Annotated in this window: 36 protein-coding genes; 11 read left to right on the top strand and 25 right to left on the bottom strand. The window is 60.8% G+C overall.

What is annotated here, in order from left to right:
* Nucleotides 1-460 precede the first annotated feature (460 nt).
* The 5 genes from ABD53_RS14925 to ABD53_RS14905 form a co-directional block, all read right to left on the bottom strand.
* Nucleotides 461-3,058 carry a sensor domain-containing protein gene (locus tag ABD53_RS14925; protein WP_053058145.1) on the bottom strand — a complete coding sequence of 866 codons (2,598 nt, stop codon included), beginning with the start codon at nt 3,056-3,058 and terminating at the stop codon, nt 461-463.
* A gap of 272 nt (nt 3,059-3,330) precedes the next feature.
* Nucleotides 3,331-3,672, bottom strand: coding sequence for a chorismate mutase (locus tag ABD53_RS14920; RefSeq protein WP_047866623.1), 342 nt, complete (start codon nt 3,670-3,672; stop codon nt 3,331-3,333).
* Entirely contained in the window at nt 3,662-4,363 is a 702-nt protein-coding gene (locus ABD53_RS14915) for a B3/B4 domain-containing protein (protein WP_047866622.1), read from the bottom strand. The genes ABD53_RS14920 and ABD53_RS14915 overlap by 11 nt, the downstream gene beginning before the upstream one ends.
* Nucleotides 4,364-4,416: 53 nt before the next feature.
* The gene (locus ABD53_RS14910; RefSeq protein WP_053058144.1) at nt 4,417-5,076 is read right to left on the bottom strand and encodes a LysE family translocator; all 660 of its coding nucleotides are present in this window, start codon (nt 5,074-5,076) and stop codon (nt 4,417-4,419) included.
* A gap of 97 nt (nt 5,077-5,173) precedes the next feature.
* On the bottom strand, nt 5,174-5,410 hold the full coding sequence (locus ABD53_RS14905; protein WP_047866621.1) for a hypothetical protein: 237 nt from the start codon (nt 5,408-5,410) through the stop codon (nt 5,174-5,176).
* Nucleotides 5,411-5,559: 149 nt separating this feature from the next.
* On the opposite strand from ABD53_RS14905, the gene ABD53_RS14900 reads away from it, so the two are divergent.
* A complete protein-coding gene (locus ABD53_RS14900; RefSeq protein WP_047866620.1) occupies nt 5,560-6,318 on the top strand; it encodes an oxygenase MpaB family protein in 759 nt (252 codons plus the stop codon).
* Here the strand turns inward: ABD53_RS14900 and ABD53_RS18050 are convergent.
* The 10 genes from ABD53_RS18050 to ABD53_RS14845 form a co-directional block, all read right to left on the bottom strand.
* On the bottom strand, nt 6,304-7,584 hold the full coding sequence (locus tag ABD53_RS18050) for a glycosyltransferase (protein WP_047866619.1): 1,281 nt from the start codon (nt 7,582-7,584) through the stop codon (nt 6,304-6,306). The genes ABD53_RS14900 and ABD53_RS18050 overlap by 15 nt on opposite strands.
* A gap of 244 nt (nt 7,585-7,828) precedes the next feature.
* The gene (locus ABD53_RS17355) at nt 7,829-8,626 is read right to left on the bottom strand and encodes a hypothetical protein (protein ID WP_160309713.1); all 798 of its coding nucleotides are present in this window, start codon (nt 8,624-8,626) and stop codon (nt 7,829-7,831) included.
* Nucleotides 8,627-8,673: 47 nt separating this feature from the next.
* The gene (locus ABD53_RS14880) at nt 8,674-9,540 is read right to left on the bottom strand and encodes a hypothetical protein (protein ID WP_047866616.1); all 867 of its coding nucleotides are present in this window, start codon (nt 9,538-9,540) and stop codon (nt 8,674-8,676) included.
* Nucleotides 9,524-11,641, bottom strand: coding sequence for a type IV secretory system conjugative DNA transfer family protein (locus tag ABD53_RS14875; RefSeq protein ID WP_152670805.1), 2,118 nt, complete (start codon nt 11,639-11,641; stop codon nt 9,524-9,526). Before ABD53_RS14875 ends, ABD53_RS14880 begins: the two co-directional genes overlap by 17 nt.
* Entirely contained in the window at nt 11,598-12,503 is a 906-nt protein-coding gene (locus tag ABD53_RS14870) for a relaxase/mobilization nuclease domain-containing protein (protein ID WP_047866614.1), read from the bottom strand. The genes ABD53_RS14875 and ABD53_RS14870 overlap by 44 nt, the downstream gene beginning before the upstream one ends.
* Nucleotides 12,503-13,012, bottom strand: coding sequence for a hypothetical protein (locus ABD53_RS14865; RefSeq protein WP_047866613.1), 510 nt, complete (start codon nt 13,010-13,012; stop codon nt 12,503-12,505). The genes ABD53_RS14870 and ABD53_RS14865 overlap by 1 nt, the downstream gene beginning before the upstream one ends.
* Before the next feature lie 577 nt (nt 13,013-13,589).
* Entirely contained in the window at nt 13,590-13,817 is a 228-nt protein-coding gene (locus tag ABD53_RS14860) for a hypothetical protein (protein ID WP_152670804.1), read from the bottom strand.
* 95 nt (nt 13,818-13,912) lie between these two features.
* Nucleotides 13,913-14,188, bottom strand: a complete 276-nt coding sequence (locus tag ABD53_RS14855; RefSeq protein WP_047866611.1) for a hypothetical protein — start codon at nt 14,186-14,188, stop codon at nt 13,913-13,915.
* Entirely contained in the window at nt 14,185-14,925 is a 741-nt protein-coding gene (locus tag ABD53_RS14850) for a sigma-70 family RNA polymerase sigma factor (RefSeq protein ID WP_047866610.1), read from the bottom strand. Before ABD53_RS14850 ends, ABD53_RS14855 begins: the two co-directional genes overlap by 4 nt.
* Nucleotides 14,925-15,221: a hypothetical protein gene (locus ABD53_RS14845; RefSeq protein ID WP_047866609.1), complete on the bottom strand. Its 297-nt coding sequence runs from the start codon at nt 15,219-15,221 to the stop codon at nt 14,925-14,927. Before ABD53_RS14845 ends, ABD53_RS14850 begins: the two co-directional genes overlap by 1 nt.
* 273 nt (nt 15,222-15,494) lie before the next feature.
* On the opposite strand from ABD53_RS14845, the gene ABD53_RS14840 reads away from it, so the two are divergent.
* Complete coding sequence (locus tag ABD53_RS14840; RefSeq protein WP_047866608.1) at nt 15,495-15,680, top strand: helix-turn-helix domain-containing protein; 186 nt, start codon at nt 15,495-15,497, stop codon at nt 15,678-15,680.
* Between the two features lie 461 nt (nt 15,681-16,141).
* Here the strand turns inward: ABD53_RS14840 and ABD53_RS14835 are convergent, their stop codons facing one another.
* The 4 genes from ABD53_RS14835 to ABD53_RS14815 all read right to left on the bottom strand — a co-directional run bounded on the left by ABD53_RS14835 (nt 16,142) and on the right by ABD53_RS14815 (nt 22,412).
* On the bottom strand, nt 16,142-19,282 hold the full coding sequence (locus tag ABD53_RS14835) for a Tn3 family transposase (protein ID WP_047866607.1): 3,141 nt from the start codon (nt 19,280-19,282) through the stop codon (nt 16,142-16,144).
* A gap of 130 nt (nt 19,283-19,412) precedes the next feature.
* Nucleotides 19,413-20,888: an MFS transporter gene (locus ABD53_RS14830; protein ID WP_084709741.1), complete on the bottom strand. Its 1,476-nt coding sequence runs from the start codon at nt 20,886-20,888 to the stop codon at nt 19,413-19,415.
* 1 nt (nt 20,889) lies between these two features.
* Nucleotides 20,890-22,053, bottom strand: a complete 1,164-nt coding sequence (locus ABD53_RS17550) for a DUF924 family protein (protein WP_200900415.1) — start codon at nt 22,051-22,053, stop codon at nt 20,890-20,892.
* A 2-nt stretch (nt 22,054-22,055) separates the two neighbouring features.
* Nucleotides 22,056-22,412 carry a luciferase domain-containing protein gene (locus ABD53_RS14815; protein ID WP_047866606.1) on the bottom strand — a complete coding sequence of 119 codons (357 nt, stop codon included), beginning with the start codon at nt 22,410-22,412 and terminating at the stop codon, nt 22,056-22,058.
* A 129-nt stretch (nt 22,413-22,541) separates the two neighbouring features.
* Here ABD53_RS14815 and soxR point away from each other — a divergent pair, with 129 nt between their 5' ends.
* From soxR to ABD53_RS14795, 4 genes are all read left to right on the top strand, one after another.
* Nucleotides 22,542-23,036 (top strand): redox-sensitive transcriptional activator SoxR, encoded by a 495-nt coding sequence (gene soxR, locus ABD53_RS14810; RefSeq protein WP_047866605.1) that lies wholly within the window; start codon nt 22,542-22,544, stop codon nt 23,034-23,036.
* Between the two features lie 286 nt (nt 23,037-23,322).
* The gene (locus ABD53_RS14805; protein ID WP_047866604.1) at nt 23,323-23,928 is read left to right on the top strand and encodes a recombinase family protein; all 606 of its coding nucleotides are present in this window, start codon (nt 23,323-23,325) and stop codon (nt 23,926-23,928) included.
* Nucleotides 23,929-23,931: 3 nt separating this feature from the next.
* Nucleotides 23,932-26,289: a hypothetical protein gene (locus tag ABD53_RS14800; protein ID WP_047866603.1), complete on the top strand. Its 2,358-nt coding sequence runs from the start codon at nt 23,932-23,934 to the stop codon at nt 26,287-26,289.
* 192 nt (nt 26,290-26,481) lie between these two features.
* The gene (locus ABD53_RS14795; protein ID WP_047866602.1) at nt 26,482-29,202 is read left to right on the top strand and encodes a CHAT domain-containing protein; all 2,721 of its coding nucleotides are present in this window, start codon (nt 26,482-26,484) and stop codon (nt 29,200-29,202) included.
* Between the two features lie 360 nt (nt 29,203-29,562).
* On the opposite strand, the gene ABD53_RS14790 is transcribed toward ABD53_RS14795, so the two are convergent.
* Nucleotides 29,563-29,796, bottom strand: a complete 234-nt coding sequence (locus ABD53_RS14790) for a YgiT-type zinc finger protein (protein ID WP_200900414.1) — start codon at nt 29,794-29,796, stop codon at nt 29,563-29,565.
* 529 nt (nt 29,797-30,325) lie between these two features.
* On the bottom strand, nt 30,326-31,705 hold the full coding sequence (locus tag ABD53_RS14785) for a hypothetical protein (RefSeq protein ID WP_047866601.1): 1,380 nt from the start codon (nt 31,703-31,705) through the stop codon (nt 30,326-30,328).
* Between the two features lie 167 nt (nt 31,706-31,872).
* On the opposite strand from ABD53_RS14785, the gene ABD53_RS14780 reads away from it, so the two are divergent.
* Nucleotides 31,873-32,235 carry a hypothetical protein gene (locus ABD53_RS14780; protein WP_047866600.1) on the top strand — a complete coding sequence of 121 codons (363 nt, stop codon included), beginning with the start codon at nt 31,873-31,875 and terminating at the stop codon, nt 32,233-32,235.
* A gap of 15 nt (nt 32,236-32,250) precedes the next feature.
* Entirely contained in the window at nt 32,251-32,721 is a 471-nt protein-coding gene (locus tag ABD53_RS14775) for a type II toxin-antitoxin system VapC family toxin (RefSeq protein ID WP_053058143.1), read from the top strand.
* A gap of 166 nt (nt 32,722-32,887) precedes the next feature.
* On the opposite strand, the gene ABD53_RS14770 is transcribed toward ABD53_RS14775, so the two are convergent.
* The gene (locus tag ABD53_RS14770; protein ID WP_152670803.1) at nt 32,888-33,448 is read right to left on the bottom strand and encodes a hypothetical protein; all 561 of its coding nucleotides are present in this window, start codon (nt 33,446-33,448) and stop codon (nt 32,888-32,890) included.
* A gap of 167 nt (nt 33,449-33,615) precedes the next feature.
* On the opposite strand from ABD53_RS14770, the gene ABD53_RS16245 reads away from it, so the two are divergent.
* Nucleotides 33,616-34,236 (top strand): ParA family protein, encoded by a 621-nt coding sequence (locus ABD53_RS16245; RefSeq protein ID WP_084709739.1) that lies wholly within the window; start codon nt 33,616-33,618, stop codon nt 34,234-34,236.
* The gene (locus ABD53_RS14760; protein WP_047866598.1) at nt 34,233-34,598 is read left to right on the top strand and encodes a hypothetical protein; all 366 of its coding nucleotides are present in this window, start codon (nt 34,233-34,235) and stop codon (nt 34,596-34,598) included. The genes ABD53_RS16245 and ABD53_RS14760 overlap by 4 nt, the downstream gene beginning before the upstream one ends.
* Before the next feature lie 31 nt (nt 34,599-34,629).
* Here the strand turns inward: ABD53_RS14760 and ABD53_RS16240 are convergent, their stop codons facing one another.
* Entirely contained in the window at nt 34,630-36,939 is a 2,310-nt protein-coding gene (locus tag ABD53_RS16240; protein ID WP_160309712.1) for a DEAD/DEAH box helicase, read from the bottom strand.
* Entirely contained in the window at nt 36,936-38,555 is a 1,620-nt protein-coding gene (locus ABD53_RS14750; RefSeq protein WP_047866597.1) for a site-specific DNA-methyltransferase, read from the bottom strand. The genes ABD53_RS16240 and ABD53_RS14750 overlap by 4 nt, the downstream gene beginning before the upstream one ends.
* A 372-nt stretch (nt 38,556-38,927) precedes the next feature.
* On the opposite strand from ABD53_RS14750, the gene ABD53_RS14745 reads away from it, so the two are divergent.
* Nucleotides 38,928-42,077, top strand: coding sequence for an SIR2 family protein (locus tag ABD53_RS14745; protein ID WP_047866596.1), 3,150 nt, complete (start codon nt 38,928-38,930; stop codon nt 42,075-42,077).
* 52 nt (nt 42,078-42,129) lie between these two features.
* On the opposite strand, the gene ABD53_RS14740 is transcribed toward ABD53_RS14745, so the two are convergent.
* Nucleotides 42,130-43,716: a hypothetical protein gene (locus ABD53_RS14740; protein WP_047866595.1), complete on the bottom strand. Its 1,587-nt coding sequence runs from the start codon at nt 43,714-43,716 to the stop codon at nt 42,130-42,132.
* Between the last annotated feature and the right edge of the window lie 345 nt (nt 43,717-44,061).

The raw sequence follows: 44,061 nt of genomic DNA, 5'->3' as shown, positions 1-44,061 counted from the left end.
TGTAGTGTGTCCATTGCGGTGTATCCTTCCCACCGGCGTTCGTGCGCCGGGTCTTTGCTGATTGCTTACAGGGAAGGTACACCGCGTGCCTTTCAAACGCCCGATCCACAACTTCTACTTATACCTCCCATTTACATATAGCCGTCACAGAACTGGTGTGGAACGCTGCCTCACGAGTCTGGTTTCCATCTCTGCTATTCATGTAGCGGTATATCTATTCAAAACCTCAAAACTTGTTACAAGCGTCGGATCCGCCACGACCTCCTCAGCGGAGATTTTAGAGCCTTTTCGGGCTCCCGTAGCACCAGATATTCACCAGAGCTGCATAAAACGGTTAGAGACGAGAATGCGCTTTCTCGCGAGGAATAAAATGCAGGACGCTTGATCTACTCTGGCTATTCGGCTCCGGGTCTGCGGGATGTCGCCACGGATTTTAGCCGCTACAGGGATGACGGCTATATCATGCGCTAGGACCTTCTCGCTCCAGGCGCTCCATGCTGAGCGTGGCCGCTTCTGATGGTAGAGGTGGTGAGAAATGGTAGCCCTGCCCGTAGTCACAGCCCAGCTCCCTTAGCCGATGCCACTGCGCCTCACTCTCTACGCCTTCGCCGACCACGGCAAGCCCTAGGGCGTGGGCAAGGTCGACCATCGCGGTAACGAAGGACTCGTCCTCGGACTCTCCGGGCACACCCTCCATGAAGGAGCGGTCTATCTTTATGAAGTCCACCGGAAGCTCTTTCAAAGACCGCAGCGAGGAGTAGCCGGTACCGAAATCGTCCAAGGAAAAGCTAAGCCCAAGCTCTCTAAGCTCCCGCATCCGCGCGAACTCCGAGCCCTCGACCTTCATCAGGACCCTTTCGGTTATCTCCAGGTCTAGCGCGGCTGCCGGTAGGCCCGTACGCTCCAGGATATGCTCTACCTCATCTCCGAGGGCGGGATCGGCGAACTGCTTTGCAGAGAGGTTCACACTCATGAACTGCCCGGGCTCTTTCGGGTAACGCTCGCGCCAGATTCGGGCCTGCTCGCAGGCTCTCTCTAGCACCCACTTGCCTATAGGGACTATGAGGCCGTTCCCCTCTGCTAGAGGTATGAACACGTCCGGCGCTATAGGGCCGCGCTCCGGGTGCTCCCACCTGAGGAGCGCCTCCCAGCCCGCAACCCTGCCTGTCGAGAGGTCTACCTTATGCTGATAGTAGGTCCTAAGCTCACCGCGCTCTATGGCACGGTGCAGATCGCTCGAAAGTTCCAGGTGCTCAATGTCCTCCCGGCCCATCTGTGGCTCGAAGACAGCGTAGCTGGCCCCGCCGGAGGACTTGGCCCGGTACATCGCGGCGTCGGCCTGGCGTACTAGCTCTCCGGCGCTCACCGAGCCACTCTCGCCTCTGTCCGTAGAAGCCTCTACCGAGCTGCTCTCTGGGGCTGTCTCCTCTACATGGGAGCTTTCCGCCCAGTAGGAGTCAACGGCTACGCCTACGCTAACGGTTACGGGCACCTCGTAGCCGCTTACCCGCAGGGGCTCCTCAAATCTCTTTAGGATGCGGTCGGCGACGAGCAGGGCATCCTCCTCGCTACCGGAGCTCTCTAGCAAGACGACGAACTCGTCGCCGCCAAAGCGGGCCACCGTGTCCCCTTCTCTTACGCACTGCTGCAGCTGCTCGCCTGCGTTGACTAGCAGCCGGTCGCCGGCCTCATGGCCCAAGGAGTCATTTACCATTTTGAGATTATCCACGTCGACGAAGAGCACGGCGACGCTCTCTTTATTACGCCGTGAACGCGCCAAGGCGCTCTTGAGCTTGTCGGTCGCCAGCTCGCGACCCACAAGCCCGGTAAGGGGGTCGTGCAGGGCCTGGTGCTTTAGGCGCTCTTCAAGGGCCTTGCGCTCTGTAACGTCCCGGATCGAAGAGAGGATAAGCCTACGACCGCCGTAGTCCACCCCACCTACCAGAACCTCTACTGGGAAGGTACTCCCGTCCTTTCGACGGTTCTCTCCGTTTGACGTACCAATGACCGTCCCCGGCTCGTTTGCCACTATCCTCTGCCAGAGTGTGTCCCCACTCCTCTGCCTCTCGGTGCGCTCCTCTTCTGAGAGCAGCTTCGTCTCGTAATCAGAGACGTTCATAGAGAGCAACTCCTCACGGCTGTAGCCCAAAGAGAGCACGGCTTGTCGGTTTACATCCGTTATGTTCCCCTCACTGTCGTGGACGATCACAGCGTCAACCGACTGCTCGAACAGCTGCCGAAAGCGCCGCTCGCTCTCGGCCAGCTCAGTCTCGGTGCGCTTTCGCTCTGTAATGTCCTGGATGTGGCAGACGAAGTGACTTGGTCTTTCGCCTTCATCGAGCACCAACCGGGCCTCACAGTAGGCCCACACGAAGCCGCCACCCTTGCGCAAGTAGCGTTTTTCAAGTCCCTTTTCGCGGAACTCACCATCGAGAAGTTTCCGAGTGCGCTGTTGGCTCCGCGGTCGGTCATCCGGGTGGGTTATCTCTAGCGGAGAGCTCCCGAGTAGTTCTTGACGGTCGTAGCCGAGCATCTTGCAAAGCGCCGGGTTTACCGCGATCAGGGTGCTTTCGAGGTCGTAGACGACCACCCCCATTGGCGCATCCTCGAAGGCGCTCTTCAGGCGTGTCTCGCTCTGGATACGGGCTTGCTCGGCCTCTTTGCGGTCGGTAACATCCCTTGTGGAGACCACCACGCCCTGTACCTGTGGATCGCTAGCAAGGTTGACCCCCCGAGACTCGAACCAGCGCCACGAGTCGTCGGCGTGTCGGATACGGTACTCTACCGCTGGGCTCTCTCCGGCGGTAGCCAGGCACCCGCCAACGGCTGAAAGTAGCTTCTCGCTATCCTCAGGGTGGACGAAGCCAAACCACTTGCTCTGGCCAGGGTCATAGTCCGTACCTTCTACATCCTCTGGTCTGTAACCCAGAAGCCGGTAGATTGTAGAGGTCTCCCCGCGTATCGTGCCGTCTGGCTCTAGGACAGTAACTACCTCCGAACCATAGCGGGCGTGCACGGAGAATATGTCGGTGCCTGCCGGAACCCCTCCTTCATCCATCAAGATCCCTCTCTATTTGGCCTTACCTAATCCCCTTGCAACGGAGTTTGGGAGCGGAGTTTGCGCTAGCCCAGCCACGAACTCCGTCCGAGAAGTTACAGAGTACTCAAGTTACGACGCGCTCCAGTGAGAATACTAGATCTGCGAGACGCTGCTGGTCGAGAATACTCTTTCTCGATAGGAATAATTATCCCAGCATCGAGAAGACGAACCGGGCGTTAGGCAGGGCCAAACAGTGGACGGGGCTCGCGCCACCGGTCAGCATCCAAGGCTTACTCGTCTCCGGCTTTTTTAGAGTGCTCCTGCATCTCTTGGGCTACGAAGGCCGAAATCATCTCCCGGTAAACTCGCTCTACAACCTCGGGCTCCGCGCCGCGCTCGCTAGCCAGATTCCTAACCTTCTTAACCACCGCCTCAACGCGCTGCGGGGCCTTCACGTCTTCGGTGGTCTGTTTGAAAACAGCGGCCTGGCGAACATAATCCCCTCTTTGGGCCAACAGCCCGACTATCTCCCGGTCTATGGCGTCTATGGATTCGCGCACTTCAGCGAGGCTTTGGCATTCCCTCAAAGCTAATCCCCTCTCATTACTACCCGGCCCAGACTCACCCGGCATGGTGGTCGCTCGGCGACAGCACGTAAGATTCAATCTCGCTTTCGGGCTGGTGCGTGGCGAGTAGCGAGGTGAGATCGGCCAGCGCCGATTCGATGTCTTGGCGAACACTGTCGTGGTGTCCCTCTATGACGAACAGGGCCTCGGTAGTGTCCGGGCCGGTGACGCTACCCGCACTTTGACGCCAACACCACCGGCGGGCGCACACACCGCCGTCGGCATCGGCGAAGATTACCTCGCCGGTATCTGGCTGGACCGTCTCGGTCGAGCCCAGGTCTGTAAAGCCCTCGTCTCCAGTTGCGAACTTGACCGTGATAGGTGCTGCTACCTTCCCCATGTCGAACACGGCGACGGGCATTGCGTAACGGATAGAGACGAGGTTGCCGATGTCCACGAGGGCGTTGATGGTCGGTATGTCGCCGTGCTTTGAGAGCCTGCGCAAAAGCGCCTCGGCGGCGTTGCGGTACTGGGTCGGCTTTGCGCCGAAGTCGCTGAAAACCCTGCGCCAGGCGGCTATCTGCGCTAGCTCGGCTATGGATACACTGTCGAGCCTCCCGGCGACAGCTCTTTGCTCCGCCCGGTACTCATCCAGAAGTTTCGGTGAAGACTCTCCACCCTGGAGCCCTGTAGCGTGGAGAACTCCTGCGTGAACCTCCGGGTATCGCCCGGCGACCGTTGCATCGTAGGCGAACATTACAGAGCCTCCTTTTCTTGACGTACGTCTTGGTGCGCTAGGAGATTATCTGATTACCGCTCCGTTAGGGCGAGCCTAGCGGCGAAGGCGACCAACAGCGCCCCGAGAGACCTCTGGAACCACTTCCGTAAGGTAGCGGAGCCGAGAAGCAGGTCTCGGACGGCGGCGCTCGCGCTAGCGTAGCCTAAGAACACGACGAAGGTCACGGCCATGAAAGCCGCGCCGAGCCCGACTAGCCTCGGGTCCAGAAGCGATGGAGCGCTACCCAAGAACTGCGGCAAAAAGGCGAAGAAGAACAGGGTCAGCTTCGGGTTAAGGAGGTTCAGCAAGATCCCGCGCCGGATCACCAACCCTACCGGGTTACGGTTAGAGGAACTGTTCTCGTCCGTGTCGAACTCCAGCGAGCCTCCCGCTAGGATCATGGAAACGCCTAGGTAGACGAGATAGGCCACCCCGGCCCACCGCACCACCTCGAAGACCACCGAGCCGGCCTGCATGAGTGCGGAGAGCCCGAGCATCGCGGCCATTATGTGGGGGACTATGCCAAGGGTACAGCCGACGGTAGCGAATAGACCACTACGCCAGCCCCCACCTATCGCGCTAGAGATCGTGTAGACCACGCCCGTTCCTGGAACGAGAGCAACGATGAGCGAGGTAAGAACGAACTCGACGGACATGCCGGTCAAGCTAGCCACGATAGAGTAGTTTGTCAACGTTGGGACATGCTTCTTGCGAGCTAGTGCCGAGAACCTGGATTCTCATAACGGATCGAGGGCGCGGAGGTGGCGAGGTGGCCTACTGGGAGGTTATCTACCCTGTACCTATACTGAGGTTCTTGCTCAACCCCGGGTTGCTCCTAAGCCGTCCCTCATCCACCAACTGATTGACTGCAGTGGAGAGTTGGCGCTTGCCCTGAGCATCTTCCATACTTAGCTCGCGGGCCAGGTCGTTCTCTGTGAAGGCTCGTATGCCGCCCTCTTCCGCAACCCCGGGCGCGGCCTCCATGATACGCTCCTTCAGGTCTTCCCAGGTTCCGTACCCTTCCATCTCTAAGCTCCTTCCCTAGCCCCACACATAAGGATAAATCAGATGGAGGCAGAGGGGTTGCTACTGTCCGTTTTAGTGTTGGACTGGGCTACGCGAGTGTTCGAGAATCACGCTTCTCGACAGGGATAATTTTCGGTAAGGTTGTACGAATGGAGATGGTCACAAGTGCGGCGACGAGGCGTGTCTGGAGTACCCCCGACGCGGTGCTCCTATTCGCCACGGGCCTACTATCGGAGTTCGCCCATAACAAGGCGGTGGATTGGTTATGGGTTTCACGATCCGCACACAAAGACCTACTGGAGCGTTCACTGGATACAGCCGCCTTTCTACAAGACGTTTTCACGTGCCACCCGAGCGCGGCCATGGCTAAGGTAGACAGGATCAATCGTGTACACGCTGAGGCGCAGCGAGTTAGAGGTGAAGCGATCCCTCATTGGGCTTATAGGGATTTCATATATTTGTTCATTGATTATGGTGAGCGGGTCCATGAGATCGTGTATGGACGGATGTCCGAGAAGGATCGCGTAGAGCACTGTCGGTCGATGCTTGAGTTAGGATCGGCTATGGAGATAGCCGACCTGCCCTCCACTTATGAGGAGTATAGAGTCCAACGCCATAAACAGTTGCTTGCGAATTACTCACGAAGCGCTCTTACGGATCGGCTGCTCAAAGAGATAGGCAGCATAGTGGGTCCATGGCGGTATCAAGTGCTTCTCACGGTCCAATCCGGGTTGCTACCCGAGGAGTTAGCATCCTTTATGACTCGCAAGCCAAATCGCTCCGTTTACGAGCTGCTGAAGCTTTATAGATATTTACCCGCTTCTAAGAAGAACAACGGCTGGTTGACTTACCTATTGCTGCCGGATGAGGTTGCCGAACGAGTCGTGCGGCGTTTATCGATTTTGTAGCATTTGATATATATACTTGGTGGCTACCTCAACGCCATTCTCCGACCTCAAATCGCGCCCTAGCGTTTGCGCACGAACCTTGATCTTCCAGTCGTTGGTAGCTTGCTCTATGGCTTCTGCTAACCGGCTAGCAGACATTTTCGCCCTGGGCAGTGTAGCCACTCCTGCTTCCAGGTGAGCGACTCTTCGCGCCCAGAATAATTGATCCGCGTAGAAGGGCATTACAATCGTGGGATTCCCGGACCTCAAAGACGCCCCCGTGGTGCCCGCGCCGCCGTGGTGGATCACCGCTTCGGCCTTCGAGAATATCCAGTCGTGAGGAGCTTCCGGGATCGAGTAAACGTCCTCGGGGAACTCGGCATTCGAGAGCCCGCTCCAACCCGTTAGCACGACTCCGCGCCTCCGCGCTCGGCGCAGCGCTCCGACGAGCAAGTCCCTCAGTTCTTGAGGATCTTCCCCCGCGATGCTGCCGAAGCCGATGACCACCGGGGCCGGCCCGCACTCCAGGAATTCAACGAGATCACCTGGAGGCGTCCAACCAGCTCCATCCGGCAAGGTCCAGTATCCGGTGATCGGGAGGTTGTCGCCCCAATCGGGGGGATGCGGTAAGACGCGAGGGCTCCAGCCGTTGAGTATCAGCTCGCCCGACTCGTTCAGCTCCTTTAGATGACTTAGACGTGGTAGAGGCGAGCTTCCGTCGACTCCAGAGAGCGCGCGGTTCGCCGGAGCCCGTATAAAGCTCCACAGTAGTTGTTGAGAAAAGGTATATGTAAGACGGTTGTAGACGCGCCAACGCGCCTTGCCGGGCGCCCATACCTGGCGGCCGGGTACCGGCAAGAAGGCGCTGGGGAAAGAGCTAGTCCGGTTGAGAAAAGGCTGACACGCGGCGCCTACGCTGGAGATTCCTTTGTCTTGTGCTATCGCGCGGCCTAGAAATCCCACCGGAGAGTAGACCACCGCGTCCGCTCCTTCGCACGCCTTGGAGTAAGTGTGGAGGAGATCGTCCATTATCGGGCTCAACTCTTTTCTGCTCGCCCGGCCAGCGGCGAGGAGGTTCGTGCTACGGCCTCCTAGCACCCGGCTAATGGCTCCCCAAGGATCCAGGGGTATGGGACTGAACTTTAGACCGTGGCCGACCACGAGATCCTCGAACATCGCGGGCGCGGCTATGCGAACTTCCGCGCCCTCTGCCCGTAGTCTCGTGCCCAGCGCGACATAGGGTTGTAGGTCGCCTCTCGACCCGGCGACGGTAAAGGTGATCTTCATGTGACTAAGGCTGGGTGAGAGGCAGTCTAGCGCCGCCGCGAGCTGTCATCGGAATCTTGGGTTAGATCCGCACCGAATAATTTTAGCTCCTTAAGCATTACGCTCTGGGTGTCTGCTCTCGACATGCCGCGCGTCTTGTACTTGACCAGTGCGTAGTAGATCAAGCCCGCTGGTACGCCTAGTACGAATCCTAGAGCTTCATCCCCGAGATCTTTTGCTTTATCCACGATCCTCCCCGAAGACATCAATCAAGCCGCCGTAATACCGAGTCCAGGTTGACGCTGTCCCAGCCGTGGTCACTTTGGCCGCCCTGCAGCTCTCCCGTGTCCAGCATCTCCTCTACCTCTGTCTCCGGTATCTGGAGTAGTGTTGCCGCTTCCCCGACACTACAGAGGGTCCACGCGGGTACGCTGGCTCGCAGGTCGCGCGGGCGAATATTGAGCTGCCCCAGAGTCCAGTCGTCGGCGGTGGGTCGGACATACTCCCAGTTCACCAGCAAACGAGCTGGCCTACTGTCATCGGAGTCGTACTTTTCATCATGTAGCTTATCTTCTACGTCTTCACCTCGTGCCCATTCCTCGTATACTTTCTCCCACCACCACATGGGCCTGAACCAGAGGTCATAAGGCACGCCCATAGCACGCGTTATAAGCCTGATCTTATGTTCAATGGCCTCCCAAAGATTCGATATAGTCCCGTGTTGGGCGATACCCGCGATAATGTCCGTTCTACCTTCCTTCATGGCTAACCAATAGCTAGGATGTATCTCACGATTCGTAGCCTCTTCGATTTCCTGTGCCGTCCATTGGCCGCCGTCAGGATGTGGGTATAGCTGCGAGAGTATTTCTAGTTTTTTGGCGAGGGAGGTTTGCGTTCTGCCCTTGTTGGGCCGGGGTGGGTCCTGTTCCTGACGCTGTATGGCATTCTGAGTTGCCCGGTTGCGCTGCCACTTGCGGAAATCTCCAGGCGGGTTTCCCGGAGGCATCGCAGGCGTGTAGGCCCTCTTCTTACGTCTCCGATTTATTAGGTCGCGTAATCTCAAGTTGCTTCCTTATACCATCGGTTCGCAAAGTTCGAGATCCCCGCCAACTAGCCTACTCCCGAAGGTAGCTCATTTTGGTACTCGCTGTCCATGTAAGACGGCGGCGGGATGGTCTGACCGTAGGACACCTTCCACTCTCCCTGCCCGGACTCGGGCTTCGCAAGTGTGAGAGTCTGCTGCTTGCCCACGGCTCCGCTGCCGTCGGACTCCTCGGATACCCACACCGCCTCTCCCGTTACCTTCGTATAGACCGCGCCAGATTCCTCGTCCTCCACGCTCTCGGCGGAGGAGGGGTCGAACAGGACGAACTCCCTGGAGAACGTCGTGTCGTCGAGCGTGTCCACGGGTGCTACTTGCCGGCCGCCCTGCTCGGCCATCCCTTCCCCATTCTCGACGTAACCCGCGGCGGGAGATTCGGAGAAGCACTCCTCCACCGTGAGTTCCTCCACGCTGCTCTCGTAGGCCGCGGGGTCCGTGCCGGGATCTCCGTAGGCGGTCAAGATGTACCGCTCCGCCGCCTTCTCCATACTCTCTCTTTGCTCGGATGGTATGCCGGCGTCCTCCGTAGGAGCGAAGTTGTCGCAAACGAAAGACAGGTCATCGGGAGGCGTCGTCCGCTCCGGCTCGTGTGCGCTCTCCCCGGCGTCCCCTGTGCTTTCAGTGCTCTCGGTGCTTTCAGTAGTAACGAAGTCCGAGGCGTCGTCGGATGAGTAGACCTCTGAACCATCCGGGGAAGATCCGTCGGCGGCGGACGAGGAAGGATCTGCTTCTTGTCCGGGGCCTTGTTCAGCACCCTCGGTACCCTGCGAAGTGGCCGCGACCAGGACGACGCCCAGCAGGCCCAGGGCCGCGACCATTACCAGGGTGGCTATCCTACCCCGCCTGTTCTCGCTCGGGCTATAGCTCCGGTTCAACGTAGCCTCCGGCGTCGTCCTTGGGGGTGCCCATGCGCTCGCGGCCACGCTTTCCATTACTGGATGGATCGTCGCCGACCTCGTCCGCTTCTGAAGCTTCTGAAGTTACTACGCCCTCCCTCGCTTTTGATGGGTCTTCCCCGGTATTACCGCCGTCACCAGACTCATCACCAGCGCCATTATCCCCGGCGGTCTTGTAATCTGCCCTGACGAGCTCCGGCGATTCCAGCGGCTCGGGTTCCGCCGACGGATATTCGTCCACCAGCTCCTGTCCGTCCTCGAAGAACTCGAACCATTTCAGCCTCTGCGCTAGGATCGGCGGCTTGTTCCCAGTGAACACGATGATGTCCTCGTGAGACATCTGCCTGACCTCGTCGGGCGTTATGAGCTCTCTCTTGGTCTGCCCTATGCTCTCGCTGCCGCCGCCTCCGGTGTTCTTTCTCAGGTCCTCGATGCTCTTCTGCCCCGCCATCCTCGAGATGTGCAGGGCCGTGTCGTGGTCCTGGGGCCGGTAGTAGAGCTGGGTGTGGCAGCCACTTCTGATGGTCTGCGCAGCCTCGCGGCCGTAGGCGCTCTCTAGCTGGGCTAGGTCCTGGATGTAAATCATCGCGGCCATGCCACGGCCCGCGATGGTCGAGATCATGTCGGATAACCTCGGTATCGGAGTCCTCCCGGCCTCGTCGAGGGCGAAGAGCATCGGTACCGCGCCCGACACGCCGTCCGGGTCGCGGTCGCCGTGCCTTATGAGGCCGCTCGTGAGGGCGAGCAGGGTGATCTGGAAGATCTTCTCCGTGTACTCGAGCTCCGTCTCCGAGAACATCAGGTACAGCGTGGCCGGGCTCTTCACGAGGTCCGCCGCCCGGAAGTCGCTGCCCCCGGTCATCTTGAGTATTCCTGGACTGAACACGGCGTCGAGCTGTGAGGTGATCGTGCCCCACGCGCTCGAAAGGAACCTGTCGTTCCTGTAGTCGCGGGGCTCCATCTCCTCCGGCGGACCTCCGAGGAAGTCCACCAGGCTCCGGCGTATCTCCGGGTCTCCGAGCTCAAGGAGCCGCTCGACGTACACTCTAGGCCCCTCCGCGGTGATCTCCCGCAAGTAGGCGAGCGACGGCGCTCCTTCGATCCTGGCTCCCACGAGCCCCGCGTACACGGCGGACGAGGCGCGCCGGGCGAATACGGGGTCTCGCGCCTTGTCGGTCTCCAGTATCAGATGCACCGCCCGCTTGGTCGCCTCCTCGCTGTAGGAGAGCTCGGCGAAGGGGTCGTAGCGGTCGCCGCGGCCTTCGGGGTCGAGCACCAGTATCCGGTTCTCGCCTCCCGGCAGGTTCGCCCTGATCCCGGCCGTCTTCCGGTACAACTCGCCCTTCACGTCGACGGCGACCGCCGAGCCGCCCCAGCTAAGGAGGTTCGTGGTCAGGTGCAGGCTCTTCCCGCTGCGGCTGGGACCGCACACCAGGAAGTGACCTATCTCCCTACGGCCGTCCTGGCCGGGCCTCACGACTAGCGGCTCCCGAGTCTCTCCGTGGGTGCCGAGTATGACGCCGTCTGAGAGGTTCTCAGGCCCGCGTTTCTCCCCCGAGGCCTCGGTCCCTGTCAGATCCGATACCTCCTCCCGGGCCGCCCAGTGCGCGTGATAGTGAGGCTGGTCTGGTTTCGGACGGCGCAGGTGCCAGATAAACGCCACTATCCCGACCAGAGGCAGCGATCCACCCACAAAGAGAGACAAGAGAAGCCCGGAGCTGGAGCCGGCGACGGCGCCGAGCCCCATCACCGCCAGCGGGCCGAACGACACCAGCCCGATCACGACTGCGGCTTTACCGGCGGTCCCAAGGCTCCAGAGCAGCCCGATCAGAAGGCCCGCCGCGAGTCCTAGCGGGATCGCCGCAGGATCTATCAGCCCGGCTATCGCGGCCCCGCTGGCCGGGGCTACCACGCCCGACGCGCCGCCCGTGGTGTCCATCCACCACCTTAGCCACCACTCGACGGGGGTTCGTCCGCCGGCTCCATTCGCCGTACCCGGTCCGCCCGGTCCGCGAGCCCGCCCCGTACCGGGGCTGTCAGGGCTCGGGCTGCGCTTCAGGGGATGGGTCCTCGTGCTCAAGCGCCATCAACTCCCTCCGGTCGATCTCCGGCTCACGCTTTTCATGGCCTTCGTCCTCGCCATCTTCCAAATCTTCTTTGATCTCGCTTTCCATCGGATCCTTTATCCCCATCAGCTCGTCGCTCTCCGACTTGAGCTGGTCCATCCAGTCCTGTATCTCCATCTCCCGCGCGTCCTCCTCCGCCCGGTCCCGCTCCGGGTCGGGCTCCCTCTCACCTCCGGGCACGAGCGCCGCGATCCGTGCCCCCGCGTACTCCGCGTCGGAGGCCAGATCCTTGATCTCCTCGCCTGCGCCTTCGGCCGCGCCGATCACGCCGTGAGTGCTCATGTCGGACGCCAGGTTCTTCGCCTCCGCTCCCGCCTCCTCGGCGAGATCCCTCGCCTCCTCGCCGACCTTTTCGAGCCAGCTTTTGTTGGCTTCGGCGAAGATCTCGGCGCCCTCCGTGCCGATCTCGCGCATCTCCGCGAGGTCCCCCCGGTCGAGCTTCTCGTCGGTGAAGGCGATGACGTGGGCGTGGGGATGGTCGGTTTGGTCGTCGTGGACGAACCCGACCCACTCTCCCCCGGCCTCTTCAACGGGCTCCATCACGTCCCTGGCCCACTCCCTCACGTCCGCGGCGTCCATCTCCTCCTCGCCGGGGCTGAGGATTATCCGGTAGACGTAGTCGCCCTCGCCCTGCTCGATCCTGGAGTAGACCTCGTTCTTGTCGAGCTCCTCCGTCTCGACGTCAAAGCCGGGCCGGTACTCGCGTTCTCCATCCGAGTCGGGCCGGTGCGCGTAGTAGTCGGCGCTCGCCCCGGCCGCCGCCCTCCCTCCCGCGCTCATGGCTACGTAGTTGACCTTCACGATAGCCGGGCTCACTAGTGCTCACCGCCCTCAGGTCTGCCCTCTTCAGCGTCCTCCGACCCTTCTCGTTCCCGGCGTATCATACTCTCCGATCTGGCGTCTTCCGACCCCAGATCGTCCCCGGCCCGCTCGCCGAGGATCTCCCGCAGACCCTCAGCCGGTCTCTTCAAGCTCTCGACGCTCTGTACCCACGAGCGGCGGTTGATCTCGCGCGCCTGCTCCTGGCCGAACTCCTTCACGAGGATCTGGTACAGTGCCCTCCGGTCGGCCGCGCTCTCGAGCGCCGACCTCGCCATCAGGTGAGAGAGTCTGTCGCTCATCCTCCCGACCTCCCGCCGGACCGTCGCCCTGACCGCCGGCAGCAAAAGCTCCGTGCCGACGCCCTCCGCCGCCTCGTCCCTGACGGCCTCCTGCAGGGTCTGGGCGACCACCTCGCTCATCGAGATCTCGTGCTGGGCGGCCCTGGCTCTTAGTACCCCGGCTGTACGCTCATCCACCCAGCTAGTAACCTTCTTCTTAGCCACTTTCCCCCTAGCGCTCCCATACCCTGACAGTCGCTGCAATCAGCGCTTATTCATTATGTATTAGTAAAGCTACTATAGTCAACCAAGCGCTCTCACGAGCGACAACGCTTATCCTGCCATACGTTGGTGACGAAAGAAGAGGCCGCCGAGAAGCTCCCTCCACGCTGCTTTCGTGGTCTCCAAGAAGGCTCCCGGTGGAAACGCGCTAACCTCGTCTACATTTGCCGGGGATCGAAGCACTAACAGACTTGGCCCGATTTGTGGCCGCCGGTCGCGTGGGCGATGTGCACGAAGAGCGCGAGTCCACGCGGGCAAGGCCCCGCCGTGACGTGGCTCCTATAGACCGGGTTCCGTGGTCTTCGAGGAGGCCCCCGGCTGAACCCTGTATGAGACTCTACCTGTGTCGAGCCGGGTTGGCAGGAAAGCCTCCCCGGAAGAACCGGGCCGCCGCTCGCTCGAAGAGCGGGCAAGGCCCCGCCGTCGTGTAGCTCTTGTCGGAGAGCCCGGTATCTCCCGCGCCGAATCAACGAGCGGTGCGGACCCGGTATCTCCGAGCCCGCCCCACATCGCCTCTCTGCTACCGTCGTTTCCGGCCTCGGCTGCTACCGCCACCGCGCTCCAGGTATAGACCGAAGATCAGCAGGGGAGTACCCGCCACCAGGATCAACGTCTGCTCGTAGGGTATACCCACCGCCTCGGCCAGTGAGTCGGTCACGGCCTCGACCACCGCCAGCGCCACCAGCGCCGCCGTTAGCCACAGCAGCATCCTCACGCACATATCCATCAGCTTCTCCACGACTCTCAAGATCTCCTTCTCCCTTCAGTATGTCTCGCTCTTCCCCGAGTTCCACGAGCAGACGACGCGATCAGAGATCGCGCCGCCACTCGCGGCTACTGGTTTCAATACTCGCTCGGCAAGAGCAGGCAAGTGCTCGACCTGTCCGCCTCCGTGATGATCCAGACTCGCTCGTCCCCTACCGGGTAACTGCTAAGGATGCGGAATCCGCGCTCGACGCTAAGGCGGTCCTCCCTCACGTCTTCGGGCGGGGCCTCGCCCCAATCGCCGGACTGGTGACGCGCCAAGAGCTGCGCCGGGTCCGCGCTGGTCTGCCCCAGTACCTCCAGCGCGCCGGGCGTAGCCACCACGCGCCCCAGGGGAAAGAGGGCGGCGCTCATGCCGCCCTCTCCGTCTCGTCCGCTTCGGCTATCTCGAAGTAACCTTTGACCTTCTCGACCGCTACTCCGATTTCAAGGGCGGCCTCCCTCATCTCCTGGTCGCGCCCTTTGAGGCTCTCCAGGGCCTCCTCGACGGCGCACAGCCTCTCAAGCGGGTCGCCTTCGGTCCTTGAGAGATACTTCTCGACCGGGTCCGTAAGCTCGGAGGTCAAAGAGCGGCGGTCCCACAGACAGAGGTCGCGGTAACGGTCCACGCTCACGCCGGAGGCTTTCGCCGCCTCCTCTTCGGTGGCCTCGCGCCCGAGGCAGTTCTCAAGGCTGCTTACGGCGCGCCACGAGCGCAAGACCTCGCGCCTGGCGTGCTCCTTTAGGAAGTCCGCGCGCCTGACCTCAAGACTGATCGCCCAGGATACCCGGGTGCTCGCAAAAGAGGCAAAGGGCTGCTCGCCGCTCGGGTCACAGTTAAGCAGCGCTTCCCAGAGCCCCCTGAGTCCCGCAGCATGGAGGTCGTCGAAGCCCAGCACTCGCAAGCCGGAGGGCATCCGGTTTCGCCACCGCCTGACCGCGGCTCCCACTAGCCCCGCGTAGTGCTCGACCAGCTTTTCTGCCAGCCTCATCGCCTCTTCCGCGTCGCACGGGTCGTTGGAGTCCCGGAGCGTGGCGAACCTAGCCAGCCTCTCCTCGTCCGTCTCCGTCCTCTTCGCCCTCGACGCAGCGACCGTGAACCTGGGGGCCATCACGCCGCCCCCAGGTTCACCAGCGCGATCCTCGCCACGCTGCCGCCGCCCATGAGCTCCGGGTGGCACTCCATGCAGTACATGGGCTGATCCTTGCCCCGGCGATTCCTAAGACCCCCAAGAGCCTTGCCGCCCTCGCTCGGCTTTCCCGACGGCTCGCCGCACCCGGCGCAGCGGCTGCGGTTCCTCCAGCCGGAGCCGTCGCAGCGGCGGCAATTCTCGCCTTCGCATCGGAAGCACTCGGCCTGCTCCGGGTTTTGTGGGCCGTGACCCTGAGCTACACTGTCCTCGATCACGTTGGTGCTCCCTTCGTGGTCCTGGCCCTTGGGGATTTGAGTCTTGGTAGGACTCCCCTTGGGCCTCTTTTATGACTACCCGTAGTATACTCTATTTCTAGGACAAATCAAGGCCAAAAGAGGCCAAATATATAATTTTTTTATGTTATTTCACGTGAAATACTGTGACACGTGGTATACTCGTAGCTGATGCAGAGTTAAGCTACAAACATTACTAAGAGGTGCTGGATGGATCAGCGGACGGGCAACAGGAGAACGCGAGGACGCGGAATCATGCTCCCGAATCTCAAGCAGACCCGTGAGCGCAAGGGGCTCTCGCTACGGGAGCTTCAGGAGCAAAGCGGAGTGTACCGCTCCACGATTAACGGGCTGGAAAACCTCGACCACGGCGCCCAGGGACGGATCGTAAGGAAGTTGGCTGACGCCCTGGGTGTGGAGACCGACGAGCTGGTCGGCTGATCCTCTGCTGATCCGCCGGTCTTAACCCGGTAGGGAAGAGCGGATCGCAACGCCCTCCTATCAGGCTTGTTTACTGCGGTAATACTGACACAGTAAACAACGGCTAACCGCTAGCACCGTTGTTGATGAAGCGTGGTCCCCTGAGTACTCGTACCGGTCCTTTCCCGGAAGAATGGCACTGACATCGTCGTTACCCACCGGGCTACGTAGCCGCTCAAAGCTCCTCGACACATCGTGGTGAGCTGACGCGGCTGGCTCGATACCCGGAGATGGGCGGTGTTCTCCCTCCCCGGCCTTGCCCCCTGCGCGCGCTCCGGGTCGAGGATCCGATCCGTGCTCGGGCTCCTTATTTTTCGTCTTGGACCGCGAGTAGCAACGGAGCGAAAACATACGCTAACGTGCAAGCACTGTAGGTATATTGCGGTAGCAAGGTAATCCGGGTATTAGCCTACGGTAGGCGGTCAGGGTTCGGAGGGCAACTCGAAATCGTCTATCTCCGAAGGATCACGCAGGGGCCTGAGCTCGCCTTCGGCCACCGCCTGGTCTAGTCGGAAATGGTAGCGGCCCGTGAAGTGTATGTGAGAGTTCATTAGCGGGGAGATGCGCGCCAGGTCTTCCTCTCGCACATCTTCACCTTCTTGCCGAAGGTGGTCGACCGCCCTATCCAGATACAGCGTGTTCCAGAGTGCAATCGCGTTAAGGACGAGCCCGAGAGAGGAGAGCTGATCCTCCTGGCCTTCGCGGTATCGCTTTCTTACCCGGCCCCGGTCGCCATGAAAGATCTCTCTAGCGAGCTCGTGGCGCTTTTCGTGGCGGTTAAGCTGGACCAGTACACGTCTGCGGTAAGCCTCGTCATCTACGTATGAGAGCAGGAAGAGGGTCTTTGCTATCCGGCCGATCTCGGCTATGGCCTTCGAGAGCTCGGACTGCTTTGCGCCAGAGTGAAGTGCGCGGGTCAGGTCCGAGGCCTTTACCGTGCCGAGCTTTAGGGAGCCGGCCACTCTGAGTATGTCCTCCCAGTTATCCCGGATGAGGTTGGTCTTGATGGGATTGCCGCGTGAGAGGCCGTCGAGTGGACCGTAACCACCGTAGTCGCCGCGAGGCTGCATATGCCGCATGTGCCAGAATCTGGCTTCTCCGGCGTCCGCGATGCGGGGGCTGAACTGGTAGCCGAGCAGGTGGAACAGGCCGAAGATCAAGTCCGAATAGCCAGCAGTGTCGGAAGTTATCTCGGTAGGCTTGAGGCTCGTCTCGTGTTCGAGGAGACCGTCCAGTACGAAGAGCGAGTCGCGCAGGGTGCCCGGCACAACGATGCCGTGGAAGCCGGTGGAGCGGTCGGAGACGTAGTTGAGGTAGGTGATACCCCTGCCAGTTCCGAAGTAGCGGGGGTTCGGGCCGGCGTTAACCGTCCGTATGGGGACGACGAAGCGCAGACCGTCCACCGAGGCGACCTCTCCGGCGCCCCAGGCGGAGACTAGCGGTATCTTTTTCTGGGCATCTACGAGCCGGGCGTTGGCTCTGGCGAGCGTCTCGTTGCGAAGGTAGTTCTGCTTGATCCAGGATAGCCGGCCCCTCGTCAGCGCTATATCTCCCGAATCAACGAGAGACTCAAGCTCTACATTACAGGCCTCGGCGAGTAGTACGGCGCATACGCTCTTTTGTAGGTCTCTAACCCTAGAGCCACCCTCGGAGACGTGGTCGAACTCCTCGGCGAAGCCGGTCCTCTGCCCGACTTCCAGCATGAGATCGGGCAGGTCCAAGACGGGTACGGTAGCGCCGAGAGATTTGCGGAGCCGCTTTAGGGACTCCGGCTCTTCGAGCTTGTCGAGGTTCGAGATGTCCAGGGCGTCGGCGTCGCCGGCAGCCTTCGCGGGATCTATGCTCACTGCGGCGTTCCCCGGCAAATTCTCGGCTGTCCGGCGGTGTGCTTCGTCGAGATTCCCGGCCTTCTCACTCAGGTATGCCTCCGGCCCAGAAGAGAGGCCGAGGGCATGCAGGACCCCGGGTCGAGCCGCCTGCCACTCATCCCCGGAGAGTAGCTTTGCTCGCGGATCCGACCACCGCTCGCTCGGCTCCACAAACACCTCTCGGCCACGCATCGCCTCGTGCAGCGCCTCCAGGGTGCCCAGGGCGTACGCCTTGCGGTCTACCCGGCCGTCCGCCCTAACACCATCGCCGTTGGCAGCGATGGCATTGGCAGCGGCGCCGTCGCCGAACTCCCTAACAGACTCCCCAAAGGCCAGTCGGCGCCAACCCTTTCCAACCACAGAGAGCGGAGGGTCTGGTAGCAAACGCGAGTGCGAGCTCCAGTCAATCTCTTTTAGATAATCGTAGGCCTCGAGCACGGGACCCGCGGCATCGGTGCCCCCGAACTCGATGGTGGAGAGCAAACGGGGCAAAAAGGTCCGCGCGGTCTTCCACCGGGAGAGCAGCTCTCTCTGGTGATCCTCCTCCGGCAGACGCGCCACTTCGGCAACCTTCTCAAGAGCTCGTCGGAGTTTGTCCTCGCCGGACCAGAGGATGACCGTATCTCTGGCCTCTCCCAGACTGTGCTCTCTGGAAAGCGAAGGGTCGAAGAACACCTCGAAGGCCTCCTTGAGCGTCAGCGCCGCCGCGTCGAGATCCTTGATCGTGCGCAGGCGCTCCTTGTTCTTCTTACCCTTTGACTGAGAGATCATCTCGGCGGTCAGGGCGTAGAGGACATCCAGAGCGTCGTCCTGGGCGGTGGCTTCGAGCCTTCTGGCAAACGCGAGTAGCGTTGCAACCCTGCGCTCGTAGGGCATACGCTCTATAGCCTGTGCCCTCACGGAGGCGGCTGTCCGGGCGAGCACCTTTAGCCTACCCTCTGGTATTCCCGCGAGGTCGAGCGCCCCAGCCCCGAGAGAGCGCACCTCCTCCAGGCGGTCCAGCGCGCCTACGAGACCTTTGGCGCTTACGCTGGTAGGCGGACGACGCAGCCGCTCCAGCCTCGTCTGGCGCCCGTCAGCCTCGACGACGAGCAGTCCCGAAAGGCCCGCTCTCTGTCTGGCATCCGGTAGGTGTGCGAGCCTCGCGTGCAGGCGAGTCGTCGCCTTTTCGCGGACTCGCGAGACAAGGCGCTCAAGGGTGGTAGGACCTGGTAGCAGAACCTTCCTCTCAAATAGCCAGGCGGTAGCCAGGTCGAAGAGTAAGCTCGGACTCTCGGCCGACACCCAGGCGCGGTTGTAGAGGTAGCGCGTCAGTCGAAAGAGCTCGGGCTGGGAGCCGTACGGTGCGTAGCCCTTGACGTGACGGATCTCGGCGGCGTGATCGCGGTGAGTCGGTTCGCGCTCAAGGTACCGGGGTAGCACGGAGATCGGGTCCTCGATTCCGAGCTGCGCCGCGACGTAGCATACTGCACCGTCGGGCGTATCTGTGGGATCGGAGAGAAAACTACCGAGAAAGCGAACCGTGGCGAGCTGTAGGGCGAAGCCCAAGCGGTGGTGGTTACCTCTGCGGAGGGCGATCAGCCGCCGGTCTTCGTCATCCAGATGGAAGAAACGGGCCAGTTGCTCTGGCGAGAGCTCGCCGGTGTAGCGGCCGTAGGAGCGCCTTTGTTCTTTAGTAAGAAAACCTACAGGCATCAGGCTATCCGATAGGCCAGCGTGACTACCTAGAGCGTTCGCCAACAAGGTCTGTATAGACAAAGACGTGTCGGCGTTCCATCTGGCGCCTCCGTCCGCTCCTGTATCTTCGTTGTGTGTCCTCCCCGGATCATCCACCTCCCTTGCTCTTGCCGCTGCCTTCTCGAAGTCGGGTAGCGGCCACCAAAGCTACTAGCGCCACGGCGCCCAAAGCCAAAAAGCCGTCGGAGAATGGGGCGGCGCCCTGCGTGTACATGGGGTTGATGGCATCCAATCCAGCCTCCTGGCGGGCGGCGAGTAAAGCTCCGATGAGCGCCGGCCCGGTTCCCGATCCCAGGAAGAAGGCACCCGAGAAGATGCCCAGTCCTCCTCCGATCTCTTCCTCAGGAAGCGCGTTGGCGGCGGCGTTGTTAGCCGGAGACTGGACGAGGGCGAAGCCCGAACCCACGCCTACCACCCCTGCGGCGATGAGTACAGGCGACGCCCCAGCGAATGTTGAAACGAACAGGGCGGAGAGTCCCATAAGCGCAAGGCCCGCCACGAGGGGCAGTCTCGCGCCGGTACGGTCGGAGAGCCGTCCGGTAAAAGGGGAGAGCACCGCTAGGGCCACGGCCCCGGGAGTGAGCGCGATCCCGGCGGCCCCCGCTGAGAGACCATTCACCTCTACAAGGAGCATCGGTACGAAGAAGAGTACCGAGAGATTGACCAAGCTGGCTAAGAATCCAACGATGAGAGCAGCTACGTACGCCCGGTTCCGGAATAGGGAAGCTGACACGAAAGGCTCTGACACCGCATTTATACGCCTGACGAAACCCACCAGGGCTACAACCGCCCCGAGAAAGCTGCCCCAGGAGGAGAACGAGGCGAAGCCTTCGCCCTGCCCCTGGGTGATACCGAAGAGGAATAGCCCAGCGCCCAGGCCGAGCAGCACACCACCCAAGAGGTCGAAGCCACGCCGCTCATCCTCTGAGGCTCCGCCCGGCAGCACACGCAGGGCGAATGGCACCAGGAGCAGCATCAAAACGAGCGTGCCCAAGAAGAGGGGACGCCAACCAGCGAACTGCCCGACGATCCCGCCCACTACCGGTCCAGCCGCGGAGCCCACGCCCACGCTGGAGGCCACGACTCCCAGGGCGGCGCCTCGCTCACCGGGTGGGAGTACCTTCGCTACAGAGACGGTGGCGAGGGCTGGTACCGCCGCACCTCCGATACCCTGCAAGATTCGTCCCGCGACCAGCACAGACAGGCTCGGAGCGAGGGCGCAGACGAGGCCGCCGGCGGCGAACCCTAGTAGCCCCAAGGCGAAAACGCGCCTGACCCCGAAAAAGTCCGAGACTCGTCCGTAGAGCGGTACGCCTATTGCGTAGGCGAGGGCGTAACCGGTGATGATCCATCCCACCCCGGCGGCGGAGGCGCCAAACTCTTCTCTCATAAGAGGTATTACGACGTTGACGACGTTGCCCGTGAGCACCGTGACGAACACGGCCAAGGCGACCACCACCAGGAACGGTCGGGCCGATACGGGAGGCTTCTCGTCGAGGGCCTCATTCCCCGCGGCGGCAGTGGACCGTTCGTCTTTCGCGTCGGAGTCGCTCGCCCTCCTCATCTTAAGCCTCTTGCTTTGTGGTGTTCTGCGCTTCGAGGAACTCGATCTCCTCTGGAGTGCTCTCCCTGCCAAGGATTTCGTTGCGGTGCGGGAATCGGCCAAAGCGCTCTATGGTCCTCAGGTGCCAGTCTCCGGGTCCACTACCATTTGAACCGTGCTCCACGGCCTCGAATAGCTCCGTAGCTTTATGCTGATCGGCAAGATTCTCGCTGTGGAGGAAAGGCATGTACAGAAACCACCTCTGGAATGCTGGCAACTGCTTATCGCAGCTCTTACTCAGGGCGGAATCGGCGACAGAGCGCGCCTTTTCGTCGGTCTCGTACATGCCGGGCGAGTTACGGAACACGTTGCGCGGAAATTGATCGAGGAGTATGACAAGCGCCAGAGCGCCCCTGGGCTCGTGTTGCCAGCGATCCAGCTTTCCTTCCCGGGCCTCTACGTAGGTCGCCAAAAAGCGATCCCGGATCTCCCGGTCGAAATCCGGCTCGGCGGAGAACCAAGCCTTGCGGAACTCTCCATAGCCGGGGTCTCCCTCCTGACCGAACCAGAACCCGAGAATCTCTTCGATCCGTTCCTCGGTACCGGCAGCTTCTTTCCGGCCCGCTTTGAGCGTGTGGGTCCACCAGGAGAGCTCTTCGAGCATAGCCCGCGCCTTGCGATTTAGAGAGTCAAAATCCCGGAGCTCCTTGCCTTCTCTGGAGACGCCCATGTACGGTTCCATGCCTATATGCACGGCGGTCCTGGTCGGGGCCATCTGAAGCTCGATGCAGACTAGGCGCAGCTGTTCTACGGCTCGGACGCCACCGACTCCCCCGTAGCCTACAAACGCCGCGGGCTTGTTGTGGACCTCGGAGCCGAGATGGTCTATGGCGTTCTTCAGTACGCCCGAAATGGAGTGATTGTACTCGGCCGTGACGAAGACGTACCCGTCGAACCGAGCCATCTCCATGGTCCAACGTGAACCGGGGTCAGAATGTCCGTAGTCCCCTGCACCGGTAGACTTCGGCTCCCCAAGAAAGGAAAGTGGATACTCTCTCAAGTCGACGATCTCGAAGTCGAGATCGGTCTGGCCGGAGGCAACGTCCAGTATCCACTGCGCCGGCGTCTCTCCGAACCGGCCCTCGCGGGTGGTGCCGATGACTATGCCTATCCTGGGCCTGTACACGATTACTCCCCCTCCGGAGCCGTTTGCCTTGGGCTTTGTTTCTCGGCACGGGCCTTTGCGCGGTCGTAATTCATGCGGAAGAGCTCGATCACGGCTCCCACATCGCCCGGGCCGTCCAGCCGGTGTCTTACCCAGCCCGACTCCGGCAGCGGTGGGTGTACGGAGGCCCTGCCCTGCTCTATGAGCTCGTCTCGAACCTTCTTCGGGAACGGCAAATCGGCGAAACTGTTCCCGTGCAGATGCCCGAGCTCAACCTTGCCGTAAGTGAGCGCCCGTCCGCCCCTACTGGTCTCTCCTGTACTCACCCCCGGCCAGTCCGCAACCTCTTGCTCTACCGTTGCCCCTGATCCTTCACCCATCACGTCTCTCCTCTCGTTTTAAAGGCCTCTCGAGCTGCTCGAGAGGCTCTCCTGTATGGCTACGAAGGAGAGCTTAATTCTTCAACTACACTTGAAGTCAAGGGTATTTTTTGTTCTAATACGAAAATTATGGATAGGGACACGAATAAAGCTGTGGATGGTACTGTTGACGTTACGAAGCCTCTAACCGTTGGGGAGCTTGCGGAACGCACGGGGGTTGCCACATCTGCGTTGCGTTTTTACGAGGAGCGTGGGCTACTACACCCGGAGCGCAGCGACTCCGGCCACCGTCGCTACCCGCGCTACCTGGCCCGGCGCGTGGCGTTTATCGTGTTCGCTCAGAGGGTCGGGCTTACCCTTGAAGAGATCCGGGCCGAACTCGACAAGCTGCCCACGGACCGGGTGCCGGGAAGCAAAGACTGGGCTCGGCTTACGAAAACCTGGAGCGCCAGGATCGACGAGCGCATAGAGGAGCTAAAGCGTTTGAAGGTCGGGCTGACCGGCTGCATCGGGTGCGGGTGTTTGTCGCTTGAGAGTTGTCAGATCCTAAACCCCGACGACCGTGTAGCCACTCACGGGGCGGGGCCGAGATACTGGCTTGGGGATGAGCGGCCGACGGATTAGTACCCTTCCTGAGCAGCGTGCTACGCCGTCGGGTAGTTACTATCGGATGAGGCTAACGAACCGAGGGTGATAAGCGTTGGGAGGGCAGACGGTACTTCCCACAGCACGGTAGGGGATAGAGACACGGTATAGAGTACGCCCTGAACTGTTGCGTACCGTTTGAACTCTACTTCTTCTGGTACGCTTCCGGCAGACCGAGAAACCGATTAAAACGTTGTTACAAGCACGCTTTGTTCAGAGGGTTTATTTGGTACACGAAAATGGGGGTCGGAAGAGGAGTCGTAGGGTGGCGATCTACTGCAGAGTGTCCACCTCCGATCAAGATAACGATAGGCAGGAACGAGATCTCTTGGAGTACGCCGAGCGGGCTGACTTCGAGGTGGTCGAGGTTTTCAAGGAGACCCTCTCAGGAATCCGGAAGGCGAAGGGCAAGCAGCCAATCGAGCGCAGTAGGGTGATGGAGCTTGCCCAGGCCCGGAAGATAGACGCGGTGCTGGTTACGGAGATGACCCGGTGGGGGCGCTCTACCCAGGATCTAATGGACACACTGGGTCAGCTCGCCTCGTGGGATGTATCGCTGGTCGCGCAGACCGGGCTGACCTTCGATCTCACTACGCCACAGGGTAAGCTCGTCGCCAACCTGATGGCGTCCCTGGCGGAGTTCGAGCACGACCTGCTGCGCGAGAGGGTGCGGTCGGGGGTAGCTGCCGCGAAGGCCCGGGGTCAGACCTTCGGGCGGAGACCAGGCTACCGCCCGTCGGACAAGCAAGCGCCGGAGGTGATTCGTTTAGCGGAGGAGGAGAAGCTCTCCCAGCGTAAGATAGCCGAGAAGCTCGGGCTCTCGAAGACTACCGTCAACGAGATCTTGAAGAGGGATACTGCGGGAGTGTAGGGTTTGATGAACGAGGAGCGCGAGCGTGTGCCCCCGCTGTTCTGGATCAACCACGTGGGTAGCGGCCTACCGGTGAGCATACCCTTGTCGGGATGTAGGGCTATCTGCTTATTTAGTCTCGAGATCATGGCTTTCCAGTACGCGGAGCACCACCTTAGAGGAGAGCCGGGGGTTGACTGGTACCCGGTAGGCTCTGAGGACCCAGACGACTTCTACAGGATGGCTGAGGGCGCCTCGCAGCAAGGTTTCGAGGGATGGGTTTTGAACCCGCCTTCAGATACGGTGGGCGAGCTTCCTGTCTCGCCTTGGTCAGAACTGCGCCGCGAGGTTCAGCGTAAGCTGGAGGCAGGAGCAGCCTGGGGTGCAGAGTCTCGCTCGTCGCCATGGTCGGACACATCAGCATATGCGGCAGACGGAGCCGCCCGGGAGGAGACCACAGACTCGATGGAGCCGAGCGAATGGCAAGAGATACTTTGGGATGCGGAGACTGTGAAGATGCAGCGCCTCTCCTCGCCGGCCGTCGATATCTTGGGAGGTCCGTCTTCTCCGTTCAAGAAGCCCCTATGGGTCGAAGAGTTTGAGCACGACAGACGCCGACTAGAGTTCTCTGGCAAGCAGGGTGCAGATACGCTAGACGATTGGTGCGCGCAGACCGAAGAGAGGATAGCGGCACTGCTCTCCCGAAGGCCCTGGAGTCTGCTCCACTTGCTTTCTCTCCTGAGACGGTTGCCCACTGACCAGTTCTTCTTGGGAGAGAAGGAAACGGAAAGTGCGACTAGCCGCCTCGATGCCTACCAGGCAGAGGTCACCGAGCACGCCGTTCTCAAATACGCCAACTGGGACGCAAACGGGATAGAGCTTGTTCCCTGTGAGTCTGAAACGTCGGAATTTGCACAGGATATACCGGACGTTGACGCAGAGCGTCTCGCGGAGGTCTTCTCCCTCGTCCGTCTGGGGGGCATACATCTCGCCTACCTTGAGAGGATGCGCAGAGGGATCGTTCGAGGCCAGACTATAATATTGCGTCCCGATGGCGTCTCGGACTCGCGCCCAGGGTCGGAGCTGAAGCGGCGCCTGGATCTCCACGAAGAGCGCACGAGTAAGTTTTCATTCCTAGGGGAGACGGCAGGCGTCTTGGGTCCTTCGCACGAAGACGAAGAGCAGACGGATGGTATGCACTCTACGCAGGCAGTTCGTACTACCTACCGGGAGGATGAGGGCGGAGGTCACTGGCGGTACGAGAAATCCCGCAGGCTGATCCAGAAGCGGGACAAGCGGTTCGATCTCTCCTCAGCAAACCTCACACCAGCCTACGAGTACCTCAAGCTACTCGAAGATGACGTTGTCGCCCAGTATAATCTTGCGCCCGAGCTCATTGTTGCCGCGCTCTCGGCTCTCAACGAAGCCGTGGTTCGCTTCGTGTTTCCCAACGAAAAAGAGACGCTGGTAAATACCTTCGCCCAAAGAATCGCGTACCTGGATAAAAGAGGGTACCTGATCATCCGTAGCGAGGCCATGGACAGCGGCATACTGGGCCAGTGGGCCGTTGAGGCTTACCGCAAGGCCTTTCCCGAAGCGCCCCAGCCGGAAGATCCAGATAGGTTCGCTCATGGCCTCAAGAGCCTCGCGTACCTCGATTCGTACCGCAGCGAAGACTTGAACCTTGAGGATGGTAAGCCTTACGTTAGACGTTCTAATTACGATGAGATGATCCCGATGCCCACGCCTTTCGTCTATCCAGCGGGAGAATACAGGATCGTGGACCTGAACGGCGTAGGCGACTTCTTGCAGGGCATCGTCGACTGCTTAATCCTCGAAGAGGCGCCTCGCCAGAGAGTGTCCGGGAGCCTGGAGCAAAGGTTAGGAGACTACCTCGATCACGAGCTCGACCATCCTCGGGCGTTTGAGCCCTCGAAAAAGCTTCGCGTGCATCCTCCAGGTGAGAGGAGCAGGATTATTGCCGAGCTGGACGCCTCGTTGACGATCGGGTCGGTTCTGGTGGCAATAGATGCCAAGTCCATACAGGTCTCACCAGGGTATCGAGGGTACGCCCACGCGGACCTGAGAAACCGCTGGCAGAAGTTCGAGTGCTACGTCGAGCATGCTGACAAGCAAGCCAAGAAGTTGGCCGAGCGACCCCGAGGCAGCAACTACGATCTTTTGGCCGAAGGCTACACCCACATCGTCACGCTGCTGTGCTCCACCGTGCCAGAGTTCATTGACACCGACGACCCCAGCTTCTTCGTGACAAGCGACCTACCACGCGTCGCCACGCCCCCGGAGCTAAGGGATTACCTGGCCGAGGCCACCGAGGACGATCTGAAGGTACTCCCGTTTGCAAAGCAGATAAGTGCTGAATAGCATAACCGAGTCGATAGCGAAGGTCAGTGTTGACTATCCGAGCCTGCCTGCTACTCGTTAAGTCAGAGCAACGTGCAATCCGTTTGCGTGTTCGCTCTCATCCTCTACCTACTATTCGGAGTGGAGCTGGTAAGGACCTGGCGAGACAGTTACAGCCACAACGATTTTAGTTCTAGCTTAAAGGAGGCAGTAGTGTCCGGCACTATGGACCCCAACCAATTCGCCAGCGCGATGGCTGCGTACCGTGACGCGATGCGCGCCTACATACGTTGCGGGAACGTGCCGGTAGACTTCGTCAAGCAACTCGGCGCCGGCTCCCAAAGCATGAACCAGCTCGGATACCATCAGGAAGCTTACGAGGTCATCCAGCTGATCATGAAAGGCACCAATTACATCAACGACTCAACCGAGCGTGTCATACAGACTTACCGCTCTTGGAAGGCAAAGGCGTCCACCAGCAGCTTTCTCGGGCTGTGGCGGGAGTCGATAGACTCCTATGAGAAGACTATTAACCTGGGCGAGCAAGGCGCGTATGCTCGTATAGAGGAGTCACACGCCGAGCTCGGCCGCGACGCCGTGTACGAACCTACCGACCACAGGGAGCTCGGATCCATGCACGGACGGGTCGGCGCTTTCGGTGAGGCCCGGGAGAGCTTCTCCATCGCCGAGGAGCGACTAGAGGCGGTCAGGCACAGGCTGGACCACCACACCCACCGGGACGAGTCGGCCCGCCTGCTCAACGCGCGGGCTATCGTGCATGCAGATCTCGGCGAATATGAGGAGGCGGAGAGCAACGCCCTGTCCGCCGCTCAGATTCAGGAGGTATTGGGCGAGGAGAAACCCGGTAGATTCCTGCAAGCCGCCATTGACTACGTCACTGCCGGGAGAGCCCGGAGGGAGCTCGCCCGCCGGGAGGACGAAGACTACACGTCGAGCTTCGAGGCGTTCGACGACGCGCTGCGGGTGTTGGACATGGTGCCGGAGGAGGATCGGGACCGGGAACACTCGGACAGGGAGTCGGAGGCGCGGCTGCAGAGGGGCCGCACGCAGATCCTGGACGGCGACTACGACGCGGCGATCGAGGATCTTGAGAAGGCGCTGTCCCTTAGTAGCGATTTCAACTTGGTCCAGCACGCTGGCGAACACCGCCTCTATCTTGGGGAAGCCCACCTCGAACTCGACGATCCGGCGCGCGCCAGAAAGAATCTGGAGGAGGCGGTTGAGCTCGCGGAGGGTAACGGCACGCCCGAGACCCTATGGCGCGGCCGATATGCACTCGCCTCGGTACACAGGGCTGAAGATCGTCCCGAGGAGGCGCGAAGCGAGTTGAAAAAGTGTGTCGAAACGATCGAGCGACTCCGCTCGCAGCACCTGCCTGAGTCTTCGAAAATTTCGATGCTAGACCTGAAGGACCGTCCGTATGAGGAGCTGATCGTCGACCTCTGTCAGCCGAGAGCGGATGGCCCGGAGGCACCAAAGAACGCGGAGGCCCTTGCCTATGCCGAGAGGTCCAAGTCGCGAGTCCTTACCGAGCGACTGGCTACGAAGGACGTGCCCGCTCCGGCTGGCGTACCCGAGGAGTTGGTGGCAGAGGAGAGGCAGCGGGCCGGAAATCTGAGGGCCTTACAGGATTCTGGGTCCCGCGGAAATGCCGCAAGGGGCGCCTACGACCTGCAGGCGAAGGTCGAGGAAGCCGAGCGGCGACTCCGCGAGGTCAGAGAAAAGATAAGTGCTTGCGGCGTGAGGGGCGAAGAGTACGTCTCGATGAGGGAGGGCGCGCCGCTGGACTACGCGGGCATCCGAAACACCTTGGCTTCGACCAGGGCCACGATCGGGCCGGGCCATGAGCCCTACACCGCAAGCGAGCGCGCGGAACGCGTAGTGCTGGTCGACTACTTCGTCGCTGAGGAGAAGATCCTCGTCTTCATTGGGCGGTCCGACTTCGAGAAGCCGCGCGCCTACGAGGTCGAAGTTTCACGAGACGCCTTGCAGGTTTGGGCCGACGAGGTCTTCGCGAAGGTCAAAACCTGCAACTACGAAAACTTATGGGATTTGCAAGCCTGGCAGAGTGAGATGGGACGACTGGTCGCACCCATCGAAGAGTGCAGCGAGGAGGGTGACGTGGTGTGGATCGTTCCCCACCGCGAGCTGCACCGCCTCCCGCTACACGCGCTCAAACTCGGTGGCCGCTACCTGGCCGACCGCAACCCGGTGTTCTACACACCTAGTGCCTCGGTCTTCCGGTACTCGAGGGCCAAGAATCCAGGCCGCGTCCCCGAAACCGCATTGGTGTTGGGCAATTCGTTGCCGCGCACCCGGCCCTTGGACTTCGCGGAAGGAGAAGCGGTAGCCGTGGCCGCGCTCTTCGGCACAAACGCCTACCTCAGGAATCGGGCGACCAAGGCCGTCCTTTACGAGGCGCTTCGGCGGGCGGGAGGCGAGATAGACGTGCTGCACTTCGCTTGCCACGGCGGATTCGACGCTGAGGCTCCCCTCGAGTCTCGGGTTGAGCTAGCCACCAGCGGCGGAGAAGAAGACGAGCAACCCGACCTCAACGTCGAAGACGTGCTCGGCCTGGAGCTCAAGGCGACGCTCGTCGGCCTGAGCGCGTGCGATAGCGGGCTCAGCAAGATTTACCCCGGAGAGGAACTCATCGGACTAACACGCTCATTCCTTTATACTGGAACCCCTTCGCTGTTGGTCAGCCTGTGGTCGGTGCACGATAGGTCCACGGGCGAGCTTATGGAGCGGTTCTACAAGGTTTTACTCGATCCTTCGTCGGAGGACGGCGTTGCAACGAGAACAAGCAAGGCACACGCCCTGCAGATCGCCCAACGGGGCGTGAGAAGCAACGGCCGGTTCGACCATCCCTTCCACTGGTCCTCGTTCGTCCTCGAGGGCGACTGGGATTAGGACCGGCTCTGCAACTTCCATAAGTGGAACGCCCCACATCGGAGCGCCGCTTCCTGACTCGTAGAAAGGTAGGAGGCCGGCCGATGCCTCCAATGCTTAGAGCTTAACGTACGTTTCGGTTCCGTTGCTACTCACGGTCCGTCTTGGCGAGTGGATTGGAAAGTCGTCCAGATGCCCATAGCGTTATGTGCGCCTTCTAGGATAGTTGCGCAGAAATCCTTCCTGTGGACTCCAGCGCTAGACTAGGGTGGATCTCTTCCTTAACCCAGTCCCCCCCAATCAAAGTGTGCCACCTCTTGAACCGGCGAAGTGCTCAAAGAGCGCGAGTCGGGACGGGCAAGGCCCTGCCACGGATTTTCTCTAACGCCCTGACTGGTAGAGTCCTGCCCGGATCCGCTCAAAGCTCTTTACAGTATCCGCGCTGTAGAGCCGCTCGCCACACCACTGACAGACCCTAGCCTCTACGTTCAAGGTAGCAGTGTCATCACCACCGCGGACAATCTTTTCTACCTGCCGTTTCAAGAGCTCGCCGCCGCAAACCGGACAGTAGTCGAACTGCCCTAGCTCCATGTCCCTCGGCTCCTCCCGATCCATGTCAGGTCACCTCCCCTGTACTTCCTCAGGGACTCACCGCCTGCATTCTCGCAGTACAGAATTCCCTGGAGAGTAACGCTACGCGTTCAAGATGGAAGATGATCTCCAGATAGTCACCCTCGCTGTCATAGTAGAGTTCCATAGTCTCTAGCCTCCCTAAATTTCCGTCTACAGGGTAGGGGATACAAGTATTCGAGTCGCGTGGAGGGCACGTTCTCATACCCCGGATACCCTGGAGGCTACCAATTACTCTCAGAGGAAGGGTTTCCCTTCTCCCCTTTTAAACCCCTCAACCCATCCCAGAACAGCAGAGCTAGGAGAGAAACGGAACAGCGAACCTGACAGCGGCCGGAAAGTCTCCTAGCGAGCAGCGAAGAGAAGAAGACCGGCCTCGTCCCCTGCGCGCGACCCGGATCAAAGATCCGGTCCGTGCTCGGCAAAAATAAAGGGAACAACGACGCATAATGCAACAGAGGAGCCCCGAGAGCCACCCAGACAACCAACGGCCCACAATACAACCGGAGGACTTTCACATCTTATCTTTCAGCATCTTGCTCACCGCGGATCTAGTTACGCCCAACGCTTGTCCGATCTGCTGGTGCGTAAGACCCTCGGCGGCCATCCTGCGGGCATCCTCGCGCCTCTGCGATGCTCTACCCTCGTACTCCCCTCGGCTCATCTCTGGGTCCTTGCGCTCCCGGTCGCGCCGGCGTCGCTCGTCGGAGGAGAGCAGGGTCCGCATATGACTCTCCTCCGACGCGTCTATCTCGAGCCACTCAATGATCCGCTGGTTCGTGAGCCGGTAGCGCGGATCCAGCATCTCGCCCCGCCACTCCACCCTCTCGCCGGCGAACGCCCTCTTGGTCCTGTTCACTACACTTGAGAGCTTGCCCGCCGTGTGATCCTCTGACCAGCTCCCGGCTTCGGCCGCGAGCTCGAACAGCTCCCGCCTCATGGCGTAGGGGCTCGATGCCAGCCAACTCATCCCCACGCCGGCGACGAACAGCCAGCGATGGCGGTAGTCCGTCATCTGGGCATCCATGAACCTTAGCTCCCTGAGCCTCTGTAGGTCCGTGAGACGCGCCTCCCAGAGCGTGGCCCCGGTGAACCCCTCTGGTGGGGCCTGCGAGCGCTTCTCGGGCTTTCTCGAAGCTCTGAGGGCTCGTTGGACGCGGAGGTCGTGAATCTCGGCCTGGGTCATGGGGAGCACCCTGTCGGCCAGCTTGTTGAACTCGTACACCTCCCCTACCGGAAGCAGGGAGTAGACTGGCTCGTCCTGGTTCGTGGTCCCGACCATCCTGAGCACCCTCGCCGCATCCGTAGCCTGGGGGTCTGCGCCGTGGGGCAGTAGGGCGCGGGTGATCTCGCTCTGGACCGCTCTCCAGCGCGGGAGTGCCGACCGCTTTACGTGCTCGTGCTGCCAGACCAGGTACAGGCCTCTGCCGGAGCTGATCGCCAGTGTCGGCGGCGGGATGCCGCGAGCTTCGAGGAGTGCCAGAGCGCCTTCGAGGACGTGGTAGGGATGGAGCCCCGCGAGCTCTGGGATGCGGTAGTAGTCGAGGTCGGCGTAGAAGCTGGATAGAGAGAGGAGCGTTGCTAGTCGCCGGCGGCCCCTGAACCTCTGAGTCGAGAGGTAGACGTCTGCCCTGCCGCGATAAGCGTTTGCAGCGGCCACGGCCGCCTCTACAGGGTAGGTACGCTCAAGCCAGCGCCCGGCGTTTCTGTGGGCAAGAGCCACTGTTCCCCTGCCGCCTGAGTGGAGCTGCCCTGCGTAGTGGCGGGGATCTGTTACCCACCGCTCGCCGTTCATATCCAGGGGCAGGGCTAGCTGTTTAGGGTACTGCTCCGATCCGGGATCGGCGGTTCCGTCCGGGTAGAGATCTATTGCTTGTTGCGGCTCTTCCGCCACATGGTCCTCCCCATGACCTAAGCAGCGGATTCACCTAGCTAACCGAATATGCTAAGATTTATCCGGTTAGCGGCGGTGTTGGAGACCTTTTGCCGGGGACTCACCGCCGCTTTCGTATATCTACTTGTTTTTCGGCACTCTAGCAGACTCGTTACCAGTAGGCAATTTTGCTGGTGCGCGGGTACAATAACCCCATGACTCTCAAGAAGATGACAACCTACATGGAGGATGACCTCTTGCGCTCCGTGAAGGCGCTTGCCGCCACCAGAGGCGAGAAGATCTACGAGATCCTGGCCGTGGCCCTGAAGCGCTACCTCGAAGAGGAGGAGACGGCGCAGGCGCCTGCATCGCCGGTTTCGCCAGCGTCGAACCGGCCGCGCGAGCTATCTCTGGCCGAGGCACTCTCAGAGCGTTCGGAGCAGTATGCTCACCGGACGCCTGGAGTCCCTCGCGAGAAGGCGGTCCACCTCCCCGAGGGCGAGACCCTCTCTGAGGCGGTACTCGCCGAGCGCGAGAGCAGCGGCTACTAACCGAAGCTCAAAGGGTTGATCCTCTACCTAGACACCTCCGCGCTCATCAAGCTCTATGCCGAAGAGCCCGAGACTGGAGAGGTACGGTACGCCGTTGAAGAGGCAAGACTGGCGGCCGTCTCCGAGATCGGCTACGTCGAGGCCCGCTCGGCGCTGGCCCGCAGGGAGCGCGAGGGCTCCTTCTCTAAAGAAGAACATGACGAGGCCCTGGAGCACCTGGAGCACGACTTCCGCGAGCTTTACCTGCTGCGTCGGGTCTCCGGAGAGATCATCGTGCAGGCGGGCGAGATGGTACGGAGCCACGCCCTTAGAGCCTACGATGCGGTGCATCTGGCGACAGCGCTGGAGCTGCGCGAAGAGGCTCGTGAGCTATACCGGCGTCAACAGCAGCCACCAGAGGAGTTGCAGGTGTGGCTGACGTCCTACGACTCCGCTCTATACAAGGCGGCCCGACGAGAGGGCATTACCCGGGAAGAGACCAACTAGACCCCAAACGGGTCAGAAACCCTCTGGCTTATGTCCGAAAGTCCAATATCAAGTACTGACATACTGTTGTCAGTATCTACTGATATACTGATGATGCGCTGCTTAAGCCGGTCAGGTCGAAACCTTCCACTCGCCCTGCGTTTCTCCACCTAATGAGGAAACGAAGTCATACCGGATACGGGTATCGCCGGATGAGAGCACGGCGACGTGGGCGCGCAGCGCGACTGCGCGACGCGGCAAGATCAACTCTGTACTCGCCACCTTCCCGCGACACGTTGGGTCCTCCAGAGGGCTTGGTCGGCTCAAAGCAGCTGGCGTCCAGGTAAATCCATCCGGTCATGAGACGTGCCTCAGCCTTGCCCTCGTTGACGAGCTCCACAACGATCGTCTTATCTGCGAGGGTCGCGTCCATGAGCCTCCCCTGCTGAATGAACGCCGTCACCGCATCGAGAGGGCTAACCTTTCCTATGTTCCGCAGCTTGTTAACCCATTGAGGCTCCACCGAGCCTTCCAACGCCTGTGAGTCCTCCGGGTCTACAAGGCGGACGTCACGTACACGGATATAGGGACGCATCTCCGCCTGTTCGCGAGCGAGCGCGAGCTGCTCCTCTACCAAGCGGCGGTCTTTTTCCCGCTCCTTGCCGCGTCGGCGACCCTGCCACACAGCCACCACGCCGGTCAGCGCTGCCACGCCCGATAGGACGACTCCTATAGCTTCCAGGCTCACGCCTAGATTCTACGCGCGAAGACTTGCTGCCAGTGGCTACATACTTGAGTCAGCGGTTAGCGTTCGGAGACTATCCTGCCCTCGCACATCAGTATGTACTGACATACGTTTATACTGATACTGATATACTGTTAGACGCATCGCCGTACATCAGTACGTAAGGGAGGATGATGAAGGTAGCGGTGGTGAACCTGAAGGGCGGTTCGGGGAAAACGGTCTCGAGCTTCCACCTGGCGACGGCGTTCGCCGCGCGGGGCCGGACGCTGCTCGCAGACTGCGACGAGCAGGGGTCGTCGCTCTCTTGGGCGTCGGCGGTAGAGGAAGATGGGGGAGAGGTCGGTTTCTCGGTAATGGGGTTGCCGGTGAAGGACGTAAACCGGCGTATACGGGACTTTGAGGCCGACTACGAGTATGTCGTGATGGACACGCCGCCAGGAGACTACATGGTCGCCCGCTCGGCGCTCATGGCAGCCGACGTGGCTGTCTTGGTGGTGCCGCCGACACCAATAGACCTAGACCGGGTCATGCCCACGCTTGAACTGATAGCGGACGTCGAGGACATGACCGGGCTCACCTACTACGTACTCTTGACCCGGGTGCGCCGCATCTCGCGCGAGGGACAGGACACCAGGGGAGCAATGGCGGAGATGGAGCTACCGCTACTCGAGGCCGAGATACCGCTACTTGGCCGATACTCTGACTCTTTCGGCCAGCCTATAAGGGATCTCGGCGAGTACGAGCGGGTAGCCAGAGAGCTACTCGGCGAGCGCGAGGAGGTGGTGCGGTGAGTGAGGAGAAGCGTAAGGGCGGCAGTGCCCGGGCTGCGCTCGGGCGGAGCGGCCGCGGCGAGAACATCAAACGTAGCCTGGGGAGGGGGGGAGTGTCCCCGCTCGAAGGCCGTGAATACCCGGAGAGTAACGATCCTCAGGAGGCGAGCCATACTGGACAGATGGTGGAGGAGCAGGGCAGTACGAAGCCCAGGACCAAGCGAATCACGGTGGATCTCCCGATCTCAGAGCACCGGTTCCTACGGGACTACGCCTACGACCACGACGCTGATGGGATGAAAGTGGTACGGGCGCTCCTCGCGGAGCTCGCCGAGGACCCAGAGCTAGGCAGTCGCATCCAAGCGCGGCTCGCCGGGAAATAGCTGACTGTAAAGAGCTTCCTTCTATCTACCGTCAGAGGTTGGAGACCTCGTTCAGGGTACTCTGCACGTTATCCACCGTCACCAGCTTGAAGTAGCGGTTATCTGGGTCCAGGTCTTGCCAGTCGTTCCCGAGCGCCTCCTTGTATTCGCTGGCCGCGTCGGTGGACCTGTCCTTGCCCTTCCACTCCAGCACCGCTACTTTCCCGCTTTTCATGAACGCTATGAGATCCGGGTTGAACTTCTGCCGATGATAACCCTGTAAGGAGAAGCCGCCCTTGTCGAGATTACGGTACCAACAGCGGACACTATCCAAGGCGTCCAGCTTGGCGGCGAACTCCTGCTCTTCGGTGTTGAGCTTGCCCGGGTACTCGAATACGGACTTGAGAAAGGACACAGTGCACTGGTTGTGGGGCAGCTCCAGCTCATCTGGCACCTGAAACGAAATATCCTGGTCCGCTACCAGTTCGCCGGCGCTCTTCAAATCCTCGTAGCTGTCCTTGGCCCACCGCACGTAGTGTTCATCGAGGTTCTGCTTTAGCCGGTCCCGGACGTGATACTTCATCCGGTACAGTTCCTCGGCGCGGTAAGCCTTCAGGAGCTCGTCTACGGCCTCCTCGACGTACTGTCTGAGATCCTTGTCCGCAAGCTCGTTATAGCGGCCTATCTTGCCGAGCAGCCAGCTCGCCATCCGCTGCGGTGTCTCGACCACCACGCCGCTAGACTCTTCCGCCTCTGCCATCTCCGTAACGAACGGACGATCCTGGTCGACGTCGACCCGTGCTCCCTGGCTTGTGGCCTTATTCAGGTCGCTCGCATTGAAGGAGATGCCGGTCAGGTTGAAGTTGCTCCCTAGCAGATCCTGGACGTATCGTAGCTCGCGCCCCCCCTCGCTCGTACTCACGGCCATAAGGGGTATCTCCAGATTCTCGTAGCGAGCCTGCATGGGGATCATGTACTTCAGAGAGGATGAGGAGTCTCTCACCTCATACTTGCTGTAGCCATTTTCCACCATGCCTTTGACGATGGAGTCCACGGCCTTGTTGAACTGCTCCGCCGAGGTGTAAACGTAGGCCTCGTTGAGCTCCGCGCGCCGCTTCTCACGTACTCTCGGTAGCCGCAGTATCCTGCCCAGGAGCTGTTCTACCGCCTTTGGCGAGCCGAGGTTGAAGACGGAGGCGAGTACGTAGGCAAAAGGTGCGTCCCAACCCTCTTTCAGAGCGTCCCGCGTGATGATATAGCGTACCTCTACGTCCTCGGCCAAGAGGTCCGTGTCGCCTAGCTCGTCCTGGCTGCCCGTTCTGATCTTTATCTGAGGCTCTGGGATGCCAAGCTCTCCGGCGAGAAACTCTTTTACCCGGGTCACGTGGATCTTATCCGGATGGGCCTTGTCCTGCTCTGCCTGAACTAGCAAGATCGGCCTGATGTACTCGCCAGTATCTGCTCGTTCCTGCTTTGCCGCCTCTTCTAGCTCGTGGCGCTTGTCCACGGCGCCTCGGAGAGCGGATTCCCAGTGGGTCTCGTTAGCGAGGTTTATGGGGAGTTTCACCATCTGCTCTTCTTTGAGCTCCAGAGCGGACACTTCCGAGAGCACGTTGCTTCCCTTGGCGGGTGTCGCGGTAAGCTCCAGTACGAACGACGGGTTCAGGGAGCCGAGGAGATCCACCGAAAGCTCGGAGCCGTAGTTGTGCCCCTCGTCTGCGATAACGAGTGGTCTGGAGCGCCGTATGACCTCGAAGAGTGAAAAGGTGGTTCCCCTCTGCTCCTCTTCACTGGTGAAGTGGCTCTGGAGATAACCGTTGTCCTCGTAAGCCTTTAGCCCTTCCTTATCTTCCCGCTTCATCGCCTGCATAGTGGAGACGATGAGGCAAACACCGTCTCGCACCTGGTCGGGGCGGACCTTGAGCGCCTCCTCGTTGCTTAGTACGGTCACGGGCTTGTTGAAGCCACTCTCTAGCACCTTGCGGTAGGGGTGATTCTGATCCTTGAGTGCTCGTAAAGTCTGGGAGCGAATGGTCTCACTCGGGGTTAGCCACAGTACCACGCCGCTCTCATCCTTATCTGTCAACAGAGAATCGTAGAGCAGGCTTACCGTGGAAGCGGCTATAAGGGTCTTGCCGCCACCCGTAGGGACTTTCAGGCAGACGAACGGTGTCTCCGGGTTGTTCTCCAGCGGATTGAATGGCCTGTTAGTCTTCCCATAGAAAGCCAGGCCCGCTGGATTATCCTCGCCGATGCCAAGGTAACGCCCGACCAGCGCGGCGTATTCCTCGATCTCCTCGAGCACTCGGCGCTGATAGTCCTTCAGGCTCAGTGTACCGGGATAGCTCGGCAGCAAGCTCAAATATTCGCCTCCTTGCTCCAGCGCGAGATTCTTTCCAGCAGGTCTCTGGGAAGCTTGCGGAAACTGATGCTACGAGCCGCTAAATCGTCGTCGTCCACGGTACATCTGTCGGCGTAGACCATTTTCTGCGTGCCTCCACATGGCAGGGCGGCCAGTTCGTCTTCGCCGAATGTCGCAGTCTGGTCCGGTACGTAGAACAGGTACATTTCTGCCCCGTTCGCAGCACCTATGTAGCCCGAACCATCCTCCGCAATGCTCTCAGCCGCACGTCCGGTTTCGAGGAACAGGACAAACCGTGCGAGTTCTTCGCGCTTGATCTCCGGGTTGATGTCGTCCCCTGATTCATTAACCAGTTCTTCGCCCAGACCGTAGAAATCGAAGCCGGCCTCCGAGCCGAGATAGGGCTGACCGCCCTCACCCCGGATAGCTCGCCTTACTCGCTCTGCGGTGAGGGAGTCTGCATAGTCCTCCATCTCGACTAGGGCGAACCTCCGGCTTCCGCCATCCTCAGCGTTCTGCTTCAAGACCGCGTGTGCAGTAGTACCGGATCCGGCAAACGAATCGAGCACTATGGAGTCTTGATCCGTAGCAACCTGGATTATCCGCTGCAGAAGTTTCACAGGCTTAGGGGTAATGAAGACATCAGAAGTATCCTGGAAATCCATGAGCCGGACCAGCTCCTTCTTGGCATCTTGAGTATGACCGGCCTGCTCGTAGCTCCAGATCGTTTGCGGAACAACTCCCTGCTTTACCTCAGAGAGAAAGCGCTTGAGGCGCGGCACGTTATTCTGATCCTTACCCCACCAGATGCGTCCTTCGGCATTCAACTCTTCCAGATACTCTTTGGAAACACGCCAGTAAGAGCCCTTTGGAGGACCAGAAATTACCTTCCCGGAAGGTGTGGTGACTGGATATGTACCCTTACTGTAATGGTTACGTGCTGAAAGATCACCGGAAGTCCATGGCCCACGCGGATCGTTGTCCGGATTCTTGTAGCGTTCATCGGCTGCTTCACTGCGCGGGATCAAGTTAGGTCGCCATACTTCTGCATTCTTAGCGTAGACAAGAACGTAGTCGTGATCGTCGGAAAAGTATTTGGCTGTATTCTTCGGAGAAAAGACCTTCTGCCAAATCACTGAGGCGATGAAGTTATCACGGCCGAATATCTCGTCCATGAGAACCTTGGCATAATGGGCCTCGTTGTCGTCCATGGTCACCCATATGCTGCCGTCTTCGGAAAGCAGCTCTCGCAAAAGCTGAAGCCTCGGGTACATCATGCACAGCCATTTGTCGTGCCTGGAGAGATCTTCGCCCTCCCCGCCAACTACCTTACCTAGCCACTGCTTCATCTTCGGCGCGTTCATCCGGTCGTTGTAGACCCAGTCTTCATTGCCAGTGTTGTATGGGGGATCTATGAAGACCAGCTTCACTTGGTTACGGTAATAGGGGAGCAGGGCCTTCAGCCCTTCGAGGTTGTCGCCGTGGACAATCATGTTACCGGGGTCGCCGGAATTCTGATTGTAGGAAGACTCCGGTACACCTTTCAGCAGGCGAAATGGTACCTGCTCTACGTGATTGACTACGTACTGCTTGCCGATCCAGTCTAGCTTAGGCATAGGGCTCCCTCTCTACTCACACGGTTAGTATCCGATACGAGAACCTCGCTAACAATGGCCCCGGAATACCAGTAGCCTCCGGACAGGATTGTCCGTCGGTTCGTCGGTGGGGCTGTTCAGCCGAGCATAAGTTTTACAGAGGACTCCGCTAGGGACGGCAAGTACCGCGCAGCGGATCTTGGGCGCAAGGGCTGATACGAAATCCGCTTCGGCGAGTATCGCCCCGGATCGAGGCAAGACCAAGGTAACGGAGCCCTCGCCGGGCTCCACTAAGCCCTCAGGAAAAGACCCTCGTAACTTGAGTAAATAGAGGGAAAGCAGCCTCCCTTCGCGGTCGTGAAACCGAGGAACTACCGGTACAATACCCGTTTATTGGGGACTGATAATGGAAACTCGCTGCTGGATTTCCCAGCGTTCGTGCGCATCATGGGCGTGAACCGGGGCGTCCCTTGCGCCTTCTTCCTGGGGGCGGGGGCCTCGGTGAGTTCCGGTGTGTACTCGGCGTACGCGTGCCTGTGGGAGTGGAAGCGGGAGATCGTCAGGACCGAAGAGCCTCAGTTAGCACACCAGCTGGAAGAATTATCGCTGCCATCGGTGCGCCGGAGGATCCAACACTGGCTCGACACCCAGGGAGTCTATCCTGAGGAAGACGCCCCCGATGAGTATGGTTTCTACGCCGAGAAGTGCTATCCCACGGATAAAGCCAGACGACAGTATTTTCAGAATCTTGTGGAGGGCGTTAGGCCCTCCCCCGGATACCAACTCTTGGGTTTGTTGGCCGCCAACGAGATCGTGGAGTCGGTCTGGACGACCAATTTCGATAGGCTCGCGGCTAGGGCCGCCGACGCCGAGGTAACAGTGGTCGAGGTCGGCCTGGACAGCCCTGACCGAGTGCTAAGGTCGCGTAGACGGGGCGAGCTCCTGCACGTCGCGTTGCACGGCGATTTCCGGTACGACGCGTTGAAGAACACGGCAAAAGAGATACAGAACCAGGACGCAACCCTGCGGGAAGCCCTGGTCGACCGCGCGGCCGGGACGGACCTGGTCGTGGCAGGCTACAGCGGGCGCGACGGGTCGATAATGGACTCGCTGCGGGAGGCCTACTCGCGGCCGGGTACCGGGCGGCTGTTCTGGTGCGGGCACGGCGACGCGGGACCGTCCGGCCCGGTAAGCGCATTGATCGCGGCGGCCACGGACCATGGCAGAGAGGCATACTACGTGCCCGCCCCGGGCTTCGACGAGATCCTCGAGAGGCTGGCGCTCGGGTGCCTGCCCGAGGAGGAGCACCAACGCGTGAAAGAGTTGCGCACGAGCCGGAGTAACGAGGGGAATAGCGCGCCCTTCTCCATTCACGAGGGAAGAACCGTAGGGGTCATAAAGAGCAACGCCTTCCCCGTCGAGTGTCCGAGCGAGGTCCTACAATTCGATTGGCGGTACGCCTCCGAGCGCGGCGCTTGGCGACGCCTTAGGGAGCGTGTAGCCGGAAAGGACGTCGTCGCGGGTCTCCTCCGGCGCAAGGTGCTGGCGCTCGGGACCGTAGACGCGGTCAAGGATGCGTTCGCGGGGGAGATTGAAGGCCAGATCGAGCGGACCCCGATAGGCGGGCACGAGCTCGGGATGCAAGACGGCGTCGTCGTGGGTCTCCTTACCGAAGGCCTAACGCGCGCCCTCGCCACCGAACGTGGACTTGGCACCGACGGGCGCAGGCTGCTCTGGATCGAGGACGAATACGAGAGGCGGCGGGCCTACGGGACGGCCTGCCGCGTGCACGAGGCCCTCCTCGTGCATCTCAGACGGTACGGCGGCAAGCAGCACCTTGTGCTGATGCCCACGCTTCGTTGCACGAACGAGGCGGGGGAGGAGTTGCCCCGTGAAGTGGAGCAGGAAGTAAAGCGGGCCGTGCTGGGAAAGCAGCACAACGACAAGTTCAACGATGCCGTCAACCGCTGGCGCGAGCGGTTGTTTCGTGCGAGCCGCAACGTGGAATTCCCGCCGGATGCTGGGTCAACTTTCAGGTTTGGCATCCGGCCCGCGCCCAACTTTGCGAAGATCACTGGACGCAGCAGACGGACGATTAGGGTACCGCACGACGTAAAGCGCCTAGTGGACGTCGCCGGCGTGGAGATCGACGAGCCAGAGTTGCTGTTCAGCAACCGCCGCGGCGACGGCAACGAGAGAGACGTCAACCCCGTGCGCGGCCTGCTGGAAAACAGGCCCTACGACTACCCACTCAACACGGGCATCTTCGGTGACGAGATACGGGTGGGGGTGGTCTGCCCGCCGGCGCACGCCGGTACGCTCTCCGATTACCTCGGCGACTTGCGCCAGGATCGGCGAGTAGACAGCAAAAAGGAGTACCTCCTGGACTATCCTGGGTTCGATCGGGCGTTCGGCATCTCCCTGAACATCCCTGGTCCGCACAACTCGGCCTGGGCCTCGTGCTCGGAGCCGGACGCGGGCCTTGCCCCGGAGCGCGCCGGCCCCGAGCTTGGGCGCCGCATCCTGGCGAGCATCGACTCCCTCCGCTCCTCGGCGAACCCGAACGTGGTGCTGGTTTTCGTGCCAGCGTCGTGGGCACCGTGGGAGGAATTCGACACGGAGGACCAGCGCTTCGACCTACACGACTTCGTGAAGGCCGGCTGCGTACAAAGGGGCATCGGCACGCAGTTCTTGCGGGAGAGGACCCTAGGGAAGGCGCACCAAGGCGAGATCTCGTGGTGGCTTGCCCTGCAGTGCTACGTGAAGGCCATGCGCACACCCTGGCTACTGGCCGACATGGACCCGGACCTCGCCTTTATCGGCCTAGGCTTCAGCCTCGATCCCACCGCCGGACGCGGCCGACAGGTCCTCATGGGCTGCAGCCACGTCTACAACTCGGAAGGGCTGGGCCTCAGCTACAAGCTCGGCAAACTGGAGAACTCCGTGATGCGGCGCGGCAACTCTTTCTTGTCGAAGGAAGACGCTCGTCGCATGGCCGAGAACGCCGTGCAGCTTTTCTGCGAGTCGGGACGCCGCATGCCGGATCGGGTGGTGGTCCACAAGAACGGCCCCATAGCCGACGACGAGCGCCGCGGCCTGCTGGAGGGCCTCGGGGACATGTCCTCCGTCGACATGCTGGAGATCACGGTGGACCCGGCGCTCCGGTACGTGGCCTCCTGGATCAGCGGCAACCAGATGAAGGGGGACGGTTTCCCCGTGAGGCGCGGCACCGCCGTCGCTCTGGACAGGCAACGGGCTTTGGCGTGGGTGCACGGCACGGTCGACGCGGTGGAGGGCAACCGACGCTACTACCAGGGGAGGAGCAGGATACCGGCTCCCCTCATGCTGAGGCGGCACCACGGCGCGTCGAGCCTGCCGGTCCTGGCCGAGCAGATACTCGGACTATCGAAGATGGACTGGAACTCGCTCGACCTGTACACGAAGGTCCCCACCACCCTGCGCTCATCGAACGAGATAGCGAAGATCGGCGGCCTGCTCGACAGGCTCGGTAGTAACTCCTACGACTACAGGCTCTTCATCTAGGAAGAAATGCGCAACCGCGTTGTCCAACAGCCCATGAGCCAGGGTCCGCAACTTACTCCTCTGGCTCTTCCGGGGGCTTGGCGCAGCGCACCGCCTCTATCAAAACTCCGACTAAACCTTCCTCTTCGGGCGCGGCATCCTTCCCGGCGCGCGTAAGGATCTCGACCGCTTCGTCGTACTGGTTAAACCAGCCCTTCTCGAAACTGTACTCCTCCGGGTCCCGCTTAGGCTCGGAAGCCTGGACGATTTCGGCCGTACGTCCGAGCGTTTCCACGGCTTGCCCGCGCGCGAGGAGCACGGCGAGGGCGTCGGGGAGATGAGCGCCCTTTAGGCGGAAGAGGCCCCCGTCGTCGACCAAGGTCTCGAAGAAGAGACCGGATACAAACGACCCGGGCCAGGAGGCTGGGGACCGGCGGATGCGATCGATGAGCCCCTGGGCGCCGAACGACGAGCCTTGCGCCGCTTGGAGAACGTTCCTACCCATTTGTTCTTGTTCCTCCGATCGGAGAGTCCTCAACTGGTACGGTCCTGCGTTTCCCAAGGCAGAGGCTGCGGCGTTCTGCCGGTCCCAGTTGTGCGACCGTAGGTCGTCAAGCAGCCTGTCGGCGTAGGCCTCGAGCGGCACACCGGCGCTCTGCAGGGCACGGTAGGAGGCCTCGTCTACCCTCGACCTTACCTGGTCGAGCTCCTCCGGGGTTAGAAGGCCGGCTGTAAGTAGCCCGCGGGCTCGCCGCAGACCAAGTAGTTTTGCGGTGGACGACGCGCCGTCGACCGGTTTGGTTAAGTGACCAAGCACCATTCCCCGCGCCTGGTCTGGCAGCAGGCCGAAGGCCTCGGGCGTGCCGAGCATGAGGGAGGCCGCGACGGGCCTCCGGCGGACCACCTCCAGGATGCTCCAGCGGGGCTCGGAGAAGTTCGGCAGCATCTCCGCCACGAAGCCCCCCAGGAACCACCCGGCCCGCCTCCTTATGGTGTCGCGCTCAGGATCACCGAAGACCTGCTCGTACCCCTCGACCAGCCCCTCTAGCAGCCGGGGCGCGGCGATGGGGTGCAGCCTGCGGGCCACGCCAGCGGCGTTCTCCCGGACGGCCTGCTCGTCGTCGGGCAGCCAGTGGGTCTCGTCGAATAGGGCGGCGAGTTGATAATCGGCATAGCCGTGCCGCAGGAGGGTCGGCTGTGAGAGCACGCCGTCGACCGCGATCTCGAGCGCGGCCAGCGTTTCCTGCTCCGTGGGTCCTCGCCCGGTCGGATGGGCATAACGGTTGCGCATGTCGCGGAGATGAGAGAGCTTGTCGTGCTGCTCGTTCGTTACGAGGCCCAGGGCTTTGGCTTGGTCGAGGAGGTGGAGGTCCGTGGCTTGGTTATCCTTCTCGAGCCGTTCGAGCTCCTTCAATACCTTACCCGCCTGACCATCTCCCCGATGGGCCATAGCCGAAAACCTGTTTCGCAAAGACTCTGCTACCGAGATCCAGGTCACGATGTAGGAAGCCCTCAGCGCGCCGGCCTCAAAGCAGATCACTGCCTCCTCGAACAATGGACGATCGGCCGCCTCGGGGATCTTGTCCCTCATGGTGGCGAGCATGGCGCTCACGTTCCGGTCGCTGCCGTTGCCGGAGGATTCGAGCTCATCACTACTCACCACGTTTTCTCCCAGGGTGTCCTATCCAACTTCAAGTGCCGGCGAATTGGCATCGGAAAGATTCTCCCCACACCGCACCAGCGGAACGTGGTGCCGACGGCTTCGCCAAAAGTATGACATTCGCGGGCTCCTCGATGCTATTGATGCCGGGACTTTATGAGTTAGTAAAGAACTTTATTCTATGACTACAGTACAGACCAACTCACCAACCCTTTACAGAGATATTTGCAAATCTTGTGGATCGAGGTCGGGTCACGCGGCGACCTTCTCCTCGCTTCCTTCTATCAGCTCTCCGTTTCTGAACTTCGCTCCGGCCCTAACCAGCGCCACCAGATGAGATCCGTT

Origin of the sequence: Rubrobacter aplysinae (assembly GCF_001029505.1) — a bacterium.
Classification (GTDB): Bacteria; Actinomycetota; Rubrobacteria; order Rubrobacterales; family Rubrobacteraceae; genus Rubrobacter_A; species Rubrobacter_A aplysinae.
Note: the sequence above shows the minus strand (reverse complement) of the source record. Positions and strands in the feature narration are given on the sequence as shown.

Excerpts from the sequence above, each read along its gene's own strand:
- ABD53_RS14925 (WP_053058145.1), bottom strand. The coding sequence starts at position 3,058 with ATGGATGAAGGAGGGGTTCCGGCAGGCACCGACATATTCTCCGTGCAC.
- ABD53_RS14920 (WP_047866623.1), bottom strand. The coding sequence starts at position 3,672 with ATGCCGGGTGAGTCTGGGCCGGGTAGTAATGAGAGGGGATTAGCTTTG.
- ABD53_RS14915 (WP_047866622.1), bottom strand. The coding sequence starts at position 4,363 with ATGTTCGCCTACGATGCAACGGTCGCCGGGCGATACCCGGAGGTTCAC.
- ABD53_RS14905 (WP_047866621.1), bottom strand. The coding sequence starts at position 5,410 with ATGGAAGGGTACGGAACCTGGGAAGACCTGAAGGAGCGTATCATGGAG.
- ABD53_RS14900 (WP_047866620.1), top strand. The coding sequence starts at position 5,560 with ATGGAGATGGTCACAAGTGCGGCGACGAGGCGTGTCTGGAGTACCCCC.
- ABD53_RS18050 (WP_047866619.1), bottom strand. The coding sequence starts at position 7,584 with ATGAAGATCACCTTTACCGTCGCCGGGTCGAGAGGCGACCTACAACCC.
- ABD53_RS14855 (WP_047866611.1), bottom strand. The coding sequence starts at position 14,188 with ATGAGCGCCGCCCTCTTTCCCCTGGGGCGCGTGGTGGCTACGCCCGGC.
- ABD53_RS14850 (WP_047866610.1), bottom strand. The coding sequence starts at position 14,925 with ATGGCCCCCAGGTTCACGGTCGCTGCGTCGAGGGCGAAGAGGACGGAG.
- ABD53_RS14840 (WP_047866608.1), top strand. The coding sequence starts at position 15,495 with ATGCTCCCGAATCTCAAGCAGACCCGTGAGCGCAAGGGGCTCTCGCTA.
- ABD53_RS14835 (WP_047866607.1), bottom strand. The coding sequence starts at position 19,282 with ATGCCTGTAGGTTTTCTTACTAAAGAACAAAGGCGCTCCTACGGCCGC.
- ABD53_RS14830 (WP_084709741.1), bottom strand. The coding sequence starts at position 20,888 with ATGAGGAGGGCGAGCGACTCCGACGCGAAAGACGAACGGTCCACTGCC.
- ABD53_RS14815 (WP_047866606.1), bottom strand. The coding sequence starts at position 22,412 with ATGGGTGAAGGATCAGGGGCAACGGTAGAGCAAGAGGTTGCGGACTGG.
- soxR (WP_047866605.1), top strand. The coding sequence starts at position 22,542 with ATGGATAGGGACACGAATAAAGCTGTGGATGGTACTGTTGACGTTACG.
- ABD53_RS14790 (WP_200900414.1), bottom strand. The coding sequence starts at position 29,796 with ATGGATCGGGAGGAGCCGAGGGACATGGAGCTAGGGCAGTTCGACTAC.
- ABD53_RS16245 (WP_084709739.1), top strand. The coding sequence starts at position 33,616 with ATGATGAAGGTAGCGGTGGTGAACCTGAAGGGCGGTTCGGGGAAAACG.
- ABD53_RS14750 (WP_047866597.1), bottom strand. The coding sequence starts at position 38,555 with ATGCCTAAGCTAGACTGGATCGGCAAGCAGTACGTAGTCAATCACGTA.